Origin of the sequence: Rhodococcus sp. 14-2496-1d (genome assembly GCF_002259365.1) — a bacterium.
In the GTDB taxonomy this organism is placed as follows: domain Bacteria; phylum Actinomycetota; class Actinomycetes; order Mycobacteriales; family Mycobacteriaceae; genus Rhodococcoides.
On record NZ_NPFV01000017.1, the window covers coordinates 1 to 57,671 of the forward strand.

Below are 57,671 nucleotides of genomic sequence, written 5' to 3' on the forward strand. Positions count from 1 at the left end.
GGTGGGATCAGTGGGCGGGAGTGGGCGCGGGCCACCCAACTCCGCAGCGACTCACATGCTCAGCATTGCCCCGCACCTGCGGCGTCGAGTCCGCGCAGAATTTCGTTCTGATCGCCGGGTGGCACGTCGTTCCAGCTCGGTGCGGTGGTCATTTCGCTGCGCAGACCCTCGACCGACTTGGCGCGATCGGAGATTCCGGTTTGCTCGAGCGCATCGATCGACGGCAGAAACTGTGTACAGGTCTGCTGGTAGAGCGCTTCACCGGTGACGCCGGAGGTCGCGTCGGTCGGAGCTGCAGGCTCGGCAGCGGGCGCTAACTCGGACGCAGGAGCGGGCTCGGGTGAGGGCGCGTCGACCGTGGTGGTCGCGGGGACAGTCGTGGAAGTCGCAGTCGTCGTCGCTGCGGCGACGGTGGTGCTCGACGCTTCCTCGCTCGTCGGGTCGTTGCTGCATCCGGCAATCGAGACGGCCACGATCAGCCCGAGCAATCCGGTCGCGATTTTTCCGTTCATCGCAACTGTGTACCACCCCGGCGGAACCACCGACGTCAGAGCAGGGTCTGCGCACGTCCGGTGATGGTGCTCAGCGCCGTCGACCAGGCGAGGTTCTTCGGGTCGAGGAATGCTCCGTGCCCCGCTCCTGGCAGGACGACGAGCTCGGGGTCGGTGCTGCCCGCCTTCGTCGATGCGTCGATGTAGACGCGGCTCTGGTTCACCGAGACGGTCTGATCGGCGTCACCGTGCAGCGCAGTGAGCGGAACGTCGAGGGGGAGGTATTCGATGGGGGAGGCGATCTCGTAGCGTCCGGGCACCTCGTTCGGCATGCCGCCGAGGAAGGCAGGCACGAACTTGTCGCCGCCGATGTCGGCTGCCCGCTTCATGTCGAAGACGCCGGCCATGATGGTGGCGCTGCGTGGTCGGATCTTCGGTTCCGCGCCCGGCGCGTCGACCGGCATGAGGTGTCGAGCCGCGACCCATGCGGCGAGTTGGCCGCCTGCCGAGTGTCCGGCGACGTGGACGCGATCGAGATCGAGCCGACCATCGGCAGCATTCTGGACGACGGTTGCCAGTGCCTCGGTGGCGTCGTCGACGTCGGAGAGGGTGTTGGCCCAGTTGTTCGGCCCGCGTCGGTATTCGACGTTCCACACGGCGATGCCTTCGTCGGCGATGGCCGTCGACATCTGCTGGAAGTAGGACAGGTCGAGGTCTTCCTGCCATCCGCCGCCGTGAATCATCACCACCACCGGGAGGGAGGTGGCGTTGTTGTCGGGGAGGTACAGGTCGCCGATGTTGTCCGGTTCGTATCCGTAGTTCAGTCGAATGGGATCCCCGGCCGGGCCCGATACCGGTTGCAGCGCAGCCGAATACGTCTCTGCGGTACTCGGTGAGGAGTCGGTGTCGGCCGAGCTGCAGCCGACCAGCGCGACCGCCAGCAGGCCGGAGAGGAAGTGGCGACGATTCACGCGTGCCGATCCGTCCAGTCGAGCAGTTCGGTGAGCGGCCAGGTGTTGATCACGCGCTCCGCGGGGACGCCGCGCTCTTCGGCTCGGATGCAGCCGTAGCCCTGCCAGTCGAGCTGTCCGGGTGCGTGCGCGTCGGTGTCGATGGAGAACAGGCAGTCGCGCTCGAGGGCGATGTCGATCAGTCGCTCCGGGGGATCCTGGCGCTCGGGTCTGGCGTTGATCTCCACTGCGGTGCCGAACTGGCGGCATCCCTCGAACACCACGGGGGCGTCGAACGTCGATTCGGGTCGGGTTCCGCGGCCACCCTCGACGAGCCGTCCGGTGCAGTGACCGAGTACGTCGACATGCGGGTTGGCGATGGCGGTGACCATACGTTTGGTCATGGTCTTGGAGTCGGCTCGCAGGTTCGAGTGCACGCTCGCCACCACCACGTCCAGCTCTGCGAGCAGACCCTCGTCCTGGTCGAGCGATCCGTCGTCGAGAATGTCGACTTCGATTCCGGTGAGGATGCGGAACGGTGCGAGCCGCTCGTTGAGTTCGGCGATGACGTCGAGTTGTGCGCGCAGACGCTCGGCGGTGAGGCCGTTGGCGACCTTGAGGCGTGGGGAATGGTCGGTGAGAGCGCAGTACTGGTGACCGAGCCTCGCGGCGGTGCGCATCATCTCCTCGATGGGGCTGCCGCCGTCGGACCAGTTGGAATGGGTATGCAGATCGCCCTTCAATGCACCGCGAAGGTCGTTGTCTCCGATGGGTTCTGCCGCGTCTCGTTGCTCGCGGAGATAGTCCGGGACGTCCTGAGTCAGTGCCTGGCGAATGATCAGCGAGGTCTTGGCTCCGATGCCCGTCAGCGAGGACCAGCTGTCTGCCTTCTCGTGCTCGGATCGTTGTGCGGGCGTGAGGGATTCGACCACATCTGCGGCCCGACGGTAGGCCTTGACTCGATGGGTGTCCGAGCGGGAGCGTTCGAGCCAGAAGCCGATCTCTCGAAGTGCGTCCACCGGATCCATGCGGTCCATTGTGCCTGGCGGTACCGACACGTGTTCACGGGGTAAACGGACAAAACTCTCAGGGACTTACCAGGTCGCTCACTCCCCATAGGCTTGAAGCTGCAACTACCATCGGCAGTCATGACCAAGAAATGGTGGATTGTCGGCGCGATCGTCGTTGTCGTAGTGGCGCTCGGACTGTATTTCGGCCCCAAGATCTATGCCTCGTTCGAGGGCGACGACGCACCGGCGGCAACCGTGTCGACCTCCGGCGCGCAGGCCGCGACCACACAGGACATCGACGGACGGTGGATCGTCACTCCGGGCGACGCCGCCAACACGACTGCCGCGGGCTACACCGTCGACGAGTTGTTGAACGGGTCCGATGTCACGGTCGTCGGGTCGACGACCGAAGTCGCGGGCAACGTCGTCATAGCCGACAACACGCTCACCGAGGGACAGGTGGTCGTCATGACCAACTCGATCAGCACCGACAGCGACCGTCGCGACAGTCAGTTCCGCGGCAATATCTTCGACACCGCGACCTATCCGACGGCGACGTTCAACATCGACTCGCCGATCGATCTGTCCGCACTGCCCAAGGACGGCACCACCATGACGGTCACCGCCGAGGGCACGTTGACGCTCAAGGATCAGACACGTCCGGTCTCGGTGGAGATGGAAGTGCTGCAGTCCGGCGACACGCTCATCGCGTCGGGTGCCATTCCGACGACGTGGACCGACTACCAGATCGAGCCGCCGTCACTCGGCTTCGTCACCGTCGATCCGTCCGGGACCATCGATTTCCTGATCAATCTGAATCAGCAGTAGCGGGTTCTCGCGCGGGCTCGGGCGTCCATCCCGGCGGTCCGACGAGATATCCGATGCGTTCCTTCCATGACCGCGATGCCGCAACATCCCGCGCGATGTTGCGGTATTCGTGTGTCTGGAGGGTCCAGATGTTGAACGTGTCGACGGGCTTGGTGAGTCCGTAGTTGGGGCGCTCGACCTCCTCGGCGTAGGTGCCGAACAGGCGGTCCCAGATGATGAGGATGCCGCCGTAGTTCTTGTCGAGATACTGCGGATCGCGGCCGTGATGGACGCGGTGATGCGAGGGCGTGTTGAAGACGTACTCGAACGGACGCGGCAGCCGGTCGATGCGCTCGGTGTGCACCCAGAACTGGTAGGCGAGGTTGATCGAGAATCCGACGAACACCATCCACGGCGGCATGCCCAACAGGGGCAGCGGTAGCCACATGATGACCTCGCCGCTGTTGTTCCACTTCTGTCGCAGCGCCGCGGCGAAGTTGAAGTACTCGCTCGAATGGTGGGACTGATGCGTCGCCCAGATGATTCGGGTCCGATGCGCGATGCGGTGATATCCGTAGAAGAGCAGGTCGACGCCCAGGATCAGGATCACCCACGTGTACCAGGCGTCGGCCGGAAGATGCCACGGCGCGACGTAGACGTAGATCGCCGTGTAGGCGACGAGGGCGAGCGCCTTCCATGCCGTGGTGGTCGCGATGGACACCAGTCCCATGCTCAGGCTCGAGCGCGCATCCCTGGCGGAATAGCTACCGCGTTCACCGTCCTCGAGCTTCGCGGCCGCGATCCACTCGATCGCCAACAACAGTGCGAACGCGGGAATGGCCAGGGCCACGGGATCGCGCAGCGGTTCGGGGAGTGCATTCCACGCCGAACCGATCCACTCGCTCATCGTAACCTCCTGCGTGACAGTTAGAGGTTGAGTGTAACGCTTTTCTGTTCGGTTTCCCCAGGGCTCGTACCGTGGAGGACGGCGCACCAATCGGCCGAGAGAGCGGAGTCGGACTTGTTGCAGAAAATCGCGTCCACGATCGGACAGGTGGTCGGGTCGGCGTTGGGTGTCGTCGGTATCCGGGTCGGTACCGAGGAACCGCCGCATACGAGCCGTCGACTGACCGATGCGGTGGAGATCCGTCGTTACCGACCACGCATCGCGGCACAGACAGTCGTCGACGCCGATGAGGAAGAGGCACGGCAGGAGGGTTTCCGCCGCCTGGCTCGCTACATCTTCGGCGGGAACGGAGGCAAGAAACGGGTCGCGATGACCGCTCCCGTCAGTCAATCGCCGGCAGGGTCGCAGAAGATCGCCATGACTGCGCCGGTATCGAGTACGCCCGGCAGCGACGGGTGGGTTGTCCGGTTCTTCATGCCTGCCGAGTGGACGATGGACACGCTGCCCGAGCCCGACGACGACCGCGTGACGTTGACCGAGGTTCCGGCGGAGACGGTCGCTGTACTTCGTTTCAGCGGTGGCCGCGGCCGAGGCGATGTCCAACCGCAGATCGCGGCGTTGACCGAAGCGTTGCGCGCCGAGGGCATCGAGATGCTGGGTGAGCCGATGACCTGGTTCTACGATCCGCCGTGGACCTTGGCGCCGTTGCGTCGTAACGAGGTGGTCGTGGCGGTACCGGACGGTTCCTGACGCGTCGGGGTGTCCCGCACGTGCTCGCTAATTCCCTACTGCGATGGTAGGAATTGAACGTGCACATCACGGCCAAGGCGGACTATGCGGTTCGCACGCTCGTCGAACTCGCTGCCGTCGGTGGTCAGCGGCCCGCGAAGGCCGAGGCGCTGGCCATGGCGCAGGGCATCCCGCACAAGTTTCTCGAATCGGTGCTCTCGGATCTGCGTCGCGCAGATCTCGTGTGCAGTAGGAGGGGACCCGACGGCGGCTACTGGTTGGCGCGGGAGGCGTCGGACATTTCGGTTGCCGATGTGATGAGAGCCGTCGAAGGCCCGTTGGCGTCGGTGCGCGGACAGCGGCCCGAGGATGCGGAGTATTCCGGTCCGGCCGAGCCGCTCACCCGGGTCTGGCTGGCGGTACGCGTCAATCTGCGTGCGGTGCTCGAGGCGGTGTCGCTGGCGGACATCGTCGACAACGAGCTGCCGGACTTCGTCGGAGAGCTGATCAGCGAGCCGACCGCGTGGGCGCGTCGATGACCTGAGTCACATCCAATGCCGGCTGTGGCGGGATCGACAAAATTGCACACCACTGCAAACTTGCAGAACAGTGCAAGTTCCGTAGGTTGGTAATCGTGACTTCTCCGACTGGCCTTCGCGATCTGAAGAAGGCGGCCACCCGCGACGCGCTCGGAATGGCTGCCGTGCGTCTGGGCAAGGAGCACGGCATCGACGCGGTCACCGCCGACGCCATCGCGCACGAAGCGGGAGTCTCCACCCGCACGTTCCACAACTACTTCTCCAACAAGGAAGAAGCAGTTCTTCACCACATCGAAGTGTCTGCCCTCGAATGGTTCGAGCTCCTGCGCGCCAGGCCGTCGACCGAACCGATCTGGGACTCGTTGCGGCACATCGCAATCGACCTCGTCGCGGACCCGGGCCGGGATCTGGACGACACCTTCGCGGCTGCGCGGCTGATCGAAGCCAACCCCGCCCTGATGGCCCGCAAGCTCGAGATGCACCAATCGCTGACCCGCAAACTCGGCGAAGCCATCGCCGAGCGAACCGGTACCGACATCGACACCGACCTCTACCCCAACCTGCTCCAGATGGCCGTCGGTGGTGCCGTCACGGCAGCACTGAACATCTGGGTCACCGATTCTGCAGGCGCATCGACGCCGAGGGCCCTCATCGAGGACGCCTTCGACCAACTGCGCGCTGGACTTCCCGAGCCGCAACCGTCCGAACCCAAACGAGGAGCTTGACAGTGGCCACCTATCTCTACCGAATCGGAAGATTCGCGTACCGACGCAAGGGCATCGTCCTCGGACTGTGGCTGGCGATTCTGGTGCTCGCCGGAGTGGGCGCAGCGACGCTGTCCGGCCCCACCGCGAACTCGTTCAGCATCCCGGGAACGCCCGCGCAGGCTGCGTTGGATCTGCAGTCCGAGCGGTTCGGCTCCGCCGAGGACCCGCTCACCGCCGTCAGCGCCGAGTACGTGTTCCAGGCACCCGACGGGCAGACGCTGGACACTCCGCAATACACCTCGGCGATCGACGCAACCATCGCCGAGATCGAAAAGATCGACGCCGCCAAACCCGCCGAAGGTGCGCAGCCGCTGGCGAATCCGGTTGCGGCCAATCAGTCGATCATCGAGCGATACACCGAGGCGGCAACCGAAGCGGGCACCCCGGCCGACCAGGTGGCCGCCGACGCGGCAGCCACGTCACCGCTGAGCCCCAACGGCAACGTCGGCACCGTCACCGTGCCGATCAACGTCGAACTCGCCGACGTCACCGACCAGATCCGCACCGAACTCGACGAGGCCGCGCAGCCCGCTCGTGACGCCGGACTGACCGTCCTCCTCGGCGGCACCGTCGCGCAGGAGAACGTCGCGCCCGGTGGTACGTCGGAAATCGTCGGTCTGGCCGTCGCCGCCGTCGTGCTGCTCATCATGTTCGGATCCGCCGCGGCCGCCAGCCTGCCGCTGATCACCGCCATCGTCGGAATCGGTATCTCGAGCCTGGCGATCACCACGGCGTCCGGCTTCGCGAGCCTGTCGTCGTTCACGCCGGTGCTCGCGATCATGATCGGTCTGGCCGTCGCGATCGACTACTCGCTGTTCATCCTCGCGCGCTATCGCCACGAACTGACGTTGACGGACGACCGAGAGGAAGCCGTCGGACGGTCCGTGGGAACCGCGGGCTCGGCTGTGGTGTTCGCCGGTGCCACCGTGCTCATCGCCCTCGTCGCCCTGCGCGTCGTCGGGATTCCGTTCCTCTCCCAGATGGGCCTCGCCGCAGGTTTCGCGGTGTTCATCGCGGTACTGATCGCGCTGACGTTCCTGCCGGCGATGCTCGGCCTCTACAAGGGAAAGGCCTTCGCGGGCAAGATCAAGTTCGTCAACACAACCGACCCGGAAGACCCGAACGCCACGCCAACCAACGGACTTCGCTGGGCCCGATTCCTGGTCAAGAGGCCCGCGCTGGGACTCGTCGGCGGCATCGTCCTGCTCGGTGTCATCGCAGGACCCACCACCGGTCTGTCGCTGGCACTGCCGTCCACCGCCACCGCCGACCCGTCGACGCCTGCACGTCAGGCCTACGACGTCGTCGACGAGGGCTTCGGTCCCGGACGCAACGGCCCGCTGCTGGTCATCGCCGACGCTTCCGGCGTGGCCGAGGCCGATCGCACGGCGTCGTTCGGCAAGGTCGTCGAGACCATCACCGGCCAGCCCGACGTCACCAACGCCCAGATCATCGCCGTCAACCAGGCCGGGGACACCGCACAGATCCTGGTCACTCCGTCGTCCTCACCGAACAGTGAGCAGACGAAGAACCTCGTGGCGAATCTGCGCGACGCCGAACCGGGCGTGGTGGCCAGTGACGGCGTCTCCTACGGAGTCACCGGTCAGACGGCACTCGAGCTCGATGTCTCCGAACGACTGCAGGACGCGTTGATCCCGTACCTGGCAGTGGTCGTCGGTCTGGCCTTCGTTCTGCTGATGCTCGTGTTCCGCTCCATCCTGGTGCCGCTGACCGCAACGCTCGGGTTCCTGCTCAGCGTGCTCGCGACCTTCGGTGCCACGGTGTTCATCTTCCAAGAGGGCGGCCTCGGCCTGATCTCCAACCCGCAGCCGATCGTCAGCTTCATGCCGATCTTCCTCATCGGTGTGGTGTTCGGTCTCGCGATGGACTACCAGGTGTTCCTCGTCTCGCGTATGCGTGAGGAATTCGTTCACGGAGCCGCCGCCAAGGATGCCGTCGTCAACGGGTTCAAGTACGGCGCACGCGTGGTCACCTCGGCCGCGGTCATCATGATCTCGGTGTTCGCCGCATTCATCGCCGAGCCGGACTCGTTCATCAAGTCCATCGGATTCGCGCTCGCCGCGGCCGTGTTCTTCGACGCGTTCGTCGTGCGGATGGTGCTGATTCCGTCGGTGATGGCATTGATGGGCGACAAGGCCTGGTGGCTGCCGAAGTGGCTGGACAAGATCCTGCCCAACGTCGACATCGAAGGTGCCAAGCTGAAGACGGCACCGGAGAAGGACGCCCGAGTAACGGTCTGAGCCGGTCGGCCGAAGATTACCCGCAACACTCGAAAAACGGAGAGACTGTTATCCATGTGTACGAGTAATCTTCGGCCATCATGCTGATTCCCCTGCTGCGCACGTATCTGGCTCCGTACAAGATGCCGATCGTCGCGCTGGTTCTGCTGCAATTGGTCGCCACGCTGGCGGCCCTGTTCCTGCCCAGTCTCAACGCCGACATCATCGACAAGGGTGTGACCACCGGCGACACCGGCTACATCCTCTCGGCCGGTGGCGTCATGTTGCTGGTGTCGGCGGTGCAGATCATCAGCTCGGTCGCGGCGGTGTTCATCGGTGCGCGCGCAGCCATGGGTGTCGGACGCGACCTGCGCGGTGCCATCCTGCATCGCGTCGGTACGTTCTCCGCCCGTGAGGTCGGCCAGTTCGGTGCGCCGTCGCTGATCACCCGCAACACCAACGACGTTCAGCAGGTGCAGTTGGTGATCGTCATGGGGTTCACCATCGTGGTGATGGCCCCGATCATGTGCGTCGGCGGCATCGTGATGTCGCTGCGCGAGGATCTCGGGCTGTCCTGGATCCTGCTCATCGCAGTGCCGGGACTGGCCATCTCGATGGGTCTGATCATCGTCAAGATGGTGCCGGCGTTCCGCTCCATGCAGAAGCGCATCGATGCCGTCAATCGTGTTCTGCGTGAACAGATCACCGGTATCCGCGTGGTACGGGCGTTCGTTCGCGAGGACTTCGAGGTCGACCGTTTCGGGGCGGCCAACAGCGCGCTCACCGATACCGCCCTTCGCGTCGGACGGCTCATGGCCCTGATGTTCCCGACGGTCATGCTCATCAGCAACGTCACCAGCGTCGCCGTCATCTGGTTCGGCGGCCACGCGATCGACGACGGCACGATGCAGATCGGCTCTCTCACAGCACTTCTGAGCTACATCATGCTGATCCTCATGTCGGTGATGATGGCGTCGTTCATCGCGATGATGGTGCCCCGTGCGTCGGTGTGCGCCGATCGCATCAGCGAGGTACTCGCCACCGAATCCTCGGTCGTGTTGCCCGACAAGCCGAAGACGTTCACGTCCTCCCCGGGAACGGTCGAGCTCGTCAACGCCGAATTCTCCTTCCCCGGGGCCGAATATCCGGTGCTGTGCGGGGTGAACCTGCGGGCCGAGGCCGGCAAGGTCACCGCCATCATCGGCGGTACCGGCTCGGGAAAGTCCACTCTCGTCAACCTGATTCCGCGACTGATCGACGTCACCGGCGGTGAGGTACGCGTCGGCGGAGTCGATATCCGTGAACTCGATCTGGACCTGCTGCGCTCGGAGATCGGTCTGATTCCGCAGAAGCCGTACCTGTTCTCGGGCACCATCGCGAGCAACCTGCGCTACGGCAAATCCGACGCCACCGACGCGGAACTGTGGGAGGCACTCGAGATCGCCCAGGGTGCCGACTTCGTTCGGGCCATGCCAGAGGGACTGGAAACACCCGTCGCGCAGGGCGGTACGACGGTCTCCGGCGGTCAGCGGCAACGCCTCGCCATCGCCCGCGCGTTGGTCCGCAAACCCAGCATCTATCTGTTCGACGACTCGTTCTCCGCGCTGGACCTCACCACCGACGCCAATCTGCGTGCGGCGCTGAAGGCAGTGACGCGAGATGCGTGCATGATCGTTGTCGCTCAACGCGTCTCGACCATCATCGACGCCGATCAGATACTCGTACTCGACGACGGAAAGCCGGTAGGTGTGGGTACCCACGACCAATTGATGGCCGATTGTCCCACGTACGCCGAGATCGTCGACTCGCAGCACGCCGTGGGTGCACTGTGACCGCGCAGGTGGAGAAGGCGGAAGAGGAGGACATCGCTCCCGTCTCCAAGACTGTGAAGCCGGGAACCAAGGCCCGCAACTTCAAGGGCTCGTTCAAACGACTGATCGGCCTGCTCGCTCCCGAGCGAGTGCTCCTGTCGATCATGCTGGCGTTCGGTATCGCCAGCACCGTGCTCACCGTCGCCGCGCCCAGCGTCCTCGGACACGCGACCGACCTCATCTTCAACGGCGTCGTCGGCCGCGAGCTCGATCCGGGTCAGACCAGAGACCAGGCCATCGACCAGCTGCGCGCCCAAGGCAACGACTCCATCGCGGATCTGGTGTCCGGCACGAACCTGACTCCCGGAGCCGGAATCGACTTCGGTGCAGTCGGAACCGTACTGATGTGGGTCCTTTTTCTGTATGTGCTCTCTGCGGTGCTGGCCTGGGCGCAGGGATACATCCTCAACATCGCGCTGCAGCGTCGAATCCTGTTGCTGCGCGGCAGTGTCGAAGCCAAGGTACATCGACTGCCGCTGAAGTACTTCGACAACAATGCTCGCGGCGAGACGCTGAGCCGCGTCACCAACGACATCGACAACGTCTCGACCAGCCTGCAGCAGACGCTGAGCCAATTGATCACCGGCATCCTCACCGTCCTGGGCATCCTCGGCGTCATGATCTGGATCTCGCCGTTGCTCGCTCTCGTTGCGGTGCTGACCATTCCGGCGTCGTTCGCGGTCACCGCCGTCATCGCCAAGCGTTCACAGCCGCACTTCGTCGCGCAGTGGAAGCACACCGGCAAGCTGAATGCGCAGATCGAAGAGACCTACACGGGTCACGAGATCGTCAAGGCCTTCGGCCGTCAGGCCGACGTGGAACGCGAATTCGGCGACCGCAACGAGAAGCTGTTCCAATCGAGCTTCCGGGCGCAGTTCATCTCCGGCATGATCATGCCCGTCATCATGTTCCTCGGGAACATCAACTACGTGGTCATCGCCGTCGTCGGCGGGCTGCGGGTGGCGTCGGGCACGCTCACGCTCGGTGAGGTGCAGGCGTTCATCCAGTACTCGCGTCAATTCACGCAACCGCTCACCCAGGTGGGTTCGATGGTCAACCTGGTGCAGTCGGGTGTGGCGTCCGCCGAGCGCATCTTCGAGGTGCTCGACGCCGAGGAAGAGGACGCGGACCCGGCCGATGCCGTGCGACCCACTCAGCGCCGAGGACGCGTCGAATTCGAGAACGTCTCGTTCGGCTACTCGCCCGACCGCCCGCTGATCGAGAACCTGTCGCTGGTTGCCGATCCCGGGCATCTGGTCGCGATCGTCGGACCGACCGGTGCTGGCAAGACCACGCTGGTGAACCTGATCATGCGGTTCTACGAGATCGATTCCGGCCGCATCACCCTCGACGGCGTCGACACCATGAAGATGACCCGCGAAGAATTGCGAGCCCGTACCGGAATGGTGCTGCAGGACACCTGGCTGTTCGGCGGAACCATTCGCGACAACATCGCCTACGGCGACCCGAGTGCCAGCGAAGAGGAAATCCTCGAGGCCGCGCGGGTGAGCTACGTCGACCGATTCGTGCACTCGTTGCCCGACGGCTACGACACGATCATCGACGAGGAAGGCAACAACGTCAGCGCCGGTGAGAAGCAGCTCATCACCATTGCCCGCGCCTTCCTGGCCAAGCCGCTGATCCTCATCCTCGACGAGGCCACGAGCTCCGTCGACACCCGCACCGAACTGCTGGTGCAGAAGGCCACCGCGAAGCTGCGCACCGATCGCACCAGTTTCGTTATCGCACATCGGCTTTCGACCATCCGTGACGCGGACACCATCGTGGTGATGGAGAACGGCAGCATCGTCGAGCAGGGCAATCACGAGGAACTGCTCGCGGCCAGGGGTGCCTACTTCCGGCTGAATGCGGCTGGAGCGGCTGCGCCGCAGGTGCACGGAAATTCGTAGCAGGCTACGAATTTCCACTCACAAGCCGCGGAGCGGCATACTGACGCGGTGAGTTCCTCCAGTTTCGGCTTCGATATCGGCACCCGGCTCGACGGTGAGCTCGGTCGTACCGGCACCATCCACACCCCGCACGGTGACATCGCCACCCCCGCGTTCATCGCGGTGGGTACCAAGGCGACCGTCAAAGCAGTGCTGCCGGAGGCGATGAAGGAACTCGGCGCGCAGGCGGTGCTCGCCAATGCGTACCACCTGTATCTGCAGCCGGGCTCGGACATCGTCGACGAGGCGGGTGGGCTGGGTAAGTTCATGAACTGGGACGGGCCGACGTTCACCGACAGCGGCGGATTCCAGGTGATGTCGCTCGGCGTCGGCTTCAAGAAGGTCATCTCGATGGACGCCTCGCGGGTGGAGTCCGACGACGTCATCGCCGAGGGCAAGGAACGCCTCGCGCATGTCGACGACGACGGGGTGACGTTCAAGTCCCACCTCGACGGCTCCAAGCATCGCTTTACCCCCGAGGTCTCGATGCAGATTCAGCATCGCCTCGGTGCCGACATCATGTTCGCGTTCGACGAACTGACGACGCTGATGAATACCCGCGGGTACCAGGAGAAGTCGGTCGATCGGACGCAGGCGTGGGCCGAGCGATGCGTCCTCGAACACGAACGGCTCACGGTCGAGCGCGCCGACAAGCCGTACCAGGCCCTGTTCGGGGTGGTCCAGGGCGCGCAGTACGAGGATCTACGCCGCAAGGCCGCACACGATCTCGAGACCATCACCGGAGAGACCGGCCGAGGATTCGACGGCTACGGCATCGGCGGCGCACTCGAGAAGCAGAACCTCGGCACCATCACCCGGTGGGTGAACGAGGAACTGCCCGAGCACAAGCCGCGGCACATGCTCGGCATCAGCGAGCCGGACGACTTCTTCACGGCCATCGAGAACGGTGCCGACACCTTCGATTGCGTCAATCCCTCACGGGTGGCGCGTAATGCGGCGATCTACGTGCCGACGGGCCGTTTCAACATCAACACCGCAAAGCATCGACGCGACTTCACCCCGATCGACGACAGCTGCGACTGCTACACCTGCGCGCACTACACCAAGGCGTACATCCATCACCTGTTCAAGGCCAAGGAGATGCTTGCCTCGACGCTGTGCACCATCCACAACGAGCGCTTCACGGTCAAACTGGTCGACGACATTCGCGCCTCGATCGAGCAGGGGCGCTTCGCCGAATTCAGGACGGAGTTTCTGGGTCGGTTCTATGCTGCGAAGACTGCGTGAGCTGATCTTCCAGCTCCGAAATACGCTGTAGCAGTACCTGTTCCCGCTCAGTGGCCTTGCGCTGGTAGACCTCGGACAGCTCCGCGAGGTAGTTCGCGTCGTAGCGGGGAATGATGCTGCGGGTGCAGTTCCAGTCGAAGGCCTCGACGTCGATGACGACGCTGCGTTCGCACGTGGCGGCGACGGTCGTGTCGCCGATCCTTCTCAGTCGGGCCAACAGCTCGGGATCGTCCGCCGCTTCGACGGTACGGGCCCGCCCGTAGAGCTTGAGACGTTGCCGCAGAGGGTAATTCACCAGAAACAGTGCGACGCGGTCATCGTGGTCGAGATTGGCCGCCGTGACGTACTGATGGTTGCCGGCGAAGTCGGCGAAGCCGAGAGTGTGATCGTCGAGGACCTGCAGAAAGCCCTTCGGGCCACTTCGATACTGGATGTAGGGCCACCCGGTCTCGGCGACGGTGGCGATCTGGAACTGATCCAACGCGCGAATCATGGCCTTCTCGCGAGTGTCGAGAGGCGTCGGGCCGTCGTCGGGACGCTCGGTCTGCGAGCCATAGGCGGTGTAGCTGCCGTCGACCTTCTGCCGCGCAATCGCGGCAGGACCGAACATCAAGTGGTGATAGTGGTTGTTCGGCGGCACGAATGAACTCTAGGAGCCTCGGTCTCACACCAGCACGGCGGTAACAGATCGGAACGACGACAATCGTGCAGGTGTACAGAATCGGAGAGTCCGGCGCGCGTGCCGCGTGGAAAGACGTGACAGCGGTCGGTAATGTCTGAGCCCGAGCCGGCCCTGCACGAGCACGAACCGCACGGTGATCTGTCGGGTCGGCTGAACTGGCTTCGGGCAGGCGTATTGGGCGCGAACGACGGCATCGTGTCCACGGCGGGCCTGGTGGTCGGCGTGGCCGCTGCCACCACCGAGCGTGGGTCGCTGCTCACGGCGGGCATCGCCGGTCTCGTCGCCGGAGCGGTGTCGATGGCGCTCGGCGAATACGTCTCGGTGAGCACGCAGCGCGACGCCGAGCGTTCTCTGCTGATCAAGGAGCGGCGGGAGCTGGCCGAGGAACCCGAGGAGGAGTTGGCCGAGCTGGCTGCACTCTACGAAGCCAAAGGGCTTTCGACGGAGACCGCGCAGATGGTTGCGCAGGAACTGACCGACCACGATCCGTTCGCCGCGCACGTGGACGTCGAGTTGGGGATCGACCCCGACGCGTTGACCAATCCATGGCAAGCGGCCGCGTCGTCGGCGGTGTCGTTCATCAGCGGTGCCCTCTTGCCGTTGCTCTCGATCCTGCTTCTGCCTGCTTCGCAACGTATTCCGGTCACGTTTGTTGTCGTGTTGCTGGCTCTGGCATTGACCGGCACCGTCAGCGCGCGCCTCGGTGGAGCGCCGAGTCGCCCGGCGGTGACTCGAATCGTGATCGGTGGCGCGATCGCGATGGCCGTCACCTACGCGATCGGCCAACTGGCTGGAGTGGCCGGGATCTGATCGACCGTCCGGCTGAAGATCGAGGTAACGGGCTTGCGTGCAACGCTGAGATATTTCGTAATCCTAGCGGGCGGCGCGATCATGTAATACTCTGGCGCTATCAGCCCACGATCTCGAGGACCATCCATGGGCGTCGAAGCCAATACTCGCGCGATAGAGAAGAACGTCGTCACCGACTTCAGTGACCGCATGAGCTACAGCTCGTACCTGGACCTCGACATTCTTCTCAGCGCCCAGAAGCCGGTGAGTAGACCGGAGCATCACGACGAACTGCTGTTCATCATTCAGCACCAGACCACCGAGCTGTGGCTCAAGCTGGTCATTCACGAGACGCTGGCCGCCAGAGCAGCTCTGGACGTCGACGACATCGGCACCGCACTCAAATGTGTCGCCCGGGTCAAACACATACAGAAGACACTGACCGAGCAGTGGTCGGTGCTGGCCACACTCACCCCGACGGAGTACTCGCAGTTCCGCGACTTCCTCGGCAACTCGTCGGGCTTCCAGTCGTACCAGTACCGGGCAGTGGAGTTCGTGCTGGGCAACAAGAATGCGGGCATGTTGAAGGTCTTCGAGCCCGATCCTGCTGCTCACGAACAGCTTTCGACTCTGCTGCACGAGCCCAGCCTGTACGACGCATTGTGGCAGTCGCTGGCGCGGCAGGGGTACGACGCACCGGCATCAGCCCTCGATCGCGACGTCACTGCGGCATACACGTTCAACGAGGACCTGATGCCGCTGATCACATTCGTCTACGAGAACCACACCGAGCACTGGGCGGTGTACGAGGCCTTCGAGGAGTTCGTCGATCTGGAGGAGAACTTCCAGCTCTGGCGCTTCCGTCACATGCGGACGGTGCTCCGTACCATCGGAATGAAGAGCGGAACCGGTGGATCGAGTGGAGTCGGATTTCTGCAGAAGGCGCTCGAGCTCACCTTCTTTCCCGAATTGCTCGCTGTGAGAACGGATATCGGACGATGACGCAACGCGTAGACGAACTGGACGCCCAGGATCCACTCCGTAGCTACCGCGACAGATTCCTCGGTAGCGACGACCCGTCGATCAGCGCGTATCTCGACGGAAACTCGTTGGGCCGGCCTACCAAGGCCAGCGTCGAACGGATCAACACCTTCATGACCGACGCCTGGGGTGGACGCCTGATCCGCGGTTGGGACGAGCAGTGGTTCGACCTGCCCGTCGCCATCGGCGACGCCCTGGCCGACGCCACCCTGGGAGCCGCGCCCGGGCAGACCACGATCGGCGATTCGACGACGGTGTTGCTGTACAAGCTGGCACGGGCGGCGATCGCCATGCGGCCGGGTCGCACCGAGATCGTCATCGACCGCGACAACTTCCCGACCGATCGCTATCTTCTCGAAGGCATTGCGGCGGAGTCGAACATGACGCTGCGATGGATCGAGACCGACCGCCGCGGCGGTATCGAACCGGAACAACTCGCCGAGGTGGTGGGGGAGAACACCGCCCTGGTGGTGATCACCCACGTTGCTTACCGTTCCGGCTTCCTCGTCGACGTGGCCGAGGCGACGCGTATCACGCACGAGGCCGGCGCACTGCTGCTGCTGGACGTGTGCCATTCCGTCGGTTCGGTGCCGCTCGAGTTCGATTCCTGGGGAGTGGATCTGGCCGTCGGGTGCACCTACAAGTACCTCAACGGCGGTCCCGGATCGCCCGCGTTCGCGTACGTGCGCAGTGATCTTCAGGGCGAGTTCGTCCAGCCGATCTGGGGCTGGATGGGTCGGGCCGATCCGTTCGAGATGGCGCAGGGTTACGTTCCGGCACAGGGTATTCGACGGGTCATCAGTGGAACGCCGTCGGTGTTCGGCATGATCGCGATGCAGGACACCATCGAGATGATCGCCGAGGTGGGGATGGACGCGATACGCGCGAAGTCCGTTGCGCTCACCGAGTATGCCCTCGAGCTCGTGCGTGAGATGTTGGTGCCGTTGGGAGTGGAGATCGCCTCACCCGAGGATTCGACGCGACGCGGCGGTCACGTCACCATCGACCATCCCGAGTTCAAGGCCATCACCGCTCGTCTGTGGAATCAGGGTGTCATCCCGGATTTCCGTGCGCCACAGGGTATTCGATTGGGCCTGAGCCCACTGAGCACCTCGTATCGCGAGGTGTACCTGGGAATCGTGGCGATCCGTGACGAACTCCGCGCCTAGCACCGCCGGGGCAATTCTCGACGATTTCGACTCTCGTCCGGGAAGCGCCACCTCACTGGTTCGCACGGTGCTCGGGGCGTACGTTTGGCCCCTCGGAGGGTGGTTTGCCATCGCCGACTTCGTCGTGTGGATGGATGCGCTCGGAGTGGCACCGGAGAGTACGCGCATCGCGATGACCAGGCTGAAGAAGAAGGGCGTCGTCGAATCCGATAATCGTGAGGGCCGCACCGGCTATCGCATCACCGAGCAGGCCGACACCATGTTCGCGCGCGGTGACGGTCGGATCTTCGGGTTCCGTCGGATGGCCGACGGCGATCCGTTCCGGCTCATCTCGTTCACCATTCCGGAGACGCAACGTGCCGCGCGCCACCGACTGAGGCGTCGACTCACCGCAATCGGATGCGGAACGGTCTCACCCGGTTTGTGGATCGCGCCCGAATACCTCGCGGGTGAGGCGGGCGACATCATCGACGCGTTGGAGTTGTCGGAATACGTGACGAGCTTCGTGGCCTCCGAGGTAGCGCCACCCGCCACACTGCGTGAGAGCGCCGCCCAGTGGTGGGACCTGGCGGGCATCGCCGATCGGCATCGGGCATTCCTTGCCGCTCACGACGGCGGGTCGCCGGCCCGGAACCCCCGCGACGCGTTCGTCACGTTCGTGCCGTTGCTCGACGAGTGGCGCGTCATTCCCTACGTCGACCCGGGCCTGCCTCCGTGCATGACACCGGAGGACTGGCCGGGGACCCGGGCCGTCGCGACTTTCGATGCGGCGCGTGAGCGCTACCTGGAGATCAGTCGGGCATGGGTCGATACGACGGTTCGCGCTTCTTGATGTACGAGATGACGCGATACGTGATCGGCATGACGATGACCTCGGCCAGGGTCTTCCACAGGAATCCGACGATGACGTAGTTGATGAAGTCGGTCCAGGTGCTGATGCCTATGACTCCGGCGGCGATGGAGCAGAAGATCAGGGTGTCGAAGAATTCGCCGACGATGGTCGACCCGATCAGTCGCGCCCACAGGTGCTTTTCCTTGGTGCGTTCCTTGATCTTGACCAGGACGACCGAGTTCAGGAGCTGCCCGACGGTATAGCCGGCGAGACCGGCGAGAACGAGGCGGGGGACGACACCGACGACGGTTTCGAGGGCCTCTTGGTTCTCGTAAAAGGACGCGGCGGGAAGTTCGATGGCGATCCAGAAGCACACCGAGGTGAGCAGCAACGATCCGAAGCCGAGGTAGATCGCGCGGCGTGCGGCCTTGAAGCCGTACACCTCGCTGAGGACGTCGCCGAGGATGTAGGCGAGGGGGAACAGAAAGAATGCGCCGTCGGTGTTGATCGGCAGGATTTGGAAGGGTCCGAGCATGACGTCGGACGAGGCGAAGAAGGCGACACCTTTGCTGGCGGCCACATTCGAGATCAGCAGCGTCGCGACGAAGAGCGCGACGATGGTGGGGTAGTAGCCCCGGCTGATGTGAGCGAATGTGGCCTGCCCAGACTCGGTGCCGCCGTCGGGGGCGGTGTGTTCGGTAGTAGTCACCGCTCGATCCAAGCACCGAGACGACGATGGGCGCGAATCCCGGGTGAGGGATGCGCGCCCATCGAGGCGTATCACCGGTCAGGCGACGCGGCCGCCCACGGTGACGCGGTAGGCGTAGGTTCCGGCGATGATCGTGATCGGAATGGTCACCAGAAGACCGATGCCGAGCAGGATCGCGCCGACGATGTTGAGGCCGAACAGGGCGAGCGCGAGGACGAAGATGGTCCCGCCGTTCGATGCGATCGCCTTGGCGCTGGCCTTGATGGCGGGGATCGGCTCGTCGCCGCGGTCGATGACGAACTGGAAGGTCCACCACGTGAAGAACGTGACGACGAGTCCTGGGATGACCAACAGGATGTAGCCGATGCCGGTTGCGATGCCCACGAGGACGCCGGCGATGACGATGGCGAAGACGTTGTTGAACTGGAAGAAGGACCCGAAAGCGGGCTTGATCCCGTCCACCTCGTGCAGAGCGCCGCGGACGAGTGCTGCCTGAATGAGGAGGGCGACGACTCCGACGATGACGCTGAAGATCAAGCTGAGGACGAAGTTGTCGGAGGTCAGCACGAAGTTCAGGACGCCCTGGATGATCGCGGCGATCAGGACGATGCCGATCCAGACGAGGGCGTTCTGCTTGAACTTCTCGAAGCCGTATCCGATGGCGGAACCGACCGACAACTGCGTCGGCATCGGCGACTCACCGAACGACGGAGGCGGCGGGTAGTTGCCCTGTGGAGGCGGCGGGTAGTTCCCGGGTGGTGGGTAGTTGCCCTGCGGGGGCGGTGGGTAGTTGCCTTGCGGGGGCGGCGGGTAGTTGCCGGGTGGTGGGTAGCTGCCCTGCTGGGGAGGTGGGTAGTTGCCCTGGGGAGGTGGTGGGTAACCGCCCTGCGGCGGCGGATAGCCACCGGGGTTCTGTGGATCCTTGTCGGGGTCGTAACCGCCTGAGGTCATCGTGTCCTTCTCCCTCGGGAAGAGTTGTCGCGGTCACTGTACGTCCGATCGATCCCGAGTTGGGTCCCGTCACATTGCAACGTGATCTCGATCGGTTCGTGGATCAGGGATTCGCGGGGTCGAACACCCACGGTTCGCGGGGTGCCTGCGTCGGCTTCCACCGCTCGAGTAATTCCTCGGCGTTCTTCACGTCGGGCACACCGAGGGAAGTGGTGATGAGTGCCCACGCGTCGGGTCGTTCGCGTAGCGTCACCGCGCCGTCTCGCTTGGCTAGACGCTTGCCCTCGACGTTGAGCGCGAGGGGCACGTGGACGTACGTCGCGGGGGTGAGGCCGAGGAGCTGAGCGAGGTAGCCCTGTCGCGGCGCGGAGGTGAGCAGGTCGTCGCCGCGCACGATCTGATCGACGCCCTGCGCGCCATCGTCGACGACGACAGCCAGGTTGTAGGCGGGCACGCCATCGGATCGACGCAGGACGAAGTCGTCCACCTGGCCTCGGAACAGGCCCTGCAGCTGATCGACGATGGTGAATTCGGTTACCTGTGAACGCAATCGAATGGCAGGTGGGCGGTCCTTCGCTGCTCTCTGGTTTGCGGTGAGGTCGCGGCAGGTTCCGGGATACGCGCCGTCGGGAGCATGCGGGGCGGAGGCGGCCTGGAGGATTTCCCGACGCGTGCAGAAACACTCGTACGTCAGCCCGGCGGCGGTCAGCGTGCGAATCGTGGCGTCGTAAATTTCCCGACGCTCGGATTGCCGCATGATCGGCCCGTCCCAGTCGAGTCCGAGGGCGGCGAGGTCGTCGAGTTGGCGTTGCTCCGAGCCGGCCTTGACGCGATCGAGGTCTTCCACGCGCATCACGAAACGCCGTTCGGTGGAGCGGGCGAAGAGCCAGGCCAGTAAGCCTGTGCGCAGATTGCCGAGATGGAGATCGCCGGAGGGACTGGGAGCGAAGCGTCCGGCGGGCATGGGGACATCGTAGTTTCAGACGGGTTGGTGAACTACGGGGTGCTCGAACGACGGGCGTTGGTTGCTCGTATCTGCATTCGATGGACACAAATGCCGTAGGGAAGCACCCACCGCCGCGCGGTCACCGTTGTTTGGGGCGATCGCGACGAACGGCAACCTCGGTGCCACGGGGCTTTCTGGGGCCGCGATCCTAGACACCAGCCGTCTTCGTGCCTAACAGGCCGGCTACGACCCCGGCGCGATAAACAAATCGGGGGGGGGTAATCTCTGCGCGCTGGGTACGGTTACCCAAGGTGCGCCCGCAAGGAGCCGACGGATCCGCAACTGCACGACAGGCCGGGCACGCCTGCATCGACTGCGTCGAGGTCTAGCGCCGCGAACACGCGCCCCTTGTCGGAAATGCCGTCACAGACATCGTGTTGAAGCAGTGTGGCTCTTCGCGATGAATGCGTGAAGGCAGCTGGCACGTCCACTGTCTGTAAAAGACATGATCCCTGACGGCTCGTCCACTAAGGTCTTATTTGAAGGGGCGGTTCGAGCAGAGGGTCTGAGCAAATGTATCTCGAACGGGTCACACTTACCAATTTTCAGTGCTTTGGGCCGAACCCACACACGGTTACTTTCGACGATCGACTGACTGCCTTATTGGGAGTGAATGCGTCAGGTAAGACGGCGGCACTCCAGGCTTTGCTCAGACTCTTCAGCGTAGTAGCCGAACAGCGAGAGATCCACGTCGAGGACTTCCACGTTCCGCACAACGAGACCAAACCGGTGACAAACCGAACTTTGCGGGTGGATGCGATTTTCGCCTTCCCCGAGCTCGCCGCCGACACGAGCGCCGACGCCGACACGAGCGCTGACGCCGACGACGCCGCCGACACGAGCGCCGACGCCGACGCCGACGACGGCAACCCTAAAGAAGGGGGAGCCGATGCCGCCGTGACCGTCCCTGAAATTTTTGCGCAGATGGCAGCTGACTTCGAGGGCCAACTCAAGCTGAGGATCGTCCTGGATGCGACCTGGACTGCGGACGGGTCGGCCAGTGGTCTTATTGAGGACCAGCGTCGAATTGCTTATACCTTCGATGATGACTTTGAAGATCAATGCGTTGATCTGAGGGCATCGGACCGCAATCGTATTCAGGCCGTGTATGTGCCGGCAACGAGAGATGGCGGTCGGCAGGTCAGTTCGTTCCTCCGAGGACGTCTGTGGCGGGCGAGTACGTGGTCGAAAGGTTTCCGCGACCACATAGCCGGTGCTGCTGATGACCTGTCCGTCAATTTTAAGACCGAGGCCGTCGTCGCCGCTGTGACCAAGGCAATCGCGTCGCGGTGGCAGGAGCTCCACCATCAGTCCACGGATCAGAACCCAACCTTCGAGCCGATCACCCGAGACATGACTGTCTTGGTCAGCAATGCAGAGATGCTGTTTGAGCCCACAGCTACCGGTCGAACGCGTTCTGCCCGGGAGCTCAGCGACGGTCAGCAGTCACTCCTGCACATTGCTCTGACCGCGGCCACCCTCGACTTAGAGTCAGAGATCGCCTCGGGCAAGCACGACGACAAATTCGACATGCCGGCCTCCACACTGCCAACCCTGACGCTTCTGGCGATCGAAGAGCCGGAAAATAACCTATCGCCCTACTTCCTGTCGAGAGTCGTCGAACAGCTCGTCGCGGTCACCGGTTCAGGGCGGGCACAGGCCCTGATCTCCAGCCACTCTGCCAGCGTGATGTCACGGATCCCACCCGACCGGGTAAGGCACTTCCGTATCGACGAAACGACGCGGTCGACCGCCGTCAGCCCAATCGTTCTTCCTGATGATGCAACCGACGCGGGCAAGTACATCCGCGAAGCAGTCCAGGCTCACCCCGAGCTGTACTTCGCGCGTTTTGTTGTCCTCGGCGAGGGCGCTTCCGAGGAACTGGTCATCCCCAAGCTCGCGGCCGCGCGGAACCTTCATATAGACCAGTCCTTCGTTGCCGTTGTCCCCCTCGGCGGACGTCACACAAACCACTTTTGGCGCCTGCTCAACCAGCTCAACATCCCGCACGCAACGCTATTGGACCTGGATTACGGCCGGGACGGTGCAGGCGAAGGCCGCATCCGAGACGCATGCAATCGACTTTCAGAGTTCGGCAAATCACCATTCGATGGGAGTGAGGCCATCGGCGACGCCACCAGTGTGGAGAACATCGACGAGCTCAGCATCGACCAGCTGAAGGCGTGGCTTGAGCACCTTGAAAAATGGGGGGTCTACTTCTCTGCACCGCTGGATCTAGACCTGGAACTGCTCGCCCGTTACAAGAGCGCGTACACCGACCACCTCGAAGACGGCAAGTCCGGGCCGAGCAGCAAGGGCGACCCGCGTGACTCGGTACTTGGCGACCCCGAGGATCGACCTGACATCACGCTTTACTACAGCCCCGCTCAGATGGACCTACTCCGATGGTATCGATACCTCTTCTTGTCGAACTCCAAGCCGAGCACGCACCTTCGAGCATTGTCGTTCGTGTCGAAGGACGAGCTTGCTAAGCCGCCACCGCGACTCAGCCGTCTCCTGGACCGCATTGAGAAAGCAGTGACGCCATCATGATCGCGTCCCCCAAGGACTGGCACCCGCATGACATCGAGGACCTTGAACCGGCCGCTTGGGATGCCCTGCGGGCCGGAACAGCCTCAGTGACAGCAGGTCCAGGTGCCGGGAAGTCGGAGTTCTTGGCGCAACGGGCCGGGTACCTCCTTGAGACGGGCATTTGCCGGCCACCCCAGCAGATCCTGGCCATCTCCTTCAAACGTTCAGCCGCGACGAACTTGCGAGACCGCGTCCAACGACGTCTTCCTGAACATGCTCACCGGTTCGCCTCTATGACCTTCGACGCCTTCACCAAGTCGATCGTGGACCGGTTCCGCGGACTGCTGCCGACAGAATGGGCACTGGGTGCGGACTACAAGATCGGCTTCTCAACGAAAAAAGAGGTAGGGGGCTTTTTCGCTGACATCGTTGGTGGGCTGGATCCGACTGCGGCGCAAGCAGTCAACGCGCTTTCAGCAGACTCGTTCCTCTCCAATGTCTTAGGTGCAGCAGAACTCCCGGCCGTCCCGTCCGAACAATCGGCTCCGACATCGGCGGGCGAGTACGCCGTTCAAGAATGGTGGAAGCGCAATTACTTGCACGCTGACACCCCGGTACTCGATTTCGTCATGTTGAATCGGCTCGCCGACCTAATCATTCGGACCAGTCCGCAGCTTCAACGCGCTCTCCGTGCCACTTATCCGTTTGTGTTCGTCGATGAGTTCCAGGACACCACCTACGCCCAATACTCATTCCTCAAGACGGTGTTCGCTAATACAGGAACGACTGTGACCGTCGTCGGTGATCGCAAGCAACGCATCATGGGCTGGGCCGGGGCTCTGGGTGATGCATTTGCACAGTTCGAAGTTGACTTTGGTGCCGAGCCGTTCGCCCTCACCTCTAATTTTCGCTCCACCCAGCAGCTCGTGGACCTCCAGCACCGCTTCGCGATCAGACTTGACCCCGAATCCCCGCCTCAGCATTCACGGGTCGCCCTACCGGTGGGTGAAACGCCTGTCGAAGCATGGTCGTTTGCTACCGCCGAGCGCGAAGCTGATGCCATCGCCGCATGGATCGCGGTCGACATGGAAGAGACAGGTCGACACCCCGCCGACTATGCCCTGATCGCGAGGCAGGAAGTCTCCAAGCTGGAACCTGAGCTGACCCGAGCACTGTCAGCTGTCGGGTTGAGACTACGAAACGACGATGCGCAGATTGGGAAGATCAGACTGCAAGATCTGCTTACCGATGACCTCGTAAGTCTTCTGCTGGGCATCCTCGCCCTCGCGGCCAGCAGGGGCGGGCAGCCACAGGTTTGGCGTGATGTCACCTCAATGCTGTTGCGAGTCTCTCCAGGGCAAAGCAGCAGAGAAGTCGGAACACAGGTTGAGGACGATCTCACGGACTACCTTCGGAACCTTCGTAGGTGGATGGCCAGGACGACCCTCCACGGAGACCCAAGTATTGACGTGAGCGAGGACATCGCGACTTCGCTGGCCGATCAATTGACGGACTTTGCTCGGGTAGAGACCGCTGGGCACAAGCGTCTCTTTGGAGACAGGCCTGAGGACCTCACAGTAACTCTTGAGGCGTTCCGTATCAGGCTCGCCCAAACGCTTGCACGAGTTGACTCGTGGAGCGCTGTGGCCGGGACCTTTCTCGACAAAGACGCAGTCCCCCTTCTGACAATTCACCGGAGCAAAGGACTGGAGTACCACACCGTATTCTTCGTTGGACTCGATAGCGACCAGTGGTGGGCGCACGCACGAGACATCGTTGGGTCCACGATGACATTCTTCGTGGGAGTCTCTCGGGCAGCCGAACGCTTGATCTTCACCCAGTGTGACGAGCGGGGCAGGCCGGCACAGCTTGGAGAGCTATACGAGGACCTTCAGGACGCAGGGGTATCTCTAATTCGCTTTGAATAGGCGTCCCGCGTTGCTCCGCTTCGGAATGAAAGTTGCGTCCTAAGCACCGTGGAGACGCGGGTCAAAGCACATTGACCTAAGCGACAGATGCGTGCAGCATCGTAGCGCGAGCGCCGCCGACAGCTGCCGCTTAAGGACACTGTTAAATGTCCCGAATTGGCTGGCCGACCCCGCCATGGAACTCGACGAAAACGTCCGCCCGCTTCGTTGATGAACTGCCTCGTGTGCGCCGAGCCCCGGCCACTCATGCAACGTCTTCAGTGATGGCGGCATAGCGGCGGCCACTCGGCAACCACACCGCGACCCCCGCCGGCATAGCACGTCTTTCGATGTTCTCGACAGAATTATTTATTCGGCTGTCCGCGGCGTCCATCGCAGCGAAGAAGTCTGCAAATCGAGTGTTGTCGATATGTGGATTTACTCCCTCGATGAGGGCGCTAAGCGTTCTCACCGAACCCGCTACCACTGGCACGGTTTCCCTTCTGCCGTCGGAGCGATCGTCGTCGACCTGCAAGTAAGGTAACGACACTGGCTTCGCTTCTGTTCCCCGTGCCAAATCCAATGCGTAGCCGATATATTCGAATTTCTCCCATGCATCGTCGACCATTGAGCCCAGGCCGACTACATCAGCCAGTAAAGGTTGCAGAAGACGGAACAGTTTCCGGCTGGCCCAGTTGCTGTGCGGGTACATATCGTCGGGTTTGAACAATGCAGCAACTGGACTCCTCCTGCCCGAGTAGGGATTTAGAACCGGAATGTCTGTCAAGATTCTGACCACAGTCTCCCACCGACCCGCTGCTGCTGCCGCGACTCCGGCGGCGTACAGGGCGAGAATTGTCGGCGCTTTCAATGCATCGTTCGCATCTGTGGATCCGCTAAATACAGGAACTACGGCCAGATAGGAGATGCTCGAAATCCACCAATCGTCGGTTTGTTGATCTCCCCAGTAGGCCAGGGTTGCTACGAGTGCACCCCACAATTCGAGTTCGTTCTCCATCGCTGGTACTCGGTCTCGATATGGCAACGTTCTCCAGGTGTTCTCATCGGTCGAGAACGCTGGCAGTTCTCTGATCCGTTGAACTTCTTTGAGCAGGAGATCGTGTGTCGCGATCGGTATACGCTTGAAACCCAGATCGCGTTTGGCAGCGGCGACTGCGCCCGCACTGCTGACAGGGTCCGTTGCGCGGAGCTGTATCGCATCACACGCTTCAACCACCTTCGGTAGCCACTCCCCGGCATCCTCGATCACCACCGTCGCGTCGCGGCCCATCGCTAACTTTGAAGCCCTGTCGTTCAGTGGAAAACGATCAAGCCAAAACGTCGGATACCGCCTACTTGAGCACCTCGCTAATGGGTCGACCAGAGCGGGATCCCATTGGGCCGACCAACCAACAACAAGCAGACCGTATTGATCGAACACCTCATCTAATTGGTGAACGACGTGGGTGGGGTACGTCCCCAGCTCGTCTGGGGTGTTGAGCATTTCCGGGTTCGTGTAGTCGCCGTGCAGATGCCACACAAGGTGTCGCTGGGCGTGTAGCGGTTCCATTCCCATCACGTCCGCCGGCGTGGAGACGACGGTGGGTTCGATGCCCAGGTCTCGTAGAGCGGTCTCGATCAAAAGATCGAAATTGAGCGTGATCGCGATGCGTATCAAGCCATCAGCCATCATCCTCGCTATAGCTCGATGAGCGGCGGAAGGTACTTTGAGACCAGCCTCACGTTCACTGTCCGTGGGTTCGAAAAACTCACGTAGAAGGTCCTTGCGCCCAAGAGGTGTGGGTGCCGCAGCGTGAAGCAGCTCGTCGTACGTCGCATCCAAACCAGTCCTGCTCTTCCACCACTCGAATACGTCCTCAGGACGCTCTCCGTTCGCAGCGGCGATCCTTGTCAACAGGCGCTCCTGGATCTGCCAGGCTGCGGGCACGCCAGCACCCACTGAGAGCCCGGCACCCGCCACCACTACCGAGTTACCCGGCCGGGCCGCCAGACTCAATGCCAGTCCTACGTGTGGTTCCAATGCGCCGCGAAAAGACCCAGATTTTCTTCCTACACCCACCACGCCACCTCTCCAGATGTACGGATTCAAGCTAGCTGTTTGTTCTGAATCTTGTAGGTACCGACTCGGTCCATTTCGCGACGCGATTCATAACACTCCTGCCAACTCTGCCAGCGCCCGGACTGGGGCAGGCAGCCGTTGGCTTCTCACAAGCCGATTGAATGGCGACTGGTCGCCTCATCTCGTGATGTGAGGGCCCGGGAATCGTGAGATTGGGTTCGACGCACATCCCCGTCTGTGGCGGGAGAATGCGGTTATAGCCTTCCGCCACAGGCCGAGTGTTTCGCAGCGGGTGTGCGGACCGCATCTGGTTCTTGTCTGACCATAGTCGGACCGGTACAACAAATTGCCTTTTTCGGAGCCGACCTGGCGTTTTGCGGCTGATTTTGGACAGACTTGTCCCTCCCACAGAAGTCGTGCTTTTTGCTCGGCCTACTTGCTTTTGTTCTTCGCCTTGGCGAGACGGACGGCACGCTTGTTCGCGCGATCCGACACCAGGGGAAGAAGTCGCAACACGAACCATCCGGCTGCGTAAAGCGAAGCAGGGACGAGCACCTGATGGTCCGCAATTGTCGCGAGCATCATGAGCACCTCCGCTTCTGGGGGTCGCCACCAGTAGATACCGGTGGACCTGAACCGCAACGTGGACCGTTGCGGAGTTCGGCATGCCAGGCGGGCATGAAAAAACCCGCTCCGAAGAGCGGGCTGTGACTTCCGGTCCGGGTCAATCCGGGTAGAAGTACGCGGCGCGTTGAGCGCGGTAGACCTTTCGCCCGCGGTCATCTGCGGCGATCAGTACAAGTCCAATTTTGAACAGCCAACCGTGGGTCCCACGATGGCTCGGGGAAAGGTGACCACGATGAACCCAACTCCGGACGGTCGACGGTGCAACCTCGAAGAGACGTGCCACCTCGTTGGTGGTGATGAGCCGGTTGTAGTAGGCGGGTGGCACGTCCAACTGCGAAGACACGGCGGCATCAACGGTTCTGGCGCGCGTCTCATTGCGAACTCTCAACACGTCATCGCGGTCGTAGAGTTTCGCCCGGCCACGCTTGCCTCGACTCGGCAAGTAGCCGCGGGAGGCCCACTTCCGGATTGTCTCTGGCGTGACGCCCGCTACCGCGCTGGCCTCGAGTGCAGTGACGAGTTGGCTCAAGGACGGAGCGCTGGAGGTGCGGGGGAACGGTCGCGCTGCTGGGCGCGGCCTAAGTGGTGGAGGTACAGGGCGGGGTGGATCAGGTTGGGGGTACCGCGACACCTTTCGTGCTTGAGCAGAATACGGACGAGCTCCTCCTCTCTGCATTGGCCATACTCCAAGGTCTGCCAGGTATGGATTCGTCGACGGCGCGGCTGTGGGTCGGAACGATTCGCGTACGCGACGTGCGACCGGTGCCTCGACTGTCGAGGAAGCAGACTTTACGAACTCGCCCTGCGCCTTCAGCGTTGCGAGCACTTCTTTGGCGCTAACGCCCAACTCTGTCGCCAGCTCGTGCACACGGGCTCTTCCAGTCATGCCCCTCACCCCCAACGCAAGTGTGACACTGCAACGCGCGTCAGCGGCTGTGTTCGGCACGAGTACTAGTCTCCGCGGCTCAAGGCATAAAAATATCCCCCCAGGAACCTGGAAGGACTTGGTTTTAATATAGCTCTGCCGCACTGTGACTGTCCCATCCAGAATGGCATTCGTCAAGCGGTAGGACGAGGGATGCCGTAGCCCGAGAGGCCAGTTCTTCTCCGCGCGCCGGTACACAACCGAGCTATCGGAAGCCTCGCGTCACGAAACCCAACGATGCGGAAACTGCATTTTCGTAGGTGGGTGATGTGACCTCTAGCGACGGATCCCAGAGCGTTCGGACTGAGAACCGCCACATCCTCGATCTCAATCCGTGACAACGAACCTCGCCTCACTTGGAATCTGCAACCCCACCAAATCCCCCATCTTGGCGGCAGATCCCGCCGACGACTCCACCTTCACGGTCACCGACCCCACGGTCACGTCGGCAATGCTGCGAAATCCGGTGGGCCTCAAACCCGAAACAACTCCACGAATCCCGTTGTCATCCAGACTGATAAGCTCGTGCCGCACCAGTAACACGGCAGGCCCGGCCGGCAGAGAAACTCCCTCGACCTCCAACTCCCCGAGCTCGGAGCGATGGACTCCAACCCCGTCCCACTCGCCTTCGATTTCGTTCATCCCGCCCATCAGTCGCGAGACTGCCAGGGTGCTCGGCCGGGTGTAGGCCGTGGCGATATCGGAGTGATGCTCCAATCGGCCGTCGATGAGCACCGCGACCGAATCGGCCAGCACCGCCGCCTCCTGCTGATCGTGAGTGACGAGCAACAGAGTCTGATCCAACGTCGAACGCAGTTCGCGAACCAGGTCGTGCATCTCGGTGCGCAACAACGGATCCAGTGCACTGAAGGGCTCGTCCAACAACAACACGCGCGGGGAGCCGGCGAGCGAACGCGCCAACGCCACCCGCTGAGCCTGCCCGCCCGATACCTCGGACACCGCACGACCTCCGATATCGCCGAGGTGGACCAGGTCCAGGTACTCCCGGGCACGTTCGCGCGACCGCTTGCGACTGTCCCCGGCGGCGCGGTAGGCGAAGCCGATGTTGTCGAGTACCGACATGTGCGGGAACAACATCGGACGCTGGAACACCATGCCGACGCCGCGATTTTCGGCCGCGACGTCGTTCACCTCGTGTCCGTCGATGCGCACCGTGCCGGCAGTGGGTGAATCGAGTCCCGCGATGAGTCGTAGTGCAGTGCTCTTGCCCGATCCCGACGGCCCGAGAATCGCCGTGCACGAACCCGGTAACACGGTGAGATCCAACGAATCCAACGCCGCAACCGATTGACCGGCATGGACTTTCGTGAGTCCGTGAACGGACAGTTCGACGCTCATCTTGCACTCCTACGACGCAACCGGGCCAGCATGAGCACCAGCCACAACGGCGGCACCACGGCGGCGACCGACAGCGCGGCCACCACCGAATCGTTGCCGGTCCCGGCAGCGAACGAGGCGACGAGAATGGGCACGGTGACCAGTCTGCCTCCACCGATCAGCAGGGTTATCACGTAGTCGCTCCACGCCACGAGGAATGCGAGCAACGCCGCCCCCGCCAACGCCGGAGCCAACAGCGGAATGCGAATCCGTCTCAGCACCATGGCATTCGACGCACCGAGTGTGCGAGCTTCTTCCTCGAAGCCGATGTCGTACGCGCCGAATGCCACTCGCATCAGATACGTCGTGTACGGAATGGCCGCGACGGTCAGCAGAGCGATCACCGCCACCGTGCTCGGAATGCGCGAGCGCAGCACCAGAACGTCGAGCCCCAACGCCACGGCGAACGGGGGTAGAGCCACAGGCGCGAAAAGAACACCGGCCACGACAGCAGGAAAGCGCACGGTACCGTTCACCAGGGCGCGAGCGGCCAATGCGCCCAATGGCGTTGCGATGGCGGCGACGGCGAGAGCGAGAAGCGTCGAGCGCATGAAAGCATCGGTACCCCCGGCATCGAGGGCGCTGCGAACGCCGTCGAATCCCCATTCCTGGGGAACCGAACCGGGAAACGACCAGCGATTGCTGATGGCCCACAGGACAACCGGAATCAGCGGCAGCAGGAACCACAGGACCAGCACGGCCCGGCCGGCGAAAGGAGGAACGCGATTCATTTCCACGCTGCCGATCTGCGCAGATAATGCAGTGCCACCGCGGCCACTACCACCGTCAGCGCGGTGGCAACGGTCGCCGCAGCAGCAGCCTGCGGACGCGTCTCGAGATCGATCGACGTGAACAGGCGAATCGCCATCACCGACAACGGCTCCGGATACGGGCGACCCAGAATACGGGCCACCTCGTACGAGCCGACCGTGTAGGCGAACGCGATGGCCGCCGACGCGATCAGTGCGGGCCGAGCCAGCGGCAGCGTGACCAAACGGAGCCGAGCCCACCGGCCTGCGCCGAGGGTCGCGGCCGTCTCGTCGAATGCTGCTATTCGGGTGGCGAGCGTGCCCGCCACGACGACGGCCACGAAAGCCGATTCCTTCCAGGCGTATTCGAGGATCACGGCGATCCACCACTTCCCACCGATCAATTCCGGCCAGCCACCGTCGGTCATGCCGAGGATTCGGGGAAGCATCCCCGAATCGGCCAGCAGCAATGCCATCGCGGCGGCACCGATCAGGTGCGGCACCGTGACCGTCACCCCGGCCGCGACCAACGCGGCGCGTCCACCCGACAGAGCCGTCAGTGCAACGGCCAGCCCGATCACCGCGGCAAGAGCCGTCGAGACGATGGCAATCGACAGCGTCAGCCCCACTGAGCGCCACAGGTCATCGCCGAGCGCCGAATACGCGCCGACCGACAGTTCGGGGGTGCCGACCAATGGCATCAGACCCAAGCTCTGCAGCACCACCGTCCCGAGACCGCCGCCGACGACGAGAACGACCAACACGACGGCAGGCAGCACCGCCGCCGTGCCGCGAAAGCTCTTCGTGGACGCGCTCACTGACCTGCGAGCACGCTTCGACGCCAACCCTCGTCGAGCGGCGAGACCCAGTCCGCCGAGAGTTCGGGATGCGCATTGGCCGACAACTCCTCGTAGGAGGGCAGCACCGTCGAACTCGGCAACGCCTCGAACTGCGCGCGAGACTCCGGCGTCAACCGATCCAGGTCGAGAACGGTGAATTGACCCCACACGTCCGGCGTCGCCTTCGCGAGTTGTTGCTCGGGCGACAACGCGAGGTTGGCGACCACCTGTGCCGCTGCCGACTTCCCCGATGTCGATGGGATGGCAAGGAAACTCGCATTTCCGACGGTTCCCTCGTCGAGAGTCAGGACGCGAGTCTCCGGCGGGAAGGTGCCGTCGGCGACGAGGTTCGGGAGGGTCGCGGGGCCGTACGTCATGGTCATGTCGACCTGGCCGCCGGCGTAGAGGGCGTCGAGCTCGGAGGAGGACTGTGGATACGTCGTGCCTTCTCGCCAGAGTGACGGGGCGAGCTCGTTCAGTCGATCGAACAATGCCGGGGCCAAGCGGTCGTAGGAGTCCTGATCGAACCGAGCGGGTACCTCGTCGACGCCGCCCGAGGCATTGATCAACGCCTCACGCAGAAACACCGATCCGGTGAAGTCCGGGGGAGCGGGGTAAGTGAAGCGGCCCGGGTTCGCGCGAGCCCAGTCGAGCACGCCGTCGAATGTCGTCGGCGGATCGGGGATGGCCGCCGCGTTGTAGACCAATGTGAATTGAGCCTTGTGCCAAGGTGATTCACAGTTTTCGACCGGAGTGCCGAAGTCGTCGAGCAACAGTGGATCCTCGGGATCGGTCAGTTCCATGTTCGGCAGGTTCTGCGTCCACCCGCACAGCCACGCGCCCGCCTGCTTGCCGGTGCCGAAGTTCGCGCCGTTGACCCACACCAGGTCCACTTCGCCGTCGGTGACCCCGGCCTGCCGCTCGGACAGGATGCGGTTGACGGCGTCGGTGGTCGATTCCACCGGTACGCGCCGCAGTGTGACGCCTTCCTCGGCCGCCGCGGGCGTGAGCACATCGTCGACGTAGGCGTTGCCCTGCTCGTCGCCGCCGTACATCCACAGCGAGACGGTCTGCCCCTGCGCCTGCTGTTCGATCTCGCTCCACGACTGCGCCTCGGCGATCGGAGCTTCCGAATCCGGCGCAGCGCAGGCCGTGAGCAGCAGCCCTGCGCTCGCGGCAATCGTCACTGCGCACCGTACCGAACGAATCACCGTGGGCCTCCAGATCAACCGAAGCAGCCGTCGACGACGCTGCCCTCACCACCGTAATCGGTCGAATGAGACAACCGCTGAACACGCGGGCAGACCGGCCGTGTGCACAATGGAGCGTGAACCGTCGGACGAGAGGCACACACCGTGACGCAGGACCGCCCGACGCGTCGCCGGCGAGGCACGACCCTGAAATTGCTCGGGGCCGCCGTGGTCGTCGTCGCTCTGGTGATCGTGCTCGGCACCGTCGACCTGCCCGATCCGTCGTACATCCGAGACCGAGTGGCGTCGGCCGGGCCCTGGGGCATCGCGTTGTTCGTCGTGCTCTACGCCGTCCTGTCCGCCACTCCGTTCCCCGCCAGCACGTTGACCATCGCGTCGGGACTGCTGTTCGGTCTGGCAGTGGGTGCAACCGTTGTGGTGTTCGCCGCCACGATGGGGGCGTATCTCGGGTACTGGGGAGCGCGGGCGCTGGGCCGCGGGCAGGTGGCCCGCACCGAATGGGACAGGCTCCGCCGGCTCGACGCCATGCTCGGCCGTCGGGGATTGCTGTCGGTTCTGCTCGTGCGACTGGTGCCGCTGCCGTTCTCGCTGGTCAACTACGCGGCCGGAGTCAGTGCGGTGGGCCAGCGCGACTACGTGGTGGGCACCATGATCGGCATCGTGCCCGCGACCGTCGCCTACACGGCACTCGGGGCCTACGGAACGTCTCCGCTGTCGTGGCCGTTCGCCATCGCACTGCTCGCGGTGCTGGCGATCGCGGCCGGTTCGGCCCTGTTGGCGCGACGTCTGGGACTCACCGGAGCTGCCGAATGATCGACAGCTTTCTGCGCCGCCATCTCGAAGGCCCGCTCGATCGCTGTGCCCGCACGCTCGACCGCCCGTCGATCACGCCCGACCGCATCACCGCCGCCGGACTGGTGCTCGGCCTCGGTAGTGCACTGGCGGCCGGCCTGCAGTTCTGGTTGCTCGCGTTGGCATTGTGGATCGTCTCCCGCATCGCCGACGGTCTTGACGGACCCTTGGCCCGTAGGCGCGCGACGGGCTCAGGTGCAGGCGGATTCTTCGACATCACCGCCGATTTCGTGGTCTACGGAACCACCGTGGTGGGCGTCGCGGTCGGTGCCTCGGCCGCATACGACGCCCCGTGGTGGCCGTTCCTGCTGGTGCTGTTGGCGTACTACATCAACGGCACCGCGTTTCTCGCGTTCTCCTCGATCGCCGAACGCAACGGCCGCACCATCGACGACGGCCGCTCGCTGTCGTTCCTCGGAGGCCTGGCCGAGGGTGCGGAAACGATTGCGGTGCATTGCCTCTGGCTGCTGCTGCCCGGTATCTCATGGCAGATCGCGGTGGTCTGGGCGGCAGTGGTTGCAGTCAGTTCCGGCCAGCGAATCATCGCCGGCTATCGCGCCCTCTCCTGATCCATCTGCTCCGCCCTTTCGCCAGTACGGCGGTTGCCCGCGAGATGACGGGAGAACTCAACTGCGCCTTCACATCTGCTATCGCCGCGTTCCACGGCCCGTCGTTGTACGTCGGATACGGGTGGGTGGCTCCGGCGAGGTCTCGGGTACGCAGGCCCTGCTCGATGGCGATGATCAGCTCCCCGATGGTTTCGCCCGCTCGCGGTCCGACCACGCAGGCCCCGACGATACGACGCTTGGCGTCGAGCACCAGCGTCGTCGATCCGTTCGTTGCCCCCTCGGTGACGGCTCGATCGACGTGGTGGTGGTCGAGGGTCTGCAGTCGTAACCCGTACTGCCTGGCGGTGCGCACATCGATTCCGGCCGAGGCGATCTCGGGATCGGTGAACGTCACTCGTGGAGTTCCCGTGGTACTCACCTTTCGCCGAAGGCCGAGGACTGCATTGCTCGCGGCCAGACTGCCGTGCACGCCTGCGGTGTGGGTGAACTGCGGATGGCCGGTGAGATCCCCGGCCGCCCAGATGCGAGGATTGGTGGTCCGCAAATTGTCGTCGACCTGTACGAATCCGTTGTCGCTCACAGCCACTCCGGCCGTGTCCAAGCCGAGTGCCGCGGTGCGCGGCGTTCGTCCGGTGGCGATCAGAACCCGGTCGAATCCGAGTTCGACGCCCGTGTCGGTGGTGGCCGAGCCGTCGTCGATGCGGACGACGGCGGTGGAGGTCAGGACCCGCACGCCCTCGTCCGTGAGGGTCTGAGTCAGTACGGACGAGGCCGACCGGTCCTCGCGGGGAAGGATCGTGGCCGACCGCCCGACGAGGGTCACGTCCGACCCGAGACGCGAGAATGCCTGCGCCATCTCGCAACCCACCGATCCGGCTCCCACGATCAGCAGTCGCTGCGGTAAGTCCGTCAGATCCCAGAGGGTATCGCTGGTCAGGTAGTCCACGTGCTCGATGTCGTCGATTGCCGGCACCGTGGGATGCGCGCCGGTGCTCACGATCGCCTGACCGAAATGCAGTATCCGCGTTCCGACTCTCACAGTGTTCGGACCGGTGAAGACCGCGTCGCCGCTGATCACCTGTACTCCGGCCTCGGTGAGGGCCGCCGGTGAATCGATCGGCGCGATCTCGGCGATCGCACCGTGCACGTGCCGCATCACGCGCGCGAAATCGACGCGCGGCGGTTCGGTGTCGATGCCGAAGCGGGACGCGGATCGAACCGTCGCGGCCACCGAAGCCGCCGCGAGCAATGCTTTGGACGGAACGCATCCGGTCCACAGGCAGTCGCCGCCGGTGCGGTCACGCTCGATCAGTACGACGCGTATACCGAAGCCCGCCGCGGTCTTCGCTGCCACGATGCCGGCGGTACCGCCGCCCACCACAACCACGTCGGCGCGGTTCTCGGGCACACTCGAAGACGAACGACGTATTCCCATACCTCCCACTATGCCTGCGCCTTGGAGAGACCCGAGATGAGACGACCGACCAAGTACACCGTCTCGGCGCGCCTGTACGACGTGATCTCCTTCGAATGGCCGGTGTATCGCGCCGGGCGGGAGGCGGCGTTCGAGTTGCTGAATCTGCCTGTGGGGAGCGATGTTCTGGACCTCGGCTGCGGGACGGGGCTGAATTTCGCGGGGCTGCAGCGGATGATCGGCCCGACCGGCTCGATCACCGGAGTCGACGCCAGCCCGCAGATGCTCGAACAGGCCCGACGGCGAGCCGACCGGTTCGGTTGGAGCAACGTCACGCTCGTCGCAGCCGACGCCACCGCCCTGACGTCCGCGGATCTGGGGGAACAGGCCCCGTTCGATGCGGCCCTGAGCACCTACGCGCTGTCGCTGATGACGCCATGGCAGGCGGCCCTCGATGCGATGATCGCGGCGACGAGAGTGGGCGGCGTCGTGGCTGTCGTCGACATGCAGCGTCCCGTCGGACGGGCGGCGGGGTGGACCCCGCTGGCGAAGCTTGCGTGTCGACTGGGAGGGTCGGACATCGAGGCTCATCCGTGGACGGCGATGACGCCACTACTGCAGAATCTTTCGGCCCGCGCTGTCCGCGGCGGCCATGTCCAGATTCGCGTCGGGACTGTCGGCTCCCGTCTCGCAGAGCCGAATTACTGAAGGTCGCACAACTGTCGTTGCCTTCAGTGTATCGCCGGGTAGGGGGCTTGCGGCAAGACCCCATCGGCGGTGCACACTCTTCCGGCTACCGACACGGAGGAGTTTCCATGGCAGACATGGCCGATACACCGGAGCGTTTTCGCGTGCACGAGTCCGGTGCCTACTTTCATGGCACGAAGGCCGATCTCGAGGCCGGTGATCTTCTGGTCCCGGGCTATCGCTCGAATTATCGTCCCGAGCACATCTCGAACTACGTCTACATGACCAAGGTGCTCGACGGTGCCGTGCTCGCGGCCGAAATGGCCGTCGGCGAGGGGAATCCGCGGGTCTACATCGTGCAGCCGACCGGCAGTGCGGAGGACGACCCGAACGTCACGGACAAGAAGTTTCCCGGCAACCCGACCCACTCCTATCGCAGTGCAGAACCGGTACGCGTCATCGCGGAGATGACCGACTGGGTCGGTCATTCGCCCGAATACCTGCAGCGTTTCCGAGACGGACTGGAGGCGTTGCGGCGAACGGGAACTGCCGTTCTCTACGACTAGGCGACACTCTCCGGTGATTTTTCGCTCGGGCCGAGGTTCACCCGATCACGACGGCACGTGCGTTGCGGTCACCTGATCGGAGCCGATTCGCCGAGAGCCTGCGAAAAGCGTTGGGGTGAAAACGAACAACGAGCAAGCCGGCCGCACCATCACTTCTTCTGGCGTCGGCTCCCGCCGTGCCAGTCCTGGACCACGCCCGCTTCGTCGTCCTGCACACCGAGGGCCTTCAACTGAGGAAGCTCACGCAGACTGCGCTTCATCTCGGCGAAGCCGGGGAACCGAGCGAGGCCGATCACGTTGTCCCACAGTGCTACTGCCTCCTCGTCGCTGGGGAGTCGGCTGATCACCGGGCCGAAGAAGGCAACTCCGTCCGGCGGCTCGAAGGCGATGATGGGTGTGCCGACGTCCTTGCCGGTCAGTGACAGCGCATGATCGGTTTCGGCTCGGATCTCCTCGTCCAGAGACGAATCATCCAGTGCTGCGGTGTGACGGGTGGGTAGCCCGAGTTCTTCGAGGATCGGCCCGAGGAATTCCGCGGTGCCGCGATGTCCGTGGCTCGCAGCGTCGTCGGGCACCGCCTCGGTGTCGAAGATGTGCGTGCCGAGGGCCTCGTACAGTGGCCCGATCGCGTCCGACCCGTGCTCGCGACGAATGTCGGCGGCAGCCCGCAACAGTCGCAGACCTGCGGTGTGACCGGCCTCGTACTCGGGTGGAAAGTGCGCGTCGTAATCGATGTGCGAATTGAGCAGCCGCAGCGAGATGAACCGCCAGTCGACGGTGTAGTCGCGTTGGGCTTGGACCTTACGGACCCATTTGCTGGTCATCCAGGCGAACGGGCACACCGGATCGAAGTAGAAGTCGATATCGGCCATCGAGGGGACGCTCCTTCTGGGACGGAAGTTCCGTGTGGTCGACGGTATACCCGCGCCGACGCTGTCAGTTCTCGCCCAACAGAGCCGCGCGCTGCTCGTTCACCACCGCGCGGATGGCGTCGACCACCGCCGACACCTCCGGCCGTCGCAATGTTTCGCTTCGGGTGACGAGCCAGTAGGTCAGTTTCACCGCGATGGCGTCGGGCAGGATTCGTTGTAGGTCGGAGTGGCGGTCGGCCATGAAGCACGGCAGCAGTCCGATGCCGGCCGAGGCGCGGGTCGCCTCGACGTGGACGAAGACGTTGGTGGAGGTGACCGATTCGCGCATCGTCGGGGTGAAGTTGGGGGCCAGATCGAGATCGTCGACGTGCAACATGGAGTCGATGAAGTAGATGAACGGGTGCGCGGAGAGGTCGGCCGGCACCTGCGGAGTTCCGTGGTCCTTCAGATAGGCCTCGGATGCGTAGAGGCCGAGTAGATAGTCCCCCAGCCGGATGGCCTCCGCGCGGTGCACCTGCGGTTGGCCGACGACGATCTCGATGTCCAGGCCCGATCGCTGCTGCGATGCCCGTCGGGTGACCGCGACGATCTCGACACTCACCCGCGGGTGAGCGCGCTGCACCCGCGCCGCGGCCGGGGCCGCGATGTAGGCACTGAATCCGTCGGTGGCCGAGATGCGTACGACGCCCTCCAACGCACCCGCGTCGCTCGAGACGAGGGTGCGCAGCGCGTCCTCGACGGCCTCGGCAGCGGCCAGCGCGCCGCGGCCCAACTGCGTCAGCTCCCAGCCACCGGCACCCCGCGTCAGGACCCGGCCACCGAGGGTGTCCTCGAGCGCGGCGATGCGTCGGGAAATGGTCGTGTGGTTGATGCCCAGGTCGTCGGCAGCAGAACTGTAGCGACCTGTTCGACTGACAGCGAGCAGCACCAGCAGGTCGTCTGCACTGGGGATCTTCGCGCCACCGAGCGTCATGTCTGCAGTTTTGCAGATCCGACCTGCGTTCATGGCTCTTGCGCCGAGAAACATCTGCACCAATACTCAGAGCAACCCGCCAATGTGTGGTCTGTCACAACAGTGACCATCGAGTGCCGAGTAACACAGGAGAGTCAATGAGCGTCGATCAGCCGCTGGCAGAACGGTCCGAACCGGACCCCGATGCCACCCCCGCAGGCCTCAAGAAGGTCGTCGGGGCATCGATGGCAGGCACCATCGTCGAGTGGTACGAGTTCTTCCTCTACGGAACCGCCGCGACACTGGTGTTCAGCAAGATCTTCTTCGCCGCCGGAACCAGCGAGCTCGACGCCATCCTCGCTGCCTTCGTCACCTACGCCGTCGGCTTCGTCGCACGACCGTTGGGTGGCATCGTCTTCGGCCACTACGGCGACAAGTACGGCCGCAAGAAGTTGCTGCAGTTCAGCCTCGTCCTCGTCGGCGGAGCCACGTTCCTCATGGGCTGCCTGCCCACCTTCGAGGCGATCGGCTACTGGGCACCGGCCTTGCTGGTGACGCTGCGATTCATCCAGGGCTTCGCCGTCGGCGGCGAATGGGGCGGCGCGGTTCTCCTTGTCGCAGAACACAGCCCCAACAAGTCCCGCGGATTCTGGGCCAGCTGGCCGCAGGCAGGCGTGCCCGCCGGCAACCTGCTCGCCACCGTCGCTCTGCTCGTCCTGACGACCACCCTGTCCGACGAGGCCTTCCTCAGCTGGGGCTGGCGCGTCGCGTTCTGGCTCTCTGCCGTCATCGTTTTCGTCGGCTACTACATCCGCACCAAGGTCTCCGACGCCCCGATCTTCCTCGAGGCCCACAAGCAGGCCGAGGTCATCAAGGCTGCGTCGTACGGCGTCTTCGAGGTCGTGAAGCGTTACCCGCGTGGCGTGTTCACCGCGATGGGCCTGCGCTTCGGTGAGAACGTCATGTACTACCTCGTGGTCACCTTCTCGATCACGTACCTCTCGGTGGAAGTGGGAACGGATACCTCCACGATTCTGTGGTGGATGCTCATCGCCCACGCGATCCACTTCTGCACGATTCCGTTGGTGGGCAAGCTCGCCGACCGCGTCGGGCGTCGCCCCGTCTACTTCGCCGGTGCCATCACCGCCGCGACGTGGGGCTTCTTCGCCTTCCCGATGATGAACAGCGGACACAACGTCGTCATCATGCTGGCCATCATCATCGGCCTGATGTTCCACGCCTTCATGTACGCCACGCAGCCGGCCATCATGGCCGAGATGTTCCCGACGCGGATGCGTTACTCCGGTGTGTCCCTCGGCTACCAGGTCACCTCGATCGTCGCCGGTTCGCTGGCCCCGATCATCGCGGTGAAGCTGCTCGACGTCTACGGCTCGTCCGTGCCGATCGCGGTGTACCTCGCCGTGGCCTGCGCGATCACCGTGGTTGCCGTCGTCATCGCGAGGGAAACAAAGGGACTGGCGCTCGAAAGCATCGACATCGCCGACGCCAAGAACCTGGCCACCGAAGCCGAGCTGGCCAAGGCTGGTCTGCTCGATCAGAATGTGAAGCAGTGACCGACCTGACCGGACGCTCCGCCCTCGTCACCGGTGGAGCGTCCGGCATCGGGGCCGCGTGTGCACGCGAGCTGGCCGGCCGGGGCGCACGCGTCACCGTCGCCGATGTGAACGACGTTGCGGCAAAGGAATTGGCGTCGGAGATCGGCGGTGACGTCTGGTCGGTGGATCTGCTCGACACCACCGCTCTCGACGACCTCCGATTGGACGTCGACATCCTGGTCAACAATGCGGGCATTCAAACCGTCGCACCGATCGTCGACTTCGACCCAGGCGCGTTCCGCAGAATTCAGACCCTGATGGTCGAGGCTCCGTTCCTGCTCATCCGAGCTGCCCTGCCGCACATGTACTCTCGCGGCTTCGGTCGAGTGGTCAACCTGTCTTCGGTGCACGGACTGCGGGCATCGGAATTCAAGGTCGCCTACGTCACCGCCAAACATGCGCTCGAAGGCATGTCGAAAGTGACGGCCCTCGAAGGTGCCGCCCACGGTGTGACGAGCAACTGCGTCAACCCGGGATACGTGCGCACGCCGCTGGTCGAGAAGCAGATCGCCGACCAGGCCAAGGCACACGACATCCCCGAGGACGAAGTACTCGAAAAGGTCCTGTTGACCGAGGCTGCCATCAAGCGACTCGTCGAACCCGCCGAAGTCGCCTCATTGGTCGGCTGGTTGACCTCCGAGCACGCAGGCATGGTCACCGGAGCGTCGTACACGATGGACGGTGGTTGGTCGGCTCGATAGTCCGCGCCCCGCGTCAATGGACCACTGCATACGTCTGAGCGTGTCAATGTGCCATCGACGCGGAATCGTGAACTGGGTGGATGGACCCTTGCACACGTCTGACCGGTGCAAGGGTCCATTGACGCGAACGGGGTAGGCGCGAACCAGGGCGGGCGGGTGAACGGACCCATCCCGAACAGCAAGAAGCCCCCGTGACGTGTCACGGGGGCTTCTCTGGCGGAGGATAGGGGATTTGAACCCCTGAGGGCGTTAACCCAACCCGCGTTCCAGGCGAGCGCCATAGGCCACTAGGCGAATCCTCCGTGGCGGAGCTTACCCGGTTACCCCCACCATCTCCCAAATCGGGAGGCGCGAAGGGTGGTGATGTGTTGCCCGGCGGGAGGCGGCTACACTTCCTAACGGATCCCGCGCGGCGCGCATCCTGTGAACTCCCCCAGGGCCGGAAGGCAGCAAGGGTCAATGGGCTCTGCCGGGTGCGCGGGGTCCCCTTTATTCAGTGGCAGCAACACTGTCCGGGGAACCCAGTCACCGAGAGGCCGCTCCGCATGTCAGCGCAAACCCAGTTGGGTCTGATGAACCATGAGGAGCTTGCCTCCGAGCACGAGCGGCAGAGCGCGAAGTACACGCAGCTCAAGACCGAGAATCTGAAGCTGGATCTCACTCGCGGCAAGCCGTCACCCGAGCAGCTCGATCTCGCTGCCGAGCTGTTGACGCTCCCGGGCGCGGACTACAAGGACGGCAACGGCACCGATTGCCGCAACTACGGTGGGCTCGCGGGCCTGCCGGAACTGCGCGCCATCTTCGGTGAACTGCTCGGCATCCCGGTGAAGAACCTGCTGGCCGGCAACAATGCCAGCCTCGAGATCATGCAGGACCTCGTGGTCTGGGCGCTGCTGCACGGTCTGCCCGACTCGCCGCGGGCCTGGTCGGCCGAGCCGAACGTGCGCTTTCTGTGCCCGGCTCCCGGCTACGACCGGCACTTCGCGATCACCGAGAGCTTCGGCATCGAGATGATCTCTGTTCCCATGGGACCCGACGGCCCCGATGTGCACGAGATCGCCAACCTGGTGGCGTCGGACCCGCAGATCAAGGGCATGTGGGTGGTGCCGAACTACGCGAACCCCACCGGTGCCGTCTACTCCGAGGAAGTTGTGCGAGCGCTGGCCACGATGCCCACGGCTGCACCGGACTTCCGACTGTTCTGGGACAACGCCTACGCGGTCCATCCGTTGACCGAGGAGTTCGCGCCGTCGTACGACGTGCTCGGCATGGCGGCCGAGGCAGGCTTCCCCAACCGCGCGTTCGTGTTCGCGTCGACGTCGAAGGTCACGTTCGCCGGTGCGGGCGTCAGCTTCTTCGGCAGTTCCGAGGAGAACCTCGCCTGGTACCAGAAGCATCTCGGCAAGAAGAGCATCGGGCCGGACAAGCTGAACCAGCTGCGGCACCTGCGTTTCTTCGGTGACGCCGCCGGCGTGCGGGCCCACATGGCCAAGCATCGCGAGATCCTGGCCCCGAAGTTCGCTCTGGTGCAGCAGATCCTCGAAGACCGTCTCGGTGCGTCGAAGATCGCGTCGTGGACCGAACCAAAGGGTGGCTACTTCATCAGCCTCGACGTGCTCGAGGGCACAGCCGCTCGGTCGATCGCGCTGGCCAAGGACGCCGGAATCGCGCTGACGGCCGCCGGCTCGGCCTTCCCGTACGGAAAAGATCCGGAAGACAAGAACATTCGCCTCGCCCCGAGCTTCCCGTCGCTCGGTGAGCTGGAGAAGTCGATGGACGGAGTCGCGACCTGCGTACTGCTGGCCGCGACGGAGAAGCTCCTCGAAAGCTAGTGGTGTGGTTATGCGCCCCCTGAGGCGCATAACCACACCACTGCGCGTAGCGCACTAGTGCCCGACGACAACCGCACCTTCGGGAGCCGACGGTAGCGGTCCCTTCTTCAGCAGCGTGGCCGACAGCACTGCGCCGAGCAGGAAGATTCCCGACGCCCACCAGAACGTGGTGGTGTAGCTGGCGATCTCGGCATTGGCCTGCAGCAGAGCCGCGTCGGTTGCCGTCGCCATGTTGGAGCTGACGTAGCTGGTGGCGGCGTTGGCAGCCACTGTGCTCAGGAGCGCCGTGCCGATCGAGCCGCCCACCTGCTGCATCGTGTTCACCGTTGCCGATGCGACGCCGGAGTCGTCCGGGTCGACGCCCGAGATCGCGCCCTGCATGGCCGGTGCCATGGTGGCCCCGAGTCCGAGGCCCATGATGACCAGGCCGGGCAGGATGTGCGTGACGTAGCTGCTGTCGATGTCGATCTGCGTCAGCAGTCCCATTCCGACCGAGGCCACGATCAGGCCGGTCGTCATCAGGATGCGCGGCCCGAAGCGGGGGAGGATCAGCGCCGTCGACAGGGTGGCGGTGAGGATCAGCGACGCGATCATCGGCATGAACGCGAACCCGGTGGTGATGGGTGTGTACTTCAGGGTGTTCTGCAGGTAGTAGGTCAGGAACAGGAATACCGCGAACATGCCTGCACCGGTGACGAATACGGCCAGGAACGATCCCGCACGGGTGCGATCGAGGACGATGCGCAGCGGCAACAGGGGGTGCTCGACGCGCATCTGGATGGTCACGAATACCGCGAGCAGAACGACACCAGCGGCGAGGAATCCGAGGGTGACCGAGTTGCTCCAGCCGTCGGACTCGGCGTGTGCGAAGCCGTAGACGATGGAGAACAGTGCAGCCGAGACCGCCAGGGTGCCGGGGATGTCGAGCTTCGGCCGGACGTCGACCTTGTGCTTGGCCAGGAACAGGAACCCGCCGACGAAGGCGAGTGCAGCGAAGATCAGGTTGACGTACAGGCTCCAGCGCCAGTTGGCCCATTCGGTGAGCATGCCGCCGAGCAGCAGGCCGAGTGCGCCGCCGCCGCCTGCGATGGCACCGAAGATGCCGAATGCCTTGGCGCGTTCCTTGGTGTCGGTGAAGGTGGTGGCCAACAACGACAGGGCGGCGGGGGCCAGTAGTGCGCCGAAGAGACCCTGACCGGCGCGAGCCGCGACGAGCATGCCGAAGTTGACGGCCGCGCCGCCCACCGCCGACATCAACGCGAAGCCGACGAGGCCGATGAGGAAGGTGTTGCGGCGACCGAAGAGGTCGCTGAGCCGTCCGCCGAGCAGCAGCAGGCTGCCGAACGCGAGGGCGTATGCGGTGACGACCCAGGAGCGATCGGCGTTGTCGAAGCCCAGGTCGAGCTGGGCAGCGGGGAGTGCGATGTTCACGATGGTCGCGTCGAGCACGACCATGAGCTGGGCCAGGCCGAGCGTGGCGAGAATCAGCCATCGATTCCTATGCGCACGTTCGTCCGCCGGTGTCGTGGTCGACGTCGCGTCGCCCACGTTCTCCGATGAAAGGGTGGTCATGGTGTCCTCGGTTCGACTATGCGGAGGTGTATCCTCCGGTTGTAGAACAAGGTAGCAGCGAAGTGGAGGACTGTCCTCCGCTTATCGGGTGAAACGGACATCGAATGAGTGTGAGAGCCGACACATCGGCAGCGAAGCCCCTCCGTGCGGACGCCGAACGCAACCGTCGACGCATCGTGGACGCGGCGCGCGAACTGTTCGCCTCACGCGGAATCGACATCACACTCGACGACGTCGCTGCCCACGCCAAAGTGGGCGTCGGAACCGTCTACCGACGGTTCTCCTGCAAGGAAGAGTTGATCGACGGCGTCTTCGAGCAGCGACTCGAAGACATGCTCGCGACCGCGGAGCGCGCACTCGAGGCCGAGGATCCGTGGGAGGGGCTGGTGCAGTTCCTGGCCGAGGTGTGCGAGGGGATGTCCTCCGACAGGGGACTCGGTGAGGTCGTCCTCGGCTCGGACGAAGGCTGTCGCGGCATCGCTCGGGTTCGTTCGCGTATCGATCCGTTCTTCGAGAAGATCGTCGAGCGAGCGCTCGCGTCCGGGCAGCTGAGGTCCGATATCGCGGTCAACGATTTCTATCCGGTGCTCGGCATGATCGGCGCGAGCGTCGAATTCTCCAGCGCCGTCGATGCGACCAACTGGCGTCGCTACTTCACCGTCCTCCTCGACGGTCTGCGGGGCGACGGTGTCCCGCGCTCGGCGCTTCCAGGGCGTCCCTTCACCAGCGACGAGGTCGACATGGCCAAGACGGCGATGCATCGTCGTCGACGCTGAGTGAACTGGGTCCACGTCACGAAACCTTTTGCGTTGTGCGATCGATCACGTAGGGTCCCTAACGGAATTGAGTGCTACCCGATGTACCGCTTACTCGGGAGCTGGGGATCGACGTTGGGGGATTCGAGTTGCGTTCGACGCGTGTCATTTTTTCGGCAGTAGCGGTATCCGCGGTGCTCATCGGTATGACCACTCCGATTGCATCTGCAGCCCCGGGCTCCGGATCGTCGACGGGTTCCACCGTCGAATCGGACTTCTACGTACCGCCGAGCCCGCTGCCCGCAGGCTCCCCGGGTGACGTGATCCGGTCCGAGCCGTCGCATCTCGCTCTGTCGGTCCCCGGAATCGGTGGCCCTCTGCCCGGCGCGGCGACGCGAATCATGTACCGCAGCACCGACTCCAACGATGCGGCCAATGCCGTCACGGGCACCTACATCGATCCTGCCGCACCGTGGACCGGGCCGGGCCCGCGTCCGCTCGTCGTCCTCGCTCCAGGAACCCAGGGCCAGGGCGATCAGTGCGCGCCATCGAAGATGCTCAACAACGTCATCACCTACACCCCGCCGCTCGGCTTCATGGTCGAGTACGAGGTGCTCGCCGCATACTCCCTGCTGTCGCAGGGATACGGCGTCGTCATCACCGACTACGAGGGCCTCGGCACTCCCGGTGCGCACACCTACGTCAACCGCGCCTCGGAAGCACACGCTGTGCTCGACGCCGCCCGCGCAGCGCAGAACCTGCAGGGCACCAAGATCTCCGCGGACGGTCCGGTCGCGGCGTACGGCTACTCACAGGGCGGCGGAGCAGCAGCTGCTGCCGCGGAGATCGCCGGAGAGTATGCACCGGAGATCGACCTCGTCGGCACCTATGCGGGCGCACCCCCGGCGGATCTGAAGGCGACCCTCGAGCAGGTCGACGGCACCATCCTGACCGGCGTGATCGGCTACACCCTCAACGGTCTGCTCAATTCCGATCCCGGTCTGCAGCCGATCGTCGACGAGAACATCAACGACGCAGGCAAGGCCATGCTGAACCTGGTGGCGAATCAGTGTGTGGGAGAAACGATTCTGAACGTCGGGCTGCACCGCACCAACGAGTACACCAAGACCGGCGAGCCGCTCTCGGTTGTACTGGACCGGCTGCCCATCGCCGCAGACATCCTGGCCAAGAACAAGATCGGTGAACGCACACCCAACGCTCCGGTGCTGATCCAGTCCGGTACGTCCGACGACATCGTGCCTCACGGACAGGCCGTCGGGCTGGCCGGTGACTGGTGCGGCAAGGGTGCCACCGTGCAGCTGAGTGCCGCGCAGGTTCCGGCAATCGTGCCGGGTTCCGGTGCCGGACACCTGATTCCGGACCTCCTCGGTCTCGGTGAGGCCCAGAACTGGATCAAGGATCGGTTCTACGGAGTGCCCGCTCCGTCCAACTGCTGATCTGCCGAAGTACGGCCCGCGCGGGTCAGCGCGGGCCGTACATGATCACCGCCACACCGATCAGTGCGATCGACGACCCGGCGATGTCCCAGCGATCGGGTCGAAAGCCGTCGGCCACCATCGCCCACAGCAGTGATCCCGCAACGAACACACCGCCGTATGCCGCCAGGATCCGACCGAAATTGGCGTCGGGCTGCAGCGTCGCCACGAAACCGTAGGCGCCGAGGGCGATCACGCCCGCTCCCGCCCAGAGCCATCCGCGATGTTCGCGGACCCCCTGCCACACCAGCCATGCCCCGCCGATCTCGAACACGGCCGCAACCCCGAACAGCATGACCGACTTCACAATGTTCATGCGACAAAGGCTCCCACAGCCCCGACCTGGTGTAGAAAGATGCCTTTGGGGGTACAGGCCTACAGGCCCCGCGTCGAGGGCCGAGTCGGTAGGGGTGAGTTTCACATGCGGGACAGCTACACGGAGACGCTCGATTCCTTGGCGTCGAACCTGTCCGAAATGTCGAGAATCGCCGAAAAGGCAATGGTCGACGCCACCCGTGCACTGCTGACCGCCGATATCGTCATGGCCGAGCAGACCATCGAATACCGCGAGGAGATCGATACCCTCGCCGCCGAGTGGGAGCACGGAGCATTCGGCTTCCTGGCCCTGCAGGCACCGGTCGCCCACGATCTACGACGCGTCGTCTCCGGGATCAATATCGTCGCTGACCTACAGCGGATGGGCGGACTCGCCGTCCACGTCGCAGAGTTGGCTCGCCGCCGCCATCCCGCGCACGTACTTCCGCCCGAGGTCGAGGGAGTGTTCGAGGAGATGGGCCGGGTTGCCGTCGCCCAGGCAGCGGCCACCCAACGCGTGCTGGAAACCCGAGACGCCGAACTCGCAGCCGACCTCCGGATCCAGGACGAGGAGATGGACGCGCTGCACCGCAGCCTGTTCATGCTGACCTCCGCACCCGATTGGCCGCACGGTGTGCCGGCCGCAGTGGACATCACGCTGCTCGGACGCTTCTACGAGCGATACTCGGACCACACTGTCGAGGTCGCCAAACGCGTCATCTTCCTGGTGACCGGCGATCGCCCCACCGACGAGTCATAGTCTGCGCGAACGGCTCGAAGATGGCAGGATCGGCACGATGAAACGTGACGTCTCTGCGTACCTCGATGTCGACGTGACCGAGGCCAGCACCCTCGAGTTCCAGATCGCAATCGCACCTCATCCGGGAACCGATGTGTGGGAAGCACTCTCGTTCACACTCGACGGTCAACCGATCGAGGCGCAGGAGATCAGCGGCGCTCACGGCACCCGCATCCACAAGATCCACGCCGACGTCGGCAAGCTCGAGGCGTCGTATTCGGCAACCATCTACGGCAACACCGAGCCTGCTCCGGTCTCCGACTACGACCTCTCGCTCTACCTGCGGCCGAGTCGATACTCCGAAGCGGACAAGTTCTTCGGTTTCGCGGCAACGGAATTCGGTTCCTACCCGCCGTCGGAGAAGCTGCTCGCGGAGGTCTCGTCCTGGGTCGGTGCCCGTCTGAGCTACGTCCCGGGCAGCAGCGACCCCATCGACGGCGCGGTCGACACCCTCCTCGCCGGAGCCGGAGTCTGCCGCGACTACACCCACCTCGTGGTGGCCCTGCTGCGTGCGGTCAACGTCCCCGCTCGCCTGGTCGCGGTGTACGCACCGGGCTGCGATCCCATGGACTTCCACGCGGTCGCCGAAGCATTCGTCGAAGGCCAATGGCGAGTGGTGGACGCGACATGCCTCGCACCGCGATCGACCCTGGTGCGCATCGCCACCGGACGCGACGCATCCGACACCGCCTTCCTCGACAACCACGGCGGATCGATCATCCTCAACAGCGCCGTGGTCGGAGCCGTCGTCGACGGACCACTGCCCTTCGACGACATCACCCAACTGGTGTCGATCACCTGATCGCACGAGTACACGCGCGTGGCAGGATCGAGGCCATGTCTCGCACACTGCACCTCGTCGGCGATCCCGAGGCCGATGCACTGCTCGCCGAGGATCCGTTCGCGCTGTTGATCGGCATGTTGCTCGATCAACAGGTACCGATGGAGTCGGCGTTCGCAGGCCCCAAGAAGCTCGTCGACCGTCTCGGCGACCTGAAAGTCGACACCGTCGCCGACGCCGATCCCGAGGAATTCGCGGCCCTGTGCGCGCAGACCCCGGCCGTCCATCGGTTCCCGGGTTCGATGGCCAAGCGCATCCAAGGGCTGGCGGCGTTCCTGGTCGAGAACTACGACGGAAAGCCGCAGGAGATCTGGACTCGCGACGATCCCAACGGTGCCGAAGTGCTGAAACGACTCAAGGCCCTCCCCGGCTACGGCGATCAGAAGGCCCGCATCTTTCTCGCGCTGCTCGGTAAGCAGATGGGCGTCACGCCCGACGGCTGGCGCAAGGCCGCCGGACCGTACGGCGACGACGGAGCGCGTCGATCCATCGCCGACGTGGTGGACGAGAAGTCGTTGCTCGAGGTGCGCGAGTTCAAGAAGGCGGCGAAAGCGGCAGCCAAGAACAAATAAGTCTGTCGGTGCCGGTCGTTACAGTGACCAGAACTTTCACCGGGGGGCGAGATGACCGACAGTATCGGGACGTACGAGGGCTGGCTGGCGTCTCTCGACGAGGACGCGCTGACCGATCTGCTGCACCGTCGGCCGGACGTGGCGACCGACCCACCACCGCGCTCGTTCGGCTTGCTCGCGCAGTTGCTCGAAGCCCCGTCTCGGGTGTCGATGCTGCCGCGTCGACTCGACAGCGGTGCGCTCGCTCTCCTCGAATTATTTGCGCTCATGGGCGATCTGAGCCGCGCGGAGATCGGGCACTGGGCGAGTGAAGGATCGATCAACGAGACACCACACATCGATGCAGCTCTGGCCACACTGACGGCCCACGGGTTGATCTGGCCGAATTCCTCACTCGGCGCAGGCACTGTCGAATACTCACCCGTCGACCTGTCCGGGGTGTTCTCGCATCCGTTCGGACTGGCCCGCAGGCAGCGAAAGCTGTTCCTGCACTGCGCAGTCGAGCAGGACAGGGTGGCTGTGCTGTCGCTCCTCGGTATCGACCCGACGCTCGAGCGAGCGGCGCGCGCGGACTCCGTTGCCACTGCCATGACGCCCGAACGTATCCGCGAACTGTTCGACGGCGGGCCGGAGGAGATGCGAGAGATGTTGTCTCGCTTCGTTGATGGCAAGCCGGTGTCACTGATCTTCGATGTTCCTCCGACTGCAGGCGCGGCCGCATTCGAGCGGGGATTGTTGTATCGACTCGACGGGCATCGCGTCGAGATGCCGTTGGAGGTGAGCATCGCCCTGCGAGGGGAGCGGTGGCGTCTGCCCATCGAACTCACGCCGCCGACATTCGACACCCGAGTGCTCTCGCACGACGACGTGCGGCGCACACGTTCGATCGCCCTGCTGCAGTTCTGCGAACACACGCAGGCGTTGCTGACGGCCATCGACGCCGACGGCCTGACGACGATGAAGACCGGTGGCGTCAGTGCCAAGGGGATTCGGTCGCTGACGAGCAGGCTGGGATTCGCCGACGAACACGACACCGCGTTGATGCTGATGCTGGCCCACGAAGCCGGACTGCTGGCCGAACGCGGGAAGACCGGAATCGCGTTGACCTCGGCGTACGAGACGTGGTCCACGAGCACGCGGGCCGAACAGGCGGCCACATTGCTGACGGCATGGTGGAGTTCGCCCTTCACGCCCACCCACCGAGTGCCCCGTGCGTCCCAGAAGACCGTTCCCGTTCTCAAGAAGATGCTCGACGACCCGGCGGCAGCGGACCTGCGTGCGACGGCGCTGACGGCTCTGCTGCGATACGAGGACGCCGACGCGCCGGCGACGGTTCTGCATGGTTCGGAGGATTTTGCCCGGTATCTGGACTGGCACATCCCGGTCGTCTCGACCAGCGCCGGGGCCGGTCACGTGCACGCGCTGTGGCTCGAGGCCGGTCGACTCGGGGTACTGGCCGACGGTGCGCCGACCGATCTGTGCCGCACCCTCACCGAGTTCCCTGCGGGTCGAGACGGCGACCCTCGCGAGATCCGCGCGGCTCTGACAGCACAGTTGCAGGACATGGCCGGGTGGGTTCCGTTCTCCGTTCGGCTGTTGCCCGATTCCACGGCGGTGGTGACCGGACCACCCAGTACCGAGGTGGCGTCGATACTCGGCTCGGCGGCGCAGCCCGAGTCGAGGGACGTCGCGTCGGTCTGGCGTTTCACCCCGGCGACCATCCGGGGCTTCTTCGACACCGGCGGCACCGGCGAGGAGTTGATCGATGCGTTGACCGCGATGGCCGACACCGAGTTGCCTCAGGCACTGGACTACACGATCCGAGACTGCTGGCGCAGCTACGGCGCACTGGCCGTGAGGAGGATCCCGTGCGCGATCGTCTCCGAGGACGTCGTCCTGTTGACGAACATCGAGACCGACGAGTCACTGGCCGTGCTGCAGTTCCAGCGCCTCGCTCCCACCGTCCTGGTCAGTTCGGCCACGCCCATCGACACCATCGCCGTGCTTCGCAGGCACGGATACTCCCCGGTGCGGCACTCCGACACCGGGCAACTCCAACTCGACAGCGCGCCTCGAATCCGCACGGGGGAGACTCGGGAGACCCATCGTGCCGTCCACCCGGCACGGCACCGCCGCGAACCACGCGAGCTCGCGCGGCTCCTGCTGGCCGGCGGCGACGGAGCCGTCGACGAGGCACGAGTGCGGTCTGCACTCGATTCACACAGCCGGCTGCTGCCGCGTGAGCTGGATCTGTTGACCGACGCCGCAGCGCGCGGCACACCCGTCTCCATCGACTACCAGAACTCCAGAGGAGCCATCGTTCGGCACGCGATCTCGGATGCGCTGCAGGACGGCCACTGGCTGCACGCGCTCTCGGAATCGACCGGCAGCCGCGAGAGCTTCGCCATCATGAACATCAGAGCGGTATCCACCCGTCCACAATGACCGGCGATGCAACTGTGTCCGTGGTCGCCGGTACCCTTTCGGGCGTGGCCCTCTACCGGAAGTACCGTCCCGCGACGTTCGCCGAGGTCGTCGGTCAGGAGCACGTCACCGAGCCGATCAGCGTGGCGTTGGACAGCAACAGAATCAACCACGCGTACCTGTTCTCCGGGCCGCGTGGCTGCGGAAAGACCTCCTCGGCGCGCATCCTCGCCCGATCGCTGAACTGCGCCGAGGGTCCGACGTCGACCCCCTGCGGCGTGTGCAACTCCTGCGTCGCCCTCGCACCGGGCGGACCCGGCAACTTCGACGTCGTCGAGATGGACGCGGCCAGCCACGGTGGCGTCGACGATGCGCGAGATCTGCGAGACAAGGCCGTGTACGCCCCGGCCGAATCGCGCTACGTCATCTTCATCATCGACGAGGCACACATGGTGACCCCGGCGGGCTTCAACGCGCTGCTCAAGGTCGTCGAGGAGCCACCAGAGCACCTCGTCTTCATCTTCGCCACCACCGAGCCCGAGAAGGTGCTCCCCACCATCCGCTCGCGTACCCACCACTACCCGTTCCGGCTGCTCGCGCCGTCGACGATGCGCGGTCTACTCGAGAAGATCTGTGGCCAGGAACAGGTTCCGGTCGAGGATGCGGTCTACCCGCTGGTCATCCGCGCCGGCGGAGGTTCGCCCCGTGACTCGCTCAGCGTCATGGATCAGCTCCTGGCCGGAGCCGGACCCGAGGGCGTCACGTACCCGCGCGCACTCTCGCTTCTCGGCGTCACCGACGTCGCACTGATCGACGAAGCGGTCGACGCGTTGGCCGCGGGCGACGGCGGCGCACTGTTCGGCACCGTCGACAAGGTGATGGACGCGGGCCACGACCCACGCCGCTTCGCCATCGACCTCCTCGATCGCATGCGAGATCTGATCCTGATGAAGGCCGTGCCCGACGCCGGAGAACGCGGTCTGGTCGACGTTCCCGGCGACGTCCTCGAGCGACTGCGTGACGAGGCGGATCTGCTCGGTTCGGCGACACTGACTCGGTACGCCGAGATCGTTCACTCGGGCCTCGGCGAGATGCGCGGTGCCACGGCCCCGCGTCTGCTGCTCGAAGTGATGTGTGCCCGAATGCTGCTGCCCTCGGCGTCCGACGCGGAATCGGCGGTGCTGCAACGGCTCGAACGCGTCGAGCGCCGCCTGGACGTCACCCTTCCTGCCGGTGAGCAGGCGGCAGTGGCGCAGGCAGCCGCAGATCCGACGCGACCGCAGTTGCAACCCACCGAGGAACCCGCGCCCCCGGGGCCGGCACCGGTGAGCAAGTTCCAACGACCGTCGCAACGTCCACCGGCCGCAGAGCCGGCAGCGCCCGCACCGGCACCTGCTCCAGTGGTGCCCGCACCCGCTGCCTCGATTCCCACACCGGCACCGGAGCCTGCACGACCCGAGCCGGCCCCGATACCCGAGCCCGCTCCCACACCCGAGCCCGCTCCCACACCCGAGCCGACTCCGGAACCGGTTTCGGCATCACAGGAACCGGCCCCCGCTGCCTCGGTTTCCCACGAAGATTTTCCGCCGGAGCCCGAGGACGATTACGGCCCCGAGCCGGATCCGGTGTTCGAGTCGGAACCGGAACCCGTGGCGGCCCCCGCCGCCGTGTCGAGCGAGCCCGACGCAGCCGCGGTTCGAGCTGTGTGGTCCGAGGTGCGCACGAAGGTACGAGACCGCAGCCGGACCGTCGAGGTGATGCTCTCCGGTGCCTCGGTGCGCACCGTCGAGAACGGCACCATCACGCTCGGTCACGACTCGGCACCGCTGGCCAAGCGGCTGGAGGAACCGCGCAACGCCGACGTCATTCGCGACGCTCTGCGTGACGTCTTCGGCGTCGAATGGTCGGTGGTGTGCCTGGTCGGTGCGGCGGCACCGCCGGAACAGTCATCAGCAAAAAAAGATGAACCGGCAGCGAAACCCGCGTCGCTGCCGAAGTTCTCGAGGCCGAGCCAGGCAGGGGCTTCCCGTCCCACGTCGGACGGGTTCGGATCAGCGGGCGATGGATCCTCGGCCGGCATCGGGGCGGACGACATTCCGATGCCCGAAGCGCCGGACTATCCCGACGAGCCCGAGCCGGTAGGGCCACCGCCACCGGAGACCCCGGAGGACGAGGAAGAGCTGCTCAAGGCCGCGGCCGAGCCTGCCGATCCGACGGTTCGACGCGATCCGGAGACCGTCGCGATGGAGCTGCTGGTCAGCGAACTGGGAGCGGTACCGCTCAAGGAGACCTGAGCGACGGGTGATTCAGCCGACGGTGAGGTCCTTGTTGTCGGCGAACACCAGGCGTCCGCTGTCGAGCGCCACGGCCCAACGCCGTGCCACCGCCCAGTCCCGTGAGGTGGTCTCGGGTGTCTGGACACCGAAGTCCTCGACGATCGCCCCGGTCTCGTACGTGTCCTGAGCAGCTTCGTCGTCGGTGCCGGTGGTGTGAATGCGTACTTTGACGCGAGCGCCCACGGTCAATTCGTTGTTGGTTTCCATGGAGGTCTTCTTCCGCGCTCGGTAGATCTGATCTATCGGAGTGTCCCACGCTCAGGTCGTTCAAACGTGAACCTTCGCGTCGGTCATGTACAACGCTCGTTTCGGTCCTTACGCCGGATCCATCGCCCGCCCTACTGTGGCATGAGCTGAGGTCTGTCATGGCCTCGCACCGACGCGGTCGGCCGGCACGGCGACCGCAAGAAGATCGAGTATCTGGAAGGAACTGCGCGCTGTGACTACAGAGGCATTCATTTACGAGGCCATCAGGACTCCCCGAGGCAAGGGAAAGAACGGCTCCCTGCATTCGGTGAAGCCGATTTCCCTGGTGACCGGTCTGATCGACGAGCTTCGTCGACGGTTCCCCGACATGGACGAGAACCGGATCTCCGACCTCATCCTCGGCGTGGTCTCACCCGTCGGAGATCAGGGTGCCGATATCGCGCGCACGGCGGTGCTCGCAGCGAAGATGCCCGACACCGTCGGCGGCTTCCAGCTCAACCGCTTCTGCGCGTCCGGTCTCGAGGCCGTCAACCTGGCTGCACAGAAGGTGCGCTCGGGCTGGGACGAGCTCGTCATCGCCGGTGGCGTCGAGTCGATGTCGCGTGTGCCGATGGGCAGTGACGGCGGCGCGTGGGCCATGGACCCCGTCACCAACTACGACACCTACTTCGCCCCGCAGGGCATCGGTGCCGACCTCATCGCGACGATCGAGGGGTTCAGCCGCGAGGACGTCGACGCATATGCCGTCCAGTCGCAGGAGCGCGCCGCCGCAGCGTGGTCGGGTGGCTACTTCGCCAAGTCCGTCGTTCCGGTCACCGACCAGAACGGCCTGCTCATCCTCGACCAGGACGAGCACATGCGTCCGGGTAGCACCGTGGAATCGCTCGGCAAGCTGAACCCGGCCTTCACCGGTATCGCGGCCATGGGCGGATTCGACGATGTGGCGCTGCAGAAGTACCACTGGGTGGAGAAGATCGATCACGTGCACACCGGCGGAAACAGCTCCGGCATCGTCGACGGCGCTGCACTCGTCCTCGTCGGCAGCGAGCAGGCCGGTAAGGATCTGAACCTGGTTCCGAGGGCGCGCATCGTCGCGACCGCCACCAGCGGTGCCGATACGACCATCATGCTGACCGGACCCACCCCGGCGTCGAAGAAGGTTCTCGCGACCGCGGGCCTGACCGTCGACGACATCGATCTCTTCGAGCTCAACGAGGCGTTCGCCTCCGTGGTGCTGCGCTTCCAGAAGGATCTGAACATCCCGAACGAGAAGCTCAACGTCAACGGTGGTGCCATCGCCATGGGCCACCCGCTGGGAGCGACCGGAGCGATGATCACCGGCACCGTGCTCGACGAGCTCGAGCGTCGCGGCGGCCGGTACGCCTTGATCACCCTGTGCATCGGCGGCGGCATGGGCGTCGCCACCATCATCGAGCGAGTCTGAGGTATTACGATGTCTGACAACATGATTCAGTGGGACCAGGACGCCGACGGTATCGTCGTTCTGACGATGGATGACCCCAACCAGGGCGCCAACACGATGAACCAGCTGTACAAGGATTCGATGGGAGCGACCGTCGACCGCCTCGAGGCCGAGGTCGACTCCATCACCGGCGTCGTGATCACCTCCGCCAAGAAGACGTTCTTCGCCGGCGGCGATCTGCACACGCTCATCGCTGCCAAGCCCGAGGACGCTCAGCAGGTGTTCGACGAGGTGCAGGAAGTCAAGGGCCAGCTGCGTCGTATCGAGAAGCTCGGCAAGCCGGTCGTGTCCGCCATCAACGGCGCAGCACTCGGCGGCGGACTCGAGATCGCGCTCGCGACTCATCACCGCATCGCGGCCGACGTTCCCGGCGTCCAGATCGGTCTTCCCGAGGTCTCCCTCGGCCTGCTGCCCGGCGGCGGTGGAGTCGCCCGCATCACGCGACTTCTCGGCATCCAGACCGGCTTCATGACCGTGCTCGCGCAGGGCACCCGGTTCCGTCCGGCGAAGGCACTCGAGATCGGTCTGATTCACGAGTTGGTCGGCAGCATCGACGAATTGGTGCCCACCGCCAAGGCCTGGATCAAGGCCAACCCCGAGGGTGGCGTCGCACCGTGGGATGTCAAGGGCTACAAGATCCCCGGCGGCACGCCGTCCAATCCGAAGCTCGCACAGATCCTGCCCGCATTCCCGTCCAATCTGCGCAAGCAGATCAAGGGCGCTCCGATGCCTGCACCGCGTGCGATTCTCGCGGCGGCGGTCGAAGGTGCGCAGGTCGACTTCGACAACGCGTGCACCATCGAGTCGCGGTACTTCACCGAGTTGGTCACCGGCCTGGTGTCCAAGAACATGATTCAGGCGTTCTTCTTCGATCTGCAGGCGATCAACGCCGGCAAGTCCCGTCCCGACGGCATCGAGAAGACCACCTTCACCAAGGTTGCGGTTCTCGGCGCAGGCATGATGGGCGCGGGCATCGCGTACGTGTGTGCCAAGGCCGGAATCGACGTGGTGCTCAAGGATGTTGCTCTCGAGGCGGCGCAGAAGGGCAAGGCGTACTCCGAGGCCATCGAGGCCAAGGCACTCTCGCGTGGCAAGACCACCCAGGAGAAGTCCGACGCTCTGCTCGCGCGGATCCACCCGACGGCCGACGCCAAGGACGTCGAAGGCGCAGACCTCGTCATCGAGGCCGTCTTCGAGTCGGAAGAGTTGAAGCAGAAGGTGTTCCAGGAGATCGAGGACCTCGTCGATCCGACGGCGTTGCTCGGTTCCAACACCTCGACGCTGCCCATCACGAGCCTCGCTCAGGGCATCAAGCGTCAGGAAGACTTCATCGGAATCCACTTCTTCTCGCCCGTCGACAAGATGCCGCTGGTGGAGATCATTCGCGGCGAGAAGACGTCGGATGCGGCCTTGGCCAAGGCATTCGACCTGGTGCAGATCATCAAGAAGACCCCGATCGTCGTCAACGACAGCCGCGGCTTCTTCACCTCGCGTGTGATCGGCACGTTCATCAACGAGGCCATTGCGATGCTGGGCGAGGGCGTCGAGCCGTCGACCATCGAGCAGGCCGGTCTGCAGGCCGGTTACCCGGCTGCGCCGCTTCAGCTCTCGGACGAGCTGACGCTCAACCTGATGCAGAAGATCCGCAAGGAAACCTACGACGCCCTCATCGCCGCGGGTCAGACTCCTCCCGAGGATCCGGCCGGTGCCGTCATCGACAAGATGGTCGACGAGTTCGAGCGTCCGTCGAAGGCCAAGGGCGCGGGCTTCTACGAGTACGAGGACGGCAAGCGCACCGGACTGTGGCCCGGACTGCGTGATGCGTTCAAGTCGGGTTCGGCGGACATCCCGTTCG

51 protein-coding genes, 1 tRNA gene, 1 other RNA gene and 1 pseudogene (1 of these 54 running past the window's edge) are annotated in these 57,671 nt (G+C 64.3%); 31 read left to right on the plus strand and 23 right to left on the minus strand.

Going from position 1 to position 57,671, the window contains the following annotated elements:
* Positions 1-59 precede the first annotated feature (59 nt).
* The 3 genes from CH296_RS12175 to CH296_RS12185 are packed head-to-tail and all read right to left on the minus strand — an operon-like array spanning position 60 to position 2,469.
* Complete coding sequence (locus CH296_RS12175; RefSeq protein ID WP_094682099.1) at positions 60-512, minus strand: hypothetical protein; 453 nt, start codon at positions 510-512, stop codon at positions 60-62.
* 35 nt (positions 513-547) lie between these two features.
* On the minus strand, positions 548-1,462 hold the full coding sequence (locus tag CH296_RS12180) for a S9 family peptidase (protein ID WP_032395348.1): 915 nt from the start codon (positions 1,460-1,462) through the stop codon (positions 548-550).
* Positions 1,459-2,469 carry a PHP domain-containing protein gene (locus CH296_RS12185; RefSeq protein ID WP_094682104.1) on the minus strand — a complete coding sequence of 337 codons (1,011 nt, stop codon included), beginning with the start codon at positions 2,467-2,469 and terminating at the stop codon, positions 1,459-1,461. Before CH296_RS12185 ends, CH296_RS12180 begins: the two co-directional genes overlap by 4 nt.
* A gap of 120 nt (positions 2,470-2,589) precedes the next feature.
* Here CH296_RS12185 and CH296_RS12190 point away from each other — a divergent pair, with 120 nt between their 5' ends.
* A complete protein-coding gene (locus tag CH296_RS12190; RefSeq protein ID WP_032395347.1) occupies positions 2,590-3,279 on the plus strand; it encodes a YceI family protein in 690 nt (229 codons plus the stop codon).
* Here the strand turns inward: CH296_RS12190 and CH296_RS12195 are convergent.
* Positions 3,260-4,165, minus strand: coding sequence for a sterol desaturase family protein (locus CH296_RS12195; RefSeq protein ID WP_094684871.1), 906 nt, complete (start codon positions 4,163-4,165; stop codon positions 3,260-3,262). The genes CH296_RS12190 and CH296_RS12195 overlap by 20 nt on opposite strands.
* Before the next feature lie 114 nt (positions 4,166-4,279).
* Between CH296_RS12195 and CH296_RS12200 the strand changes: the two genes are divergently transcribed.
* The 7 genes from CH296_RS12200 to tgt all read left to right on the plus strand — a co-directional run bounded on the left by CH296_RS12200 (position 4,280) and on the right by tgt (position 13,508).
* Positions 4,280-4,915, plus strand: a complete 636-nt coding sequence (locus CH296_RS12200; RefSeq protein ID WP_094682097.1) for a heme-binding protein — start codon at positions 4,280-4,282, stop codon at positions 4,913-4,915.
* Between the two features lie 59 nt (positions 4,916-4,974).
* Positions 4,975-5,433, plus strand: coding sequence for an Rrf2 family transcriptional regulator (locus tag CH296_RS12205; RefSeq protein WP_032395344.1), 459 nt, complete (start codon positions 4,975-4,977; stop codon positions 5,431-5,433).
* 86 nt (positions 5,434-5,519) lie between these two features.
* Positions 5,520-6,158 carry a TetR/AcrR family transcriptional regulator gene (locus tag CH296_RS12210; protein WP_094684872.1) on the plus strand — a complete coding sequence of 213 codons (639 nt, stop codon included), beginning with the start codon at positions 5,520-5,522 and terminating at the stop codon, positions 6,156-6,158.
* A gap of 2 nt (positions 6,159-6,160) precedes the next feature.
* Positions 6,161-8,461, plus strand: coding sequence for an MMPL family transporter (locus tag CH296_RS12215; protein ID WP_094684873.1), 2,301 nt, complete (start codon positions 6,161-6,163; stop codon positions 8,459-8,461).
* An 80-nt stretch (positions 8,462-8,541) separates the two neighbouring features.
* Positions 8,542-10,272 (plus strand): ABC transporter ATP-binding protein, encoded by a 1,731-nt coding sequence (locus CH296_RS12220; protein WP_032395341.1) that lies wholly within the window; start codon positions 8,542-8,544, stop codon positions 10,270-10,272.
* Positions 10,273-10,280: 8 nt separating this feature from the next.
* Positions 10,281-12,221, plus strand: a complete 1,941-nt coding sequence (locus CH296_RS12225) for an ABC transporter ATP-binding protein (RefSeq protein ID WP_306436980.1) — start codon at positions 10,281-10,283, stop codon at positions 12,219-12,221.
* Between the two features lie 48 nt (positions 12,222-12,269).
* Positions 12,270-13,508 carry a tRNA guanosine(34) transglycosylase Tgt gene (gene tgt / locus CH296_RS12230; RefSeq protein WP_094646608.1) on the plus strand — a complete coding sequence of 413 codons (1,239 nt, stop codon included), beginning with the start codon at positions 12,270-12,272 and terminating at the stop codon, positions 13,506-13,508.
* Here tgt and CH296_RS12235 read toward each other — a convergent pair.
* Positions 13,462-14,118 carry a pyridoxamine 5'-phosphate oxidase family protein gene (locus CH296_RS12235; RefSeq protein ID WP_094684965.1) on the minus strand — a complete coding sequence of 219 codons (657 nt, stop codon included), beginning with the start codon at positions 14,116-14,118 and terminating at the stop codon, positions 13,462-13,464. The genes tgt and CH296_RS12235 overlap by 47 nt on opposite strands.
* Positions 14,119-14,280: 162 nt before the next feature.
* On the opposite strand from CH296_RS12235, the gene CH296_RS12240 reads away from it, so the two are divergent.
* The 4 genes from CH296_RS12240 (at position 14,281) to CH296_RS12255 (ending at position 18,021) form a co-directional block, all read left to right on the plus strand.
* Complete coding sequence (locus tag CH296_RS12240; RefSeq protein WP_094684875.1) at positions 14,281-15,000, plus strand: VIT family protein; 720 nt, start codon at positions 14,281-14,283, stop codon at positions 14,998-15,000.
* A 126-nt stretch (positions 15,001-15,126) separates the two neighbouring features.
* Positions 15,127-15,981: a tryptophan 2,3-dioxygenase gene (locus CH296_RS12245; RefSeq protein ID WP_094684876.1), complete on the plus strand. Its 855-nt coding sequence runs from the start codon at positions 15,127-15,129 to the stop codon at positions 15,979-15,981.
* Positions 15,978-17,189: a kynureninase gene (gene kynU / locus CH296_RS12250; protein ID WP_094684877.1), complete on the plus strand. Its 1,212-nt coding sequence runs from the start codon at positions 15,978-15,980 to the stop codon at positions 17,187-17,189. Before CH296_RS12245 ends, kynU begins: the two co-directional genes overlap by 4 nt.
* Positions 17,170-18,021: a PaaX family transcriptional regulator C-terminal domain-containing protein gene (locus CH296_RS12255; protein ID WP_094684878.1), complete on the plus strand. Its 852-nt coding sequence runs from the start codon at positions 17,170-17,172 to the stop codon at positions 18,019-18,021. The genes kynU and CH296_RS12255 overlap by 20 nt, the downstream gene beginning before the upstream one ends.
* Here CH296_RS12255 and CH296_RS12260 read toward each other — a convergent pair.
* The 3 genes from CH296_RS12260 to gluQRS form a co-directional block, all read right to left on the minus strand.
* Positions 17,981-18,730 (minus strand): queuosine precursor transporter, encoded by a 750-nt coding sequence (locus tag CH296_RS12260; protein ID WP_032395329.1) that lies wholly within the window; start codon positions 18,728-18,730, stop codon positions 17,981-17,983. The two genes, CH296_RS12255 and CH296_RS12260, sit on opposite strands and share 41 nt — an antisense overlap.
* A gap of 78 nt (positions 18,731-18,808) precedes the next feature.
* Positions 18,809-19,681, minus strand: coding sequence for a hypothetical protein (locus CH296_RS12265; RefSeq protein WP_094684879.1), 873 nt, complete (start codon positions 19,679-19,681; stop codon positions 18,809-18,811).
* Positions 19,682-19,784: 103 nt separating this feature from the next.
* Positions 19,785-20,645 carry a tRNA glutamyl-Q(34) synthetase GluQRS gene (gene gluQRS / locus CH296_RS12270; RefSeq protein ID WP_094684880.1) on the minus strand — a complete coding sequence of 287 codons (861 nt, stop codon included), beginning with the start codon at positions 20,643-20,645 and terminating at the stop codon, positions 19,785-19,787.
* A 555-nt stretch (positions 20,646-21,200) separates the two neighbouring features.
* Here gluQRS and CH296_RS12275 point away from each other — a divergent pair.
* Positions 21,201-23,240, plus strand: a complete 2,040-nt coding sequence (locus CH296_RS12275; protein WP_094684881.1) for an ATP-dependent endonuclease — start codon at positions 21,201-21,203, stop codon at positions 23,238-23,240.
* A complete protein-coding gene (locus CH296_RS12280) occupies positions 23,237-25,147 on the plus strand; it encodes a UvrD-helicase domain-containing protein (protein ID WP_094684882.1) in 1,911 nt (636 codons plus the stop codon). The genes CH296_RS12275 and CH296_RS12280 overlap by 4 nt, the downstream gene beginning before the upstream one ends.
* 244 nt (positions 25,148-25,391) lie before the next feature.
* Here the strand turns inward: CH296_RS12280 and CH296_RS12285 are convergent, their stop codons facing one another.
* The 8 genes and pseudogenes from CH296_RS12285 to CH296_RS12315 all read right to left on the minus strand — a co-directional run bounded on the left by CH296_RS12285 (position 25,392) and on the right by CH296_RS12315 (position 32,931).
* Positions 25,392-27,236: an SIR2 family protein gene (locus CH296_RS12285; protein WP_143546356.1), complete on the minus strand. Its 1,845-nt coding sequence runs from the start codon at positions 27,234-27,236 to the stop codon at positions 25,392-25,394.
* 402 nt (positions 27,237-27,638) lie between these two features.
* Complete coding sequence (locus tag CH296_RS28935) at positions 27,639-27,791, minus strand: hypothetical protein (RefSeq protein ID WP_179277712.1); 153 nt, start codon at positions 27,789-27,791, stop codon at positions 27,639-27,641.
* A gap of 139 nt (positions 27,792-27,930) precedes the next feature.
* On the minus strand, positions 27,931-28,509 hold the full coding sequence (locus CH296_RS29880) for a helix-turn-helix domain-containing protein (protein WP_373557281.1): 579 nt from the start codon (positions 28,507-28,509) through the stop codon (positions 27,931-27,933).
* Positions 28,510-28,562: 53 nt separating this feature from the next.
* Positions 28,563-28,719 (minus strand): annotated as a pseudogene (locus CH296_RS29540) (translation initiation factor IF-2 N-terminal domain-containing protein); the annotation flags it as partial.
* 366 nt (positions 28,720-29,085) lie between these two features.
* Positions 29,086-30,117, minus strand: a complete 1,032-nt coding sequence (locus CH296_RS12300; RefSeq protein WP_094684885.1) for an ABC transporter ATP-binding protein — start codon at positions 30,115-30,117, stop codon at positions 29,086-29,088.
* Positions 30,114-30,887, minus strand: coding sequence for an ABC transporter permease (locus tag CH296_RS12305; RefSeq protein WP_094684886.1), 774 nt, complete (start codon positions 30,885-30,887; stop codon positions 30,114-30,116). Before CH296_RS12305 ends, CH296_RS12300 begins: the two co-directional genes overlap by 4 nt.
* A complete protein-coding gene (locus CH296_RS12310; protein WP_094684887.1) occupies positions 30,884-31,723 on the minus strand; it encodes an ABC transporter permease subunit in 840 nt (279 codons plus the stop codon). The genes CH296_RS12305 and CH296_RS12310 overlap by 4 nt, the downstream gene beginning before the upstream one ends.
* Complete coding sequence (locus CH296_RS12315; RefSeq protein ID WP_256980432.1) at positions 31,720-32,931, minus strand: ABC transporter substrate-binding protein; 1,212 nt, start codon at positions 32,929-32,931, stop codon at positions 31,720-31,722. The genes CH296_RS12310 and CH296_RS12315 overlap by 4 nt, the downstream gene beginning before the upstream one ends.
* 168 nt (positions 32,932-33,099) lie before the next feature.
* Between CH296_RS12315 and CH296_RS12320 the strand changes: the two genes are divergently transcribed.
* Both CH296_RS12320 and CH296_RS12325 read left to right on the plus strand, forming a co-directional pair.
* Positions 33,100-33,768, plus strand: a complete 669-nt coding sequence (locus CH296_RS12320; RefSeq protein ID WP_230596763.1) for a TVP38/TMEM64 family protein — start codon at positions 33,100-33,102, stop codon at positions 33,766-33,768.
* Positions 33,765-34,376, plus strand: a complete 612-nt coding sequence (locus CH296_RS12325) for a CDP-alcohol phosphatidyltransferase family protein (protein WP_094684889.1) — start codon at positions 33,765-33,767, stop codon at positions 34,374-34,376. Before CH296_RS12320 ends, CH296_RS12325 begins: the two co-directional genes overlap by 4 nt.
* Here CH296_RS12325 and CH296_RS12330 read toward each other — a convergent pair.
* The gene (locus tag CH296_RS12330) at positions 34,348-35,784 is read right to left on the minus strand and encodes an NAD(P)/FAD-dependent oxidoreductase (protein ID WP_256980433.1); all 1,437 of its coding nucleotides are present in this window, start codon (positions 35,782-35,784) and stop codon (positions 34,348-34,350) included. The two genes, CH296_RS12325 and CH296_RS12330, sit on opposite strands and share 29 nt — an antisense overlap.
* Positions 35,785-35,847: 63 nt before the next feature.
* Between CH296_RS12330 and CH296_RS12335 the strand changes: the two genes are divergently transcribed.
* Together CH296_RS12335 and arr are read left to right on the plus strand one after the other, a co-directional pair.
* A complete protein-coding gene (locus CH296_RS12335; protein WP_094684966.1) occupies positions 35,848-36,498 on the plus strand; it encodes a class I SAM-dependent methyltransferase in 651 nt (216 codons plus the stop codon).
* A 116-nt stretch (positions 36,499-36,614) separates the two neighbouring features.
* Positions 36,615-37,043, plus strand: a complete 429-nt coding sequence (gene arr, locus CH296_RS12340; RefSeq protein ID WP_094632213.1) for an NAD(+)--rifampin ADP-ribosyltransferase — start codon at positions 36,615-36,617, stop codon at positions 37,041-37,043.
* Between the two features lie 149 nt (positions 37,044-37,192).
* Here arr and CH296_RS12345 read toward each other — a convergent pair whose 3' ends face one another.
* Both CH296_RS12345 and CH296_RS12350 read right to left on the minus strand, forming a co-directional pair.
* Positions 37,193-37,915, minus strand: coding sequence for a hypothetical protein (locus CH296_RS12345; RefSeq protein WP_094684891.1), 723 nt, complete (start codon positions 37,913-37,915; stop codon positions 37,193-37,195).
* Positions 37,916-37,979: 64 nt separating this feature from the next.
* Positions 37,980-38,888 (minus strand): LysR family transcriptional regulator, encoded by a 909-nt coding sequence (locus CH296_RS12350; RefSeq protein ID WP_179273014.1) that lies wholly within the window; start codon positions 38,886-38,888, stop codon positions 37,980-37,982.
* A gap of 137 nt (positions 38,889-39,025) precedes the next feature.
* Between CH296_RS12350 and CH296_RS12355 the strand changes: the two genes are divergently transcribed.
* Together CH296_RS12355 and CH296_RS12360 are read left to right on the plus strand one after the other, a co-directional pair.
* Positions 39,026-40,441, plus strand: a complete 1,416-nt coding sequence (locus tag CH296_RS12355; protein WP_032395319.1) for an MFS transporter — start codon at positions 39,026-39,028, stop codon at positions 40,439-40,441.
* The gene (locus CH296_RS12360) at positions 40,438-41,184 is read left to right on the plus strand and encodes a 3-hydroxybutyrate dehydrogenase (RefSeq protein WP_032395318.1); all 747 of its coding nucleotides are present in this window, start codon (positions 40,438-40,440) and stop codon (positions 41,182-41,184) included. Before CH296_RS12355 ends, CH296_RS12360 begins: the two co-directional genes overlap by 4 nt.
* Positions 41,185-41,398: 214 nt before the next feature.
* On the opposite strand, the gene CH296_RS12365 is transcribed toward CH296_RS12360, so the two are convergent.
* Positions 41,399-41,486, minus strand: a tRNA-Ser gene (locus CH296_RS12365).
* 95 nt (positions 41,487-41,581) lie between these two features.
* Between CH296_RS12365 and ffs the strand changes: the two genes are divergently transcribed.
* Both ffs and CH296_RS12375 read left to right on the plus strand, forming a co-directional pair.
* An RNA gene (gene ffs / locus CH296_RS12370) (signal recognition particle sRNA small type) lies at positions 41,582-41,676 on the plus strand.
* Between the two features lie 53 nt (positions 41,677-41,729).
* The gene (locus CH296_RS12375) at positions 41,730-43,016 is read left to right on the plus strand and encodes an aminotransferase class I/II-fold pyridoxal phosphate-dependent enzyme (protein WP_032395317.1); all 1,287 of its coding nucleotides are present in this window, start codon (positions 41,730-41,732) and stop codon (positions 43,014-43,016) included.
* A 54-nt stretch (positions 43,017-43,070) separates the two neighbouring features.
* Here CH296_RS12375 and CH296_RS12380 read toward each other — a convergent pair whose 3' ends face one another.
* Complete coding sequence (locus CH296_RS12380; RefSeq protein ID WP_032395316.1) at positions 43,071-44,588, minus strand: DHA2 family efflux MFS transporter permease subunit; 1,518 nt, start codon at positions 44,586-44,588, stop codon at positions 43,071-43,073.
* A gap of 104 nt (positions 44,589-44,692) precedes the next feature.
* On the opposite strand from CH296_RS12380, the gene CH296_RS12385 reads away from it, so the two are divergent.
* Together CH296_RS12385 and CH296_RS12390 are read left to right on the plus strand one after the other, a co-directional pair.
* Positions 44,693-45,364 carry a TetR/AcrR family transcriptional regulator gene (locus tag CH296_RS12385; protein ID WP_032395315.1) on the plus strand — a complete coding sequence of 224 codons (672 nt, stop codon included), beginning with the start codon at positions 44,693-44,695 and terminating at the stop codon, positions 45,362-45,364.
* Positions 45,365-45,549: 185 nt separating this feature from the next.
* Positions 45,550-46,800, plus strand: a complete 1,251-nt coding sequence (locus CH296_RS12390) for a lipase family protein (protein ID WP_032395578.1) — start codon at positions 45,550-45,552, stop codon at positions 46,798-46,800.
* Positions 46,801-46,825: 25 nt separating this feature from the next.
* Here the strand turns inward: CH296_RS12390 and CH296_RS12395 are convergent, their stop codons facing one another.
* Positions 46,826-47,155, minus strand: coding sequence for a YnfA family protein (locus CH296_RS12395; RefSeq protein WP_094658975.1), 330 nt, complete (start codon positions 47,153-47,155; stop codon positions 46,826-46,828).
* Between the two features lie 105 nt (positions 47,156-47,260).
* On the opposite strand from CH296_RS12395, the gene phoU reads away from it, so the two are divergent.
* Genes phoU through CH296_RS12420 form a run of 5 tightly spaced genes read left to right on the plus strand, consistent with a single transcriptional unit; the run spans position 47,261 to position 54,084 of the window.
* A complete protein-coding gene (phoU, locus tag CH296_RS12400) occupies positions 47,261-47,914 on the plus strand; it encodes a phosphate signaling complex protein PhoU (protein WP_032395313.1) in 654 nt (217 codons plus the stop codon).
* Between the two features lie 37 nt (positions 47,915-47,951).
* Positions 47,952-48,755, plus strand: a complete 804-nt coding sequence (locus CH296_RS12405; RefSeq protein ID WP_052049483.1) for a transglutaminase family protein — start codon at positions 47,952-47,954, stop codon at positions 48,753-48,755.
* A 35-nt stretch (positions 48,756-48,790) separates the two neighbouring features.
* On the plus strand, positions 48,791-49,366 hold the full coding sequence (locus CH296_RS12410) for an HhH-GPD-type base excision DNA repair protein (RefSeq protein WP_032395311.1): 576 nt from the start codon (positions 48,791-48,793) through the stop codon (positions 49,364-49,366).
* A 51-nt stretch (positions 49,367-49,417) separates the two neighbouring features.
* Positions 49,418-51,811: a helicase-associated domain-containing protein gene (locus tag CH296_RS12415; RefSeq protein WP_094684892.1), complete on the plus strand. Its 2,394-nt coding sequence runs from the start codon at positions 49,418-49,420 to the stop codon at positions 51,809-51,811.
* A gap of 44 nt (positions 51,812-51,855) precedes the next feature.
* Complete coding sequence (locus tag CH296_RS12420) at positions 51,856-54,084, plus strand: DNA polymerase III subunit gamma and tau (protein WP_094684967.1); 2,229 nt, start codon at positions 51,856-51,858, stop codon at positions 54,082-54,084.
* Between the two features lie 12 nt (positions 54,085-54,096).
* On the opposite strand, the gene CH296_RS12425 is transcribed toward CH296_RS12420, so the two are convergent.
* A complete protein-coding gene (locus tag CH296_RS12425) occupies positions 54,097-54,333 on the minus strand; it encodes a hypothetical protein (RefSeq protein WP_094684893.1) in 237 nt (78 codons plus the stop codon).
* Positions 54,334-54,565: 232 nt separating this feature from the next.
* On the opposite strand from CH296_RS12425, the gene CH296_RS12430 reads away from it, so the two are divergent.
* Positions 54,566-55,777 (plus strand): acetyl-CoA C-acetyltransferase, encoded by a 1,212-nt coding sequence (locus CH296_RS12430; protein WP_032395308.1) that lies wholly within the window; start codon positions 54,566-54,568, stop codon positions 55,775-55,777.
* Positions 55,778-55,786: 9 nt separating this feature from the next.
* Positions 55,787-57,671 carry the 5' portion of a 3-hydroxyacyl-CoA dehydrogenase NAD-binding domain-containing protein gene (locus tag CH296_RS12435; RefSeq protein ID WP_032395307.1) on the plus strand. 251 nt of this gene lie beyond the right edge of the window, so 1,885 of the gene's 2,136 nt are visible here — the first part of the coding sequence; the start codon lies at positions 55,787-55,789; its stop codon lies off the right edge, out of view.

Excerpts from the sequence above, each read along its gene's own strand:
- CH296_RS12175 (WP_094682099.1), bottom strand. The coding sequence starts at position 512 with ATGAACGGAAAAATCGCGACCGGATTGCTCGGGCTGATCGTGGCCGTC.
- CH296_RS12185 (WP_094682104.1), bottom strand. The coding sequence starts at position 2,469 with ATGGATCCGGTGGACGCACTTCGAGAGATCGGCTTCTGGCTCGAACGC.
- CH296_RS12190 (WP_032395347.1), top strand. The coding sequence starts at position 2,590 with ATGACCAAGAAATGGTGGATTGTCGGCGCGATCGTCGTTGTCGTAGTG.
- CH296_RS12195 (WP_094684871.1), bottom strand. The coding sequence starts at position 4,165 with ATGAGCGAGTGGATCGGTTCGGCGTGGAATGCACTCCCCGAACCGCTG.
- CH296_RS12220 (WP_032395341.1), top strand. The coding sequence starts at position 8,542 with ATGCTGATTCCCCTGCTGCGCACGTATCTGGCTCCGTACAAGATGCCG.
- CH296_RS12235 (WP_094684965.1), bottom strand. The coding sequence starts at position 14,118 with ATGTTCGGTCCTGCCGCGATTGCGCGGCAGAAGGTCGACGGCAGCTAC.
- CH296_RS12240 (WP_094684875.1), top strand. The coding sequence starts at position 14,281 with ATGTCTGAGCCCGAGCCGGCCCTGCACGAGCACGAACCGCACGGTGAT.
- CH296_RS12245 (WP_094684876.1), top strand. The coding sequence starts at position 15,127 with ATGGGCGTCGAAGCCAATACTCGCGCGATAGAGAAGAACGTCGTCACC.
- kynU (WP_094684877.1), top strand. The coding sequence starts at position 15,978 with ATGACGCAACGCGTAGACGAACTGGACGCCCAGGATCCACTCCGTAGC.
- CH296_RS12265 (WP_094684879.1), bottom strand. The coding sequence starts at position 19,681 with ATGACCTCAGGCGGTTACGACCCCGACAAGGATCCACAGAACCCCGGT.
- gluQRS (WP_094684880.1), bottom strand. The coding sequence starts at position 20,645 with ATGCCCGCCGGACGCTTCGCTCCCAGTCCCTCCGGCGATCTCCATCTC.
- CH296_RS12275 (WP_094684881.1), top strand. The coding sequence starts at position 21,201 with ATGTATCTCGAACGGGTCACACTTACCAATTTTCAGTGCTTTGGGCCG.
- CH296_RS12280 (WP_094684882.1), top strand. The coding sequence starts at position 23,237 with ATGATCGCGTCCCCCAAGGACTGGCACCCGCATGACATCGAGGACCTT.
- CH296_RS28935 (WP_179277712.1), bottom strand. The coding sequence starts at position 27,791 with ATGATGCTCGCGACAATTGCGGACCATCAGGTGCTCGTCCCTGCTTCG.
- CH296_RS29880 (WP_373557281.1), bottom strand. The coding sequence starts at position 28,509 with ATGCAGAGAGGAGGAGCTCGTCCGTATTCTGCTCAAGCACGAAAGGTG.
- CH296_RS12300 (WP_094684885.1), bottom strand. The coding sequence starts at position 30,117 with ATGAGCGTCGAACTGTCCGTTCACGGACTCACGAAAGTCCATGCCGGT.
- CH296_RS12305 (WP_094684886.1), bottom strand. The coding sequence starts at position 30,887 with ATGAATCGCGTTCCTCCTTTCGCCGGCCGGGCCGTGCTGGTCCTGTGG.
- CH296_RS12325 (WP_094684889.1), top strand. The coding sequence starts at position 33,765 with ATGATCGACAGCTTTCTGCGCCGCCATCTCGAAGGCCCGCTCGATCGC.
- CH296_RS12335 (WP_094684966.1), top strand. The coding sequence starts at position 35,848 with ATGAGACGACCGACCAAGTACACCGTCTCGGCGCGCCTGTACGACGTG.
- arr (WP_094632213.1), top strand. The coding sequence starts at position 36,615 with ATGGCCGATACACCGGAGCGTTTTCGCGTGCACGAGTCCGGTGCCTAC.
- CH296_RS12345 (WP_094684891.1), bottom strand. The coding sequence starts at position 37,915 with ATGGCCGATATCGACTTCTACTTCGATCCGGTGTGCCCGTTCGCCTGG.
- CH296_RS12350 (WP_179273014.1), bottom strand. The coding sequence starts at position 38,888 with ATGACGCTCGGTGGCGCGAAGATCCCCAGTGCAGACGACCTGCTGGTG.
- CH296_RS12355 (WP_032395319.1), top strand. The coding sequence starts at position 39,026 with ATGAGCGTCGATCAGCCGCTGGCAGAACGGTCCGAACCGGACCCCGAT.
- CH296_RS12375 (WP_032395317.1), top strand. The coding sequence starts at position 41,730 with ATGTCAGCGCAAACCCAGTTGGGTCTGATGAACCATGAGGAGCTTGCC.
- CH296_RS12380 (WP_032395316.1), bottom strand. The coding sequence starts at position 44,588 with ATGACCACCCTTTCATCGGAGAACGTGGGCGACGCGACGTCGACCACG.
- CH296_RS12385 (WP_032395315.1), top strand. The coding sequence starts at position 44,693 with ATGAGTGTGAGAGCCGACACATCGGCAGCGAAGCCCCTCCGTGCGGAC.
- CH296_RS12390 (WP_032395578.1), top strand. The coding sequence starts at position 45,550 with ATGACCACTCCGATTGCATCTGCAGCCCCGGGCTCCGGATCGTCGACG.
- CH296_RS12395 (WP_094658975.1), bottom strand. The coding sequence starts at position 47,155 with ATGAACATTGTGAAGTCGGTCATGCTGTTCGGGGTTGCGGCCGTGTTC.
- phoU (WP_032395313.1), top strand. The coding sequence starts at position 47,261 with ATGCGGGACAGCTACACGGAGACGCTCGATTCCTTGGCGTCGAACCTG.
- CH296_RS12405 (WP_052049483.1), top strand. The coding sequence starts at position 47,952 with ATGAAACGTGACGTCTCTGCGTACCTCGATGTCGACGTGACCGAGGCC.
- CH296_RS12410 (WP_032395311.1), top strand. The coding sequence starts at position 48,791 with ATGTCTCGCACACTGCACCTCGTCGGCGATCCCGAGGCCGATGCACTG.
- CH296_RS12415 (WP_094684892.1), top strand. The coding sequence starts at position 49,418 with ATGACCGACAGTATCGGGACGTACGAGGGCTGGCTGGCGTCTCTCGAC.
- CH296_RS12425 (WP_094684893.1), bottom strand. The coding sequence starts at position 54,333 with ATGGAAACCAACAACGAATTGACCGTGGGCGCTCGCGTCAAAGTACGC.